The sequence below is a fragment of the Streptomyces sp. ATexAB-D23 genome, from assembly GCF_000373645.1.
Lineage (GTDB): Bacteria > Actinomycetota > Actinomycetes > Streptomycetales > Streptomycetaceae > Streptomyces > Streptomyces castrisilvae.
Window position 1 is genome coordinate 113,142 of record NZ_KB892013.1, and the last position, 57,671, is coordinate 170,812.

A 57,671-nucleotide genomic window follows, 5' to 3' on the forward strand; every position below is an offset into this window, starting at 1 on the left:
GGCGTCATCCCGTGAGCCTAATCAGGGCTGCTCGGGCTGTCCGCCGGATATTCCCCGGCCTGCTCCGGCCCACCGGCCGGGGTGCCCTGATGGAAGTACAAGCGCCAGCGCCCGCCGGTCCGCCGCCAGAGCGAACTGCGCCGGAACAGGCGGCCGTTGCGCTCGCTGACGTACGTCAGGTGGACCAGGCCGGGGGCGAGCAGCGTGCCGGACATCGCGGTGGCGACGCTCGGGCCGGTGTCGTCCTCGCCGGCGGCGGAAGTGACCGTCAGGATGGAAGTGCGGTCGTAGCGGCGGCCGGAGGCGCCGAATTCGGTGAACTCCGGGTCCAGAAGCGCGCGCACCGCTTCGGGTGATGCCCGTACCGCCGGTTCGAGCAGCCGCAGCTCGCCGCGCGTCGCGGCGCGTACGGCCTGCTCCTCCTCGTCGCTTCGCCTCATGCGCCCGACTGTACGGGCTGCCCCACGGCGAGCACCCGCACGCCGACCCAGTCGGCGTACGCCGAGGAGAAGTCGCCGGCACCCGCGCCGACGTCCAGCAGGGTCGCGCCCGGCGCGAGGTCCACCTCGGCCGCGACGGCCGCCCGCCAGGCGGTGAGCCCGTCGCGCGGGATCTCCCCGGCGAGGCGGTGACCCTCGGCGAAACGGCGGTCGGGAGCGGTCGCTTCCACGGGGCTCTCCCCCCAGCCGCGATCGGGCGGGCGGCGGGCGGCCGGCCCCGTCGCGCCTCGTCGGCGGATGCCGGCGAGCACCCCGCCAGTTGTCTGGGCCAAGCGGGGCTCGACATGGCACCTCGCCCGCTTCGGGCCGGATCGTCCCAGGGATCGGCGCACCCAGTTCATAGGATTCTCAGGCAACCCGGATACGGTGTGCGGCGTGACCCAGACGAGCCCGCCCGGCTGGCATCCAGACCCCGGGTATTCAGGATTTGGCCCCCGCCAGGAGCGCTGGTGGGACGGCACCCAGTGGACCGACCACCTGCGCGTGCCACCGGCGTCCGTACGCAGCCGCCGGCTACGCGTCGGCGCCGGCATCACCGCCGCCGTGGTGGTGCTCGCCGCCATCGGGGGCGGTGTCTATCTGCTGACGGACGACTCGGGCGGCAAGAGCGACACCACGGCCTCCGCGCCTTCCGACTCCCCCTCCCCCGGCCCCGACCGGCAGCGCGGCGGGCCCGGCGGCGGGAACGGCGAGGACGGCGACAGCGGCGGAAGCGGCGGCGGGCGCGAGACGCCGGAGCAGCCGCAGACCGAGGACGGCTTCGCGACGGACCTGGCCAGCGGCATCAGCATCCCGGTCCCCGACGGCTGGGAGGGCGAGTCGGGCATGGGCGCCGGGGTGACCACCGGTTCGTACGCCTGCCCCGGTGACACCGCCAAGAAGTGCGTGCGCGGCGGGGTGTTCTCCGTCCCGGCCCAGGCGCTCGAACTGACCACCAGGACCGCGAAGGCGACCGCCGAGAAGGACATCGAGGACAACGCCGAGCAGTCCTACGGCGGGAAGATCTACGGCGGCATCACCTCGCACCAGCAGTTGAAGTCCGAGGCGGTCACGGTGGCCGGCCAGCAGGGCTACCGGGTGCGGTGGAAGGTGGTGACGAAGAACGGCGACGACGGCTACGTCGAGTCGCTCGCCTTCCCCTCGCCGCTGTCCAAGGACATGCTGGTCGTCGTCCGCTCGGGGTTCGACATCAACACCAAGGCCCCGGAACTGTCCGTCCTGGACGACATCACCAAGGGCATCAAGGCGGCGTCGGGTGCGGGCTCGGACCGCGGCACCAACGCCTGACCCCGCGAAGGCCGGACCATACGTCCCGGGTTGCTGAGTACCCGGGACGTACGGTCTGAGTACGTCGTGCGGTCCCGCGTCACGGTCTGAGTACGTCAGCCGATCCCGGGGCGGGCCACGCGCGCTGAAATGGGGTCATGGCTCCCGACGCACAGCGCCCGCGCATGCGGCATGTCACCAGTGCCGGCACCACCCTGGCCCTCACACTCGCCCCGCTGGTGGTCGGCGTCCTGCTGGCGCGCACGATGGCCCTGGACCCGCACTCGCCCGTGAACGCCCTGATCACGCGGGGCGGCCGGGGCGCGGGTGTGTCGCCCGCCGAGTGGCGCGGCTGCGGCCGGAGCGCGATCCGCCGGTGCCGGGGCGTGTGGAAGCCCCTCACCCGGCGCGCCGGCCGTGCGCCGCGAGGCCGCGCCTGACGCACCGGGCCGCCTGCCGGTCGCGCCCGGTGCGGTACGGAACGGTCCCCGAACCGCTGCGGGGCGGTGACGGTGCGGCCCCGGCCGAAAAACCGGTTCCCCCGTGCGTACCCGACTCCCTAGACTCGCCGCACATCGCGCGCCGGCCCTCCGCCGCCGCGCCCGCCGTGACCGTTGAGGGGAGAGCGCCGTGCGCCACCGCACCGCCGCCGTCGTCCCCCCGTCGCGGTTCGAGGTGATCCTGGTGTCTCACGGGGTCCGGAGCCGGCTGCGCGGCCGGCCCCGGACCCCGTGACGAACGCCCGGGTCCCGCACCTCTTCTGACATCCCGTCGCTCATCCCCCGTTGTCGCGGGGGCGGCGGGCTCACGGACCGGACCCGCCCCCTCATGGGGCACCGCCTCGTCCGGGCATCGCGCCGTCTTCTTCCGGATCATCCCGAAAGGCCACCGGCCGTGCGTACCGAACAGCACCGTCCCCTCGAATCCGCGCTCGACACCGTCCGTAACCTGGGCATCCTCGCCCACGTCGACGCGGGCAAGACCACCGTCACCGAGCGCATCCTCTACACCACCGGCACCACTCACAAGCGCGGCGAGGTCCACGACGGGACGACCGTCACGGACTTCGACCCGCAGGAACGCGACCGGGGCATCACCATCTTCGCCGCGGCCGTCAGCTGTTCCTGGGCCGGTCACCGCATCAACCTCATCGACACTCCGGGGCACGTCGACTTCGCGGACGAGGTCGAACGTGCGCTGAGGGTGCTCGACGGGGCGATCGCGGTGTTCGACGCGGTCGCCGGGGTGGAGCCGCAGAGCGAGTCGGTGTGGCGCCAGGCCGACCGGCACGCCGTCCCGCGCATCGCCTTCGTCAACAAGCTCGACCGGGCGGGCGCCGACCTCGACACCGCGGTCGCCTCGATCCGGGAGCGGCTGCACACGGTCCCGCTCGTGGTCCAGCTGCCCATCGGCCGGGAGGACGGCTTCCGCGGGGTCGTGGACCTGCTGCGCATGCGCGCCCTGGTGTGGGCCGACGGCGGTGACACGTATGAGGAGACCGACGTGCCCGTCGGGCTGCGGGAGGAGGCCGGCCGGCGCCGGCGGCTGCTGGAGGAGGCGGTGGCGGAGCTGCACCCGGCCGCGCTGGAGGAGTTCTGCGCGGGGTCCGGCCTTGCGGAGCGGACGCTGGCCGGGGCGCTGCGGGATCTGACGCGGACCGGTGAGGGGGTCGTGGTGCTGTGCGGTTCGGCGTACCGCAACCGGGGCGTGGAACCGTTGCTGGAGGCGGTCGTTGCGTACCTGCCCTCCCCCGCGGACGTGCCGCCGGTACGGGGTACGTCCGGCGGGACGGAGCAGGAGCGGGCCGCCGATCCGGCGGAGCCGTTCGCCGCGCTGGCGTTCAAGGTGAACGCGACCGCGACCGGCCGGCTGACATATCTGCGCGTGTACTCGGGGACGGTCGGGAAGGGGGAAACGGTGCTGGACGCCGGCACGGGGCGCCGCGAACGCGTCGGCCGCATCCTGCGGGTCCAGGCGGACCGGCATGTCGATGTGGACACGGCGGTGGCCGGGGACATCGTCGCGGTCATCGGCCCCAGGACCGTCCGCCCGGGTGCCACCCTGTGCGCGCCCGGTGCCCCGCTGGTCCTCGAACCGCCCACGGTGGCCGACCCGGTCGTGTCCGTGGCGGTGGAGGCGCGGCGGAGCACGGACACGGAGCGGCTGATGGCGGCCCTGGTGCGGCTGGCCGACGAGGACCCGTCGCTGGCCGTGCGGTCGGACCCGGAGACCGGTCAGACCCTTCTGTCCGGCATGGGCGAGCTGCATCTGGAGGTGGCCGCGGAGAAGGTCCGCCGCGACCACGGCCTCGATGTGCGGGTCGGCCGGCCGCAGGTCGCCCACCGCGAGACGCTCGTGCGCGGGATCTCCGGGCTGGTCTACCGGCATGTCAAACAGGACGGCGGGGCCGGGCAGTTCGCGCACGTCGTCATCGACGTCGAACCGCTGGAGCCGACCGGCGGGGAGAGCGGCGAGGGGGAGGCGGAGTTCGCGTTCCGTTCGGCGGTCGTCGGCGGCCGGGTGCCGCAGGAGTACGTGCGGGCGGTCGAGGCAGGCTGCCGGGACGCCCTGGTGGAGGGCCCGCTCGGCGGGCATCCGGTGACCGGGGTGCGGGTGACGCTGACCGATGGCGCCACCCACTCCAAGGACTCCTCGGAGATGGCGTTCCGTACGGCAGGGAGGTTCGCGCTCCGGGAGGCCCTGCGCGCCAGTGCGATGGTGCTGCTGGAGCCGGTGGCCGAGGTCACGGTCACCGTGCCCGACGACGCCGTCGGCGGGGTGCTCGGTGACCTGGCCGCCCGGCGCGGCCGGGTGTCCGGGTCCACCGCGCGGGCCGGCGCCGCGGTGATCACCGCGACCGTGCCGCTGGCCGAGCTGTTCGGTTACGCGACCCGGCTGCGCGGCCGGACGCGGGGCCGGGGGACGTTCACCACCCGGGCGACGGGGTACGCCCCCGTGCCCGCGGCGGTCTCCGGCACCGCCTAGAGGCAGGTCCCGCCCGCGGGAGCGGGCGGGACCTGCCGTCCGTCAGGCGACCGGCACCGGGTAGGTCGGGTACTCGACCCCGGAGACGTACTGCACGACCCGGATGACCTGGCAGGAGTAGCCGAACTCGTTGTCGTACCAGAGGTAGAGGATCGCGTTGTCGCCGTCGACCTGGGTGGGGCCCGCGTCGACGATGGAGGCGTGGCGTGAGCCGATGAAGTCGCTCGACACCGCGTCGGGGGCGGTGGTGAAGTCGATCTGCCGCTTGAGCGGGGAGGTCAGCGACACGTCGCGGAGGTAGTCGAGCACCTCGGCGCGGTTGGTCTCGCGGCCGAGCTTCAGGCTGAGGATCGCGATGGAGACGTCCGGTACGGGGACCCGGATCGAACTGCCCGTGATCGTCGCCTCCAGGTCGGGCAGCGCCTTGGCGACGGCGGAGGCGGCGCCCGTCTCGGTGATGACCATGTTGAGCGGCGCGGAGCGGCCCCGGCGGTCGGAGCCGTGGTAATTGTCCAGCAGGTTCTGGTCGTTGGTGAACGAGTGGATGGTCTCCACATGGCCGCGCAGCACGCCGTACTCGTCCGCCATCGCCTTCAGCGGAGGCACGATCGCGTTGGTCGTGCAGGAGGCGCAGGAGATGATCTGCTCGTCCGGCTTGATCGTCTCGTGGTTGACGCCGTGGACGACGTTGAGGACGTCGCCCTTGCCCGGCGCGGTCAGGACGACCTTGGCGATGCCCGGCCGCAGGTGCTTCGAAAGCCCCTCGCGGTCACGCCACTTGCCGGTGTTGTCGATGAGGATCGCGTCGTTGACGCCGTAGGCCGTGTAGTCCACCGACGTCGGGTCGTCGGAGTAGATGACCTGGATCTCGTTGCCGTTGGCGATGATCCGGCTGTTGGCCTCGTCCACGGTGATCGTGCCCTGGAACTGGCCGTGGATGGAGTCCCGGCGCAGCAGCGAGGCGCGCTTGACGATGTCCTGGCCCGCACCCTTGCGGACGACGATGGCGCGCAGCCGCAGGCCGTTGCCGGAGCCGGCCTTCTCGATGAGCAGCCGGGCGAGGAGGCGGCCGATGCGGCCGAAGCCGTAGAGGACGACATCGCGCGGCTCGCGGCGCTCGACCCTGTCGGCTCCGGTGGCGCCGGCGACGGCCTCGGCGGTGAACTCCGCGGCGCTGAGGCCGCGGTCGTCCGCCTTGTACGTCGCGGCGAGCATGCCGATGTCGATCTGGGAGGGGCCGAGGTCCAGTGTGGTGAGGGCCTGCAGGAAGGGCAGGGTCTCGGTGACCGAGAGCTCGGCGCCGTCGATCTGCCGGGCGAATCGGTGGGTCTTGAGGATGCTCACCACCGACTTGTTCACCAGGGAGCGGCTGTGCAGGAGGACGGTGACGTCCCGCTCCCGGTGCAGCTTCCCGATGATCGGGATCATCGACTCCGCGATTTCCTCGCGGTTCTTCCAGTTGGTGAACGCGTCGTCATTGACAGTCACAGGTTTATCTTTCGAGCTAGGAGGCGCTCATATGGTAACCAGACCTTGTTCTGATCATCGAACCGGCCTCGCCTCCTGCGCTCACCCCGCTTCGGACCCCGCCTCCTCGACCCGCACCGGCCGTCCGGTACGCCGGGAGCGGTCGGCGGCCTCGGCGATCAGCAGCGCGGCCAGGGCGTCGGCCCCGGTGCACGGGCTGGGCCGCAGACCGGCGGCCACCTCGGTGAACGCGGTCAGTTCGGCGACGTACGCCGTACGGAAGCGGCTGAGGAAACCGTCGTGCCGGCCGGATCCCGGCGTGGGTCCGCCGGCCGTGGTCCGCAGCGGGGTGCGGGCATCGAAGCCGGTGGCCAGGGTGCCCAGGGAGCCGGCGACCTCCATGCGCACGTCGTAGCCGGCGCCGTTGTAGCGGGTGGCGGTGCAGCTGACCAGCGTCCCGTCGTCCAGGGTGAGGACGGCGACGGCGGTGTCCACGTCGTCCGCCGCGGCGAAGGAGGCGTCGCCCCGGTTGGCACCGGTGGCGCTGACCTCGACGACCTCCCGGCCGGTCACCCAGCGCACGATGTCGAAGTCGTGCACGGCGCAGTCCCGGAAGATCCCGCCGGACAGCCGCAGATAGCCGGCGGACGGCGGGGCGGGGTCGGCGGTACAGGCCCGTACGATGTGCAGCCGGCCCAGCTCCCCGGCGGCGACGGCGTCCCGCAGGGCGGTGTACCCGGCATCGAAACGGCGCTGGAAGCCGACCTGGAGCGGCACGCCGGAGACGGCGAGGTCGGCCAGCAGGACGCGGGTCCCGGCGAGGGTGGCGGCGATCGGCTTCTCGCAGAAGACGGGCACCCCGGCAAAAGCGGCGGCGCGCACGAGGTCGGCGTGGGCAGCGGTGGGGGCAGCGATCACGACACCGTCGAGGCCCGAGGCGAGCATCGCGTCGAGGTCCCCGGCGTGCTCGGCGCCGAGTTTTCCGGCGAGTTCGCGGGCCTGCTGCTCGACGGCGTCATGGAGGACGAGGCGGTCGACGGCCGGCAGCGCGGTCAGGGTCTCGGCATGGAACGCGCCGATGCGGCCGGTTCCGATGAGTCCGATGCGCATGCGTGAGTGCCTCCGGTTCGGGAAGAGGGCCGGGTGGCTGCCGCCCCTGACGTGCATCGTCTTTGTATCCTCGCCGCGCACGGAGAGTCAAGATTTTGTACTGACATATATACGTACAGAGCTTGAGTCGAACATGCGGCATACTGAGCGGGTGGCACAACCTTCCGAGGAGTCCGGCATGGAGCCGATCACCAGGCTGATCAGCATCGACCGAAGCAGCCCGGTGCCGCTGTACTTCCAGTTCGCGCAGCAGCTCCAACGCCTCATCGAGGACGGCACGCTGGCGCCGGGCGCCCGCCTGGAGAACGAGATCTCCCTCGCGGACCGGTTCGGCCTCTCCCGCCCGACGATGCGTCAGGCGATGCAGCACCTGGTGGACAAGGGGCTGCTGGCCCGCAAGCGCGGCGTGGGGACCCAGGTCGTCAACAGCCGGGTGCGTCGGCCGGTCGAGCTGACCAGCCTCTTCGAGGACCTGCTGCGCGAGAACCGCCGGCCGCGCAGCGAGGTCCTCTCCCTGCGGACCGCGCCCGCCGCCGGCCGGGTGGCCGCGGCCCTCCGGGTCGAACCCGGGACGGACACCGTGGCGCTGCGCAGGCTGCGGTACGCGGACGACGAACCGATCGCGCTCATGGAGAACCACCTGCCGGCGGATCTGCTGGACCTCACCGAGGAGAACCTGGCCGAGCGCGGGCTCTACGCCCTGTTCCGGCAGGCCGGCATCGCGCTGCGCTCCGCCGAGCAGACCATCGGGGCGCGCAGGGCCACGGCGGCGGAGTCCCGTCTGCTGACGGAGTCGCGCGGCGGCACCCTGCTCACCATGGAGCGCACGGCCCTGGACGACGGTGGCCGGCCAGTGGAATTCGGCTCCCACCTCTACCGGGCGTCCCGGTACTCCTTCGAGATGACGCTGACCGCTTCCTGAGCCGGGCGCGGACTTGGGACCGGCACGGGACAGCGGAGCCCGCACGCCTGTTTACATCGATGTACATGCGGCTCTACTGTTTCGCCGTCAGCAGCGGCAACCCCCACGCCTCCGTGCCCCGAGGAAGGAAGCCTGTGCTCTCCTTGCGCCGACCACCCCGCCCCGCACCCCACCCCTCCCCCACGACGACGGGCCGGCTCACCCGCTGGACGGCACGTGCCGTGGCGCCCGTCCTGGCCGCGCTGCTGGGCCTGTCGCTCACACCGGCCTCCGCCGCACCCGCGCCCGCACCCGCGTCCCCCGCCACGTCCGCCGCCACCGTCCGGGCCAACGGCACTCCCCTGGGCAGCGGGACCGGCCTCTACCCCCGTGCCATCCGGCTCGAACACAGCGGCGCCGCCAACGGCCGGGTACTCGCGAGCGTCGTGACCTTCGACGGCGGCAACGGCGTCGGCGCCATCCACGAGAGCACCGACGCCGGAGCCACCTTCCAGCGGGTGGGCAGCGTCACCGACCCGGAGTCGGCCGGCGGGCAGGGCCTGTGCTGCTCCACCCTGTTCGAACTGCCCCGGCAGGTGGGCGCCCTGCCGCCCGGCACACTTCTGTGGGCGGCCTCCTCCGGGCAGGACGAGACGGACCGGCGGATGGCCCTGCGCGTCTGGCGGAGCGACGACGTGGGCCGCACCTGGTCCTACCTCTCCACCTGCGCCACGGCGAACGGAACGGGCGGGCTGTGGGAGCCGGAGTTCTCGGTGGCCGCCGACGGGGCGCTCGTCTGCCACTACGCCGACGAGACCGACCCGGCGCACAACCAGAAGCTCGCCGCCGCCCGCAGCTACGACGGAGTCACCTGGCAGGACCGGCGCGACACGGTCGCCAGTGGCTGGGAGCCGGACCGGCCGGGCATGCCCATGGTGCGCCGGCTGCCGAACGGCACGTACGTCATGAGCTACGAGATCTGCAACCCGGGCGGCCAGTACCAGTGCGTCGTGCACTACCGGACCTCCCCGGACGGCTGGGACTGGGGCGATCCCACCTCACTCGGGTTCCGTCCGGAGACCGTGGACGGCAAGTACTTCCGCGCCGCGCCCACCCTCGCCTGGGCCCCCGCACCGGACGGCGGGCCGAACGGCCGGCTCCTGTTGACCGGCCAGCAGCTCCTCAACCGCGACGGCACGCCCGCCGCCGACAGCGGGCGCACGATCCTGGCCAACACCGAGAACGGCACCGGGCCCTGGTACGAGATCGAGGCCCCGGTGCGGGTCGAGGCCCCGACCGCGACCTACTGCCCGAACTACAGCTCCCCGCTCCTGCCGTCGGCGGACGGCCGGACCGTCCTGGAGATCGCGACGGACTGGGACGGCGATGTCTGCCGCCCGTACGTGGCCACGGGACCGGTCACCGGCAGCGGTGACGCGGCCGGTGTCGTGGACGCGGCGCGCTACCGGCTGGTGAACGCCAACAGCGGCCACTGCCTGGACGTGGCGGCCGACTCGCGGGACGCGGGCGGCAACGTACAGCAGTGGACCTGCAACGGCCTCGGTCCGCAGGAGTGGACACTGCGGGCGCGCGGCGGCGGGGACTTCACGCTCACCGGAGTCAACAGCGGCCACTGCGTGGATGTGGAGAACGGCTCCGCCGCCCCCGGCGCCAACGTCCGGCAGTGGTACTGCAACGCCCAGCCGGCCCAGGACTGGCGGCTGGAGAACGCGGGGCGGGGCTACTACCGCCTGGTGGTGGAGTCCTCGGGGCAGTGCCTGGACGTCTCCGAGGGCTCCCGTACCGCGGGCGCCAACGTACAGCAGTGGACCTGCAACGGCGGGCAGCCGCAGCTCTGGCGGCTCGAACGGGTCTGACGCACCACACGGGTGCCCGCCCCGGCAGGAGCGGGCACCCGTCGGCCTTCCCCCTCAGCCGGCGTCCGGTTCCTCGATCGCGGCGGGCCGCAGCTGGGCCTCCCGGATGCGGGCGACGTCCAGCTTGGTGCCCCGGTCGAAGCGGTAGACGCCGTTCTGCTCCTGGAAGACGTCGGTGAGCTGGGTGTAGCAGTAGCCGAACATGTCCGGATCCTGGAGCAGCGCACCGGTCAGACCGGCGAAGCGCTCATGGAACTCGTCCTCGGTGCGCACCCGGTCGCCGTACCCCCAGGAGAGCGTGCGGTCGCTGCCGGACTGCTCGGCGGCGGCCTCCGGGTCCCACCAGATCCCGCCGAACTCGCTGACGAAGTAGGGCTGTCCCCGGTACGGCTGGGAGTAGGCGGCGCCGTTCTCGTGGGCGTTGACGAAGGGCTCCCCGCCGGCGAGTCCGGAGACCAGCTGCCGGAAGGCCGCCGGGTCCTGCTCGTAGGAGTGGGAGTCGTAGATGTCGGTCTCCAGGACCCGGTGGGAGTAGCCGGAGGCGTCGATCACCGGCCGGGAGGTGTCCATGGCCTTGGTGGCGAGGAACATCGCCCGGGTCACATCGTCGAGCTGGGTGATCCGGTCGTGGAGCTTCTGGTACGTCTCGTTCAGCGGGCACCAGCCGATGATCGAGGGGTGGGAGTAGTCGCGTTCCACGGCTTCGAGCCACTGGGCGACGAAGGAGGCGTCGGGCCGCTGGTTGTCGCCGGAGGACCCTCCGACCTCGCAGCCCCAGTCGCCGAACTCGCCCCAGACCAGGTAGCCGAGACGGTCCGCGTGGTAGAGGAAGCGCTCCTCGAACACCTTCTGGTGGAGCCGGGCCCCGTTGAAGCCGGCCTCCATGGCCAGTTCGATGTCACGGACCAGGGCCTCGTCGGTGGGGGCGGTCATCAGGCCGTCCCGGTACCAGCCCTGGTCGAGGACGAGGCGCTGGAAGCGCGGGCGGCCGTTGAGGAGCACCGCCCTGCCCCGGATACCGACGGCACGCAGGCCCGCGTAGCTCTCGACGGTGTCGGCCACCTGGCCGTCCGCGTCGAGGAGTTCGAGCCGCAGCCCGTACAGGAACGGGTCCTCGGGGCTCCACTCGCGGCGCCGGTCCTGCGGGAGGGACAGGTGCAGGCGGGGCGCGAGGTCGAGGTCGGCGCGGCCCACGGCGCGGCAGACCTCGCCCGCGTCGTCGCTGAGGACGGCGCGCACGCGCTGGCCCGCCCGGCCGGCGGACAGGGGCAGTTCGAGGGAGAAGGCGCCGCCGGCCAGGTCGGGGGTGATGCGGGGGCGGCGCAGATGGGTCTCGGGGACCGGCTCGGCCCAGACGGTCTGCCAGATGCCGGTCGTACGGGTGTAGTTGCAGTCGTGGTTGGCGTACTGGACGGCCTGTTTGCCGCGGGCCTGCGGTCCGGCCTTCGGATCGCGGGCCCGTACGGTGATCTCCACCTCGCGGCCGGCCGGGGCGAGGTCGCCGAGGTCGGCGGTGAAGGGGGTGAACCCGCCCCGGTGGCGTACGACTTCGGTGCCGTCCACCCAGACGGTGGTGTCGTGGTCGACGGCGCCGAAGTGCAGCAGCACCCGGCGGCCGGCCCACTCGGCGGGCGGGGTGAACCGGCGCCGGTACCAGACGGCTTCCAGGAAGTCGGTGTCGCCGACGCCGGACAGTTCGGACTCCGGGGCGAAGGGTACGAGGATCTCGCCGGTCAGGTCGCGGCCGAGCAGACCCCGTTCGAGGCCGCTGTCCCCCTGGTCGGTCTCGAACTGCCAGGTCCCGTTGAGGTTGAGCCAGTCGCGGCGCACGAACTGCGGCCGCGGGTACTCCGGACGGGGGACGGAGGGGGTGTGCACAGGTACTCCAGTGGATCGTGGTGGCGGCCGGCCGGGAGGCCGGCGCCGGGGCAGGGACGAGTCGGTGGGGTCAGCCGCCGCCGAGGCCGGTGGTGGCCACGGAGTTGACGATGCGCCGCTGGAAGAGGAGGAACATCACGATCAGCGGGAGCGCGGCCAGCAGGGCGGACGCCATGGACTGGGCGTACTGGATGCCGTAGGCGTCCTTGACGGTGGCGAGGCCGACCGGGAGCGTCATGAGGTCCGGGTCGTTGGTGACGACGAAGGGCCACATGAAGTTGTTCCACGCCCCGATGAAGACGAAGATCGCGACGGCGGCGACGATCGGGCGGGACAGCGGGAGCACGATCGAGCGGAAGACCCGCAGTTCGGAGGCGCCGTCGATACGGGCGGCGTCCTCCAGTTCGCGGGGTATCCCGTCGAAGAAGCGCTTCAGGATGAAGACCATCATCGGGGCCACCACCTGCGGCAGGATGACCGCCGCGTAGGTGTCGACCAGGTGGAACACCGTCATCTGCTCGAAGAGCGGCACGATCAGCAGCTGCGGCGGGACCATGATCGCGGCGACGGTGACGGCGAGGAGGGCGCGGCGCCCGCGGAAGGTGCCGCGCGAGAACCCGTACGCGGCGAGCGTCGAGACGGCCGTGGTCAGCACGGTGACCAGGACGGCTATGAGCACGCTGTTGAAGGCCCAGGTGGGGACGTTCCCGCGGTCCAGGATCTGCCGGTAGGCGGAGAACGTGAAGGCGCCCTTGAACGGCGAAAGGCCCGACTTCATCACGTCCTGCTCGCTCTGCAGCGAGGTGGCGACCGCCCACAGGAAGGGCAGCAGCCAGGCGACGGCGAGGACGCTCAGCGCGGTCCCGGCGAGGACCCGGGGCAGTCGTCCGTGGCCGAGCAGCAGGGGCGATCCGGACTCCTCGCGGCGTGGCCGGCGCGGCCGGCGCGCGGGGGTGGAGATGGCGGACACGGTCAGCCCTCCTGGCGGAAGAGGCGGAGTTGCACGACGGAGACGACGATGACGATGGCGAAGAAGATGTAGCTGACCGCCGAGGCGTAGCCCAGCCGGTATCCGGTGAACCCGACGTCGTAGACGTACTCCAGGATCGGGCGGGTGGAGCCGTTGGGGCCGCCCTTGGTGAGGATGTAGATCTGGTCGAACACCTTGAGCGAGGCGAGCACTTGGAGCATGGCGACCAGGACGGTGGTGTGGCGCAGCTGCGGCAGGGTGACGGACCACAGCCGCCGCCAGGCGCCCGCGCCGTCGAGCGCGGCGGCCTCGTCGTAGGTGGCGGGCAGGGATTGCAGGGCCGCGAGGTAGAGCAGGAAGTTGAAGCCGACCGTCCACCAGACGGTGAGGGCGGCGACGGACCACATCGCCACCGATTCGTCGGAGAGCCAGCCGACGGGCTCCATGCCCAGCGAGGTCAGCAGCTGGTTGCCGAGGCCGATGTCGGGCTGGTAGAGCCACGTCCAGATGAGCGTGACCACCGTGACCGGCAGCAGGTACGGGGCGAAGTAGGCCAGCCGCCAGACCCATTGGCCGGCGAGTCCGCTGTGCACCAGCAGCGCCATGGCCAGGGCGACCAGGACGAGGGGTACGCAGGAGATGACGGTGAAGAAGACGGTGTTGCCGAGGCTGCTCCAGACGTCCGGGTCGCCGAACGCCTCGGTGTAGTTGGCGAAGCCGATGAACTCGGTGTCGCGCAGGCTGAGGGAGGCGTCGGTGAGGCTCATCCAGAGGCCCTGGACGACGGGCCAGACCAGGAAGAGCGCGAAGAGGACCAGGAAGGGCAGGACGAACAGCCCGCCGCCCCGGGTCAGGGAGCGGCGGCGCCGGGGCGCGGCCGGTGCGGTGGAGGGGGGCTGCTGCGGGGGCGCCGCGGTTCCGGCGGGCGCGGTGGTGGACACGATGCGGCTCCTTCGGCTGTCGTCAGGCGACCGGATTGGGCCGGCGCAGCAGGGTGTCCGCCTCACGGACCATCTGCCGTACCGCCTTCTCGGCGGAGATGTTGCCCAGCAGCGCCGACTGGAGCGGCTGGCACATGCGGTTCTGGAAGTTGCCGCCGGCTCCGGCGAACCAGTTCGGCGGGTCGAGCACGGCGATCTCGCCCGCGGCCGCGTAGGACGACTGGGGGTCGAGCTTCGCGTACTCGGGGCCGGCCTGGACCGGCAGGTAGGCCGGGATGTGGCCCGCGCTCGCCCAGGTCAGGCTCTGTTTGACGATCTCGGCGATGTAGCGGTGGGCCTCGCGGCGCCGGGCGGGGTCGGGGTGGTCCTGGTGCGGCAGCACGAAGCTGTGCGAGTCGGCGTAGACGGCCGGCCGCTCGAAGACCTGCGGGAAGGGGGCCGCGCCCAGGTGCTCGATACCGGACTTCCGGAACGTCGGCAGCTCCCACTCCCCTGCCATGATCATGCCGCCGCGGCCGTCCATGAAGGCGGCCATCGCCCCGTTGTAGTCGAGGTTGTTGGGGTTGGTTCGGCCGTCGAAGAGCTGCTTCATGAAGGTCACGGCCTTCACGGCGGCATCGATGTCGATCTTCGGCGGGCCGCCGTCGGGCAGGGTGAAGGAGGCGCCGGTCTGTGCGTACAGGGCGGCGAACTGGCGCCAGCTCTGGGCGGTGTCGGTGACGTGTCCGAACAGGACACCGGACTTGCCGGTGACCTCGGCGAGCTTCTTCCCGGCGTCCAGGAACGCTTCGGGCGAGCCCATCGGCGCCAGGTGGCCCGACGGGTCGAGCAGGCCGGCCTCGTCGGCGGCGTCCTTGTCGTAGAAAACGATGAAGGGGTGCACGTCCAGCGGGATCGCGTAGACCGTGTCCCGGTGCCGGGCGCGCTTCCACACGGCGGGGGCGAAGTCCTTCTCGCCCACGCCGAATTCGGCGAGGAGGTCCAGGTCGAGCGGGTCGAGCAGACCGCCGGGGGCGTATCCGGCCAGCCGTGACAGATGCAGCACTGCGACGTCCGAGGCCCGGCCGCCGGCCGCCGACATGGCGAGTTTCGTGTAGTACGACGGGCCCCAGTCCAGGATCGTCCGGTCCACGTCGAATCCTTCGGCACCCCGCGAGACGGCCGCGATCATCTCGTCCATCAGCATGCCGTCGCCGCCCTGGAAGAGGTCCCAGACCTTCAGCGCGGAGGCCTCGCCCGCGCGGGCCGGCGAGGCGCAGCCGGTCAGCGGGCCCGCCGCAAGCAGAGCGGCGGCTCCGGCCGTCCCGTAACGCAGCAGCCCGCGGCGGCCGATGCCGGGCGGCCGGTCGGGGTCCAAGGCGCCGGGCAGCCCGCGGGCGGGAGGTGCAGAGTTCATCACTGACCTTTCGACGGCCGGACGACGTGCCCGGCCGACGGCAGGCGCCATCGGCACGGCAGCCGTCGGCCGCCCGTGCACATCGGGGTGATCCGCGCCGGTCTCCCGGTGCGGTGACCCTGTTTTTACATCGATGTACATTGGCTGTAAAGAGCTGGGTCATCTCCTGTGCGGATGGGTTACCCGTCCGTCGCTCCCCAGTGGCCCCCGGTCCGCCGGAGGGCACCACATAGACTCGGCGCGGACCGGATGCGGGAGGGTTGCGGGTGGCACGACCGAGGATCAAGGACGTCGCACGACATGCGGGGGTGTCGGAGAAGACGGTCTCCAATGTGCTCAACGACTACGTGCACGTGTCCGACCGGACGCGGCGGGTGGTGCAGGAGGCCATCGACCACCTCGGCTACCGGATCAACCTCGCCGGCCGTCATCTGCGCAGCGGACGCACCGGAATCATCGCCCTGGTGGTGCCGGAACTCGACGTCCCGTACTTCGCCGAGCTGGCCCGCCATGTCGTCCGGGAGGCCGAAAAGCGCTCCCTGACCGTGCTGATCCACCAGTCCGGCGGCGACCGGGAACGGGAGCGGGCGGCGCTGGCCGGCTTCGGCTCGGACTTCGTGGACGGCGTCATCCTCAGCCCGCTCGCCCTCGCGCCGGAGGACCTGCGCGCCCACACCGGGCCTCCGCCGACCGTCCTGCTCGGCGAGCTGCTCAACGAGGGCGCGGACCATGTGGCGATCGACAACGAACGCGCGGCCCGCGAGGCCACCGAGCACCTGCTCGCCCTGGGCCGCCGGCACATCCTCACCGTCGGTGGCCGGGACGACGGCCACGTCGGCACCGCCCAGGCCCGCACCCGCGGCTTCCGCCTCGCACTGGCCGGGGCGGGCGTCGCGTACGACCCGGCGTCCCTGCTGCCGGTGGCGGCGTTCCACATGAGCGACGGGGCCGAGGCGGTGCGCCGGGTGCTGGCCGAAGGGGTCCGGCCGGACGCCCTGCTCTGCCTCAACGACCAGCTGGCGCTCGGCGCGTTGCGCGCGCTGCACGGTTACGGGGCGCGGGTGCCCGAGGACGTCGCGGTGATCGGCTTCGACGATGTGGAGGGCGGCCGCTTCAGCGTGCCGTCCCTGAGCACGGTCGCCCCGGACAAGGAGGCGGTGGCCCGGGTCGCGGTGGACCTGCTCCTGCGCCGCGTCGACGAGGCAACCCGCCCGGACGACGCCGTCCCGCCCTCCGCGGTGTGCCCGCAGGACCGTGTCGTGGCGCACCGGCTGGTGCTGCGGGAGAGCACGGAGGGGGAGACGGGGGGTGGCGGCAGGTGGTGAGCGCCGGGGGCGGGCCAGGGTCTGTCCGGCGGATCTTCGTGGATCAGCCCGTGGCGTCTGACGACAGTTCTGGGGGAGGCTGCCCGGTCGTTGTCCGCGCCGGCGGCCGTCCGGCGCGGCGGGTGAGATGACGCTCAGCCGTTCTGCGGGAAGCCGAGGTCGAGGCCGCCGTGACTGGGGTCGGCCCAGCGGGAGGTGACGACCTTCCCGCGGGTGAAGAAGTGCACCCCCTCGCTGCCGTGCGCGTGGGTGTCCCCGAACAGGCTGTTCTTCCAGCCGCCGAAGGAGAAGTACGAGACGGGCACGGGGATCGGGACGTTGATGCCGACCATGCCCACCTCGGCCTCGTTCTGGAACCGCCGGGCCGCTCCGCCGTCGTTGGTGTAGATCGCCGTGCCGTTGCCGTACGGGTTGGCGTTGATGAGCGCCAGGCCCTCGTCGTAGGACCGCACGCGCACCACGCTGAGCACGGGGCCGAAGATCTCGTCGGTGTAGACCGGCATCCCGGCACCGACGTGGTCGAAGAGGGTCGGGGCCAGGAAGAAGCCGTCCCCTTCGGCGTCGAACGCGCCGTCGCGGCCGTCCACGAGGAGGGCCGCGCCGGCCTTGACGCCGGCGTCGAGGTAGGAGGCGACCTTGTCCCGGTGCTCCCGGGTGACCAGGGGGCCCATGTCGCAGCCGCGGGTGCCGTCGCCGGTGCGCAGCCGGCGCATCCGTTCGACGATCCTGGCCACGAGTGCGTCGGCGACCGGCTCCACGGCGACGAGCACGGAGATCGCCATGCACCGCTCTCCGGCCGAACCGAATCCCGCGTTGACGGCGGCGTCCGCGGCGAGATCGAGGTCGGCGTCGGGCAGCACCAGCATGTGGTTCTTCGCGCCGCCCAGGGCCTGTACGCGCTTGCCGTGGGCGGTCGCCGTCTCGTAGACGTACTTCGCGATGGGCGTCGAGCCAACGAACGAGACGGCCTTGACGTCGTCGTGGTGGAGCAGCGCGTCCACGGCCTCCTTGTCGCCGTTGACGACCTGGAGCACGCCGTCGGGCAGGCCGGCCTCCGTCCACAGGGCGGCCAGGGCCAGGGCGGCGCTGGGGTCCTTCTCGCTGGGCTTGAGCACCACCGCGTTGCCGCAGGCCAGCGCGATGGGGACGAACCACATCGGCACCATGGCCGGGAAGTTGAACGGCGAGATGACCGCGACGACGCCGAGGCTCTGCCGCACGGAGTGGACGTCCAGCCGTGTCGAGGCGTTCTCTGAGTAGTCCCCCTTGAGCAGGTGCGGAATGCCGCAGGCGAACTCGGCGACCTCAAGGCCCCGGGTGACCTCGCCGAGGGCGTCGGACAGCACCTTTCCGTGCTCGGCGGTGATCAGCGAGGCGATCTCCTCCTTGCGTGCGTTGAGCAGTTCACGGAAGGTGAAGAGCACCCGCACCCGCTTGGCGAGGGACTGCGCGCGCCAGTCCCGCCAGGCCGCCTCCGCCGAGGCGACGGCGGAGGCGACGAGTTCGGCCGAGGCGAGGTCCACCGTCGCGGTCCGCTCCCCGGTGGCGGGGTTGTGGACCGGGCTGGTGCGGCCGGCCGGCCCGTCCCAGGGACGGCCGTCGATGAAATGGGTGATGCGTGTCGGCACGCTCACGGCGGGCTCCTTCTGCGAGGTGGTCAAGGCTGCTTCCTGCGGTGCGGGGCGGGTGTGCCGTCCTGGTCCTGTCCGGCCGGGGCGAGCAACGGCCGCTGGGCCTCTTTGTGTCCGGCGTAGGAGGTGTGGGCGGCCCGCGTGGTGTCGAGCCGGGAGACCTCGCTGACCGGGACGTCCCACCAGCTGTCGCTCTCGGGGGCGGAGATGTGCGGATCGGTCTCGACATGGATGACGAAGGGGCCGCCGTCGGCCGGCCATGCCTTGGCCTGCGCGATGGCGGTCTCCAGGTCGCCTCGGGAGCGCACCTCGACGACGTGGGCGCCGAGACTGCGGGCGTTGGCGGCGAGGTCGGTCGGCAGGTTCGGGCCGTCCAGGCGTCCGCCGGCGGAGCGGTAGCGGTAACGGGTGCCGAACCGCTGGGAGCCGAGCGTTTGCGACAGCGAGCCGATCGAGTGGAAACCATTGTTCTGGACGACTACGACGACGACCTTGATCCGCTCCTGGACGGCCGTGGCCAGTTCGGTCGGCATCATGAGGTAGCCGCCGTCCCCGACCAGGGCGAAGACGTCCCTGGTGTCGTCGGCGAGCCGGATGCCGAGCGAGGCGGGGATCTCGTAGCCCATGCAGGAGTAGCCGTACTCGACGTGGTAGGCCCTGCGGTCGCGGACGCGCCACAGCTTGTGCAGGTCGCCGGGGATGGAACCGGCCGCGCACAGGACGACGTCGCGGGGGTCGCTGAGTTCGTTGACCCGGCCGAGCACGGTCGCCTGGGTGAGGACTCCGTCGGCGAGCCGGCCGGTCACCTCCGGGGGTGGGTTGTAGGCGGCCTCGACCCGCTCGTTCCAGCTGTGCCACAGCTCGCTCTGCCGCTCCTCGTAGGCGGCGTCGACGCGGTGGCCGTGCAGCGCGGCGGTGAGTGCGGTGAGCGCCTCACGGGCGTCGGCCACGACCGGGAGACCGGCGTGTTTGCCCGCGTCGAAGCCGGCGATGTTGATGTTGACGAAGCGGACTCCCGCGTCCTGGAAGGCGGTCCGCGACGCGGTGGTGAAGTCGGTCCAGCGCGTGCCGACGCCGATGACGACGTCGGCGTCCCGGGCGAGGGCGTTCGCCGCGGTCGTACCGGTGGAGCCGATGCCTCCCATCTGCCGCGGGTGCCCGTGGGGCAGCGAGCCCTTGCCGCCCTGCGTCTCGGCGACCGGGATGCCGGACGCCTCGGCGAACGCGGTCAGCGCCGCCTCCGCGCCGGAGTGGTGCACGCCTCCCCCGGCGACGATCAGCGGGCGCCGGGCCCGGCGTACGAGACCGGCGGCGGCCTGGACTCGGGCGGGTTCGGCCGGCGGTCTGGCGATGTGCCAGGTGCGGGCGTGGAACAGCTCGGCGGGCCAGTCGTACGCCTCGGCCTGGACGTCCTGCGGCAGGGCGATGGTCACCGCGCCGGTATCCGCGGGATCGGTGAGCACCCGCATGGCCCCCAGGAGTGCCGAGGGGAGCTGTTCGGGGCGGACGACCCGGTCGAAGAACCGCGACAGCGGCCGGAAGGCGTCGTTGACTGTGATGTCCGCGGCGCAGGGGTGTTCGAGTTCCTGGAGTACGGGTGCGCTGGGGCGGGTGGCGAAGGTGTCGGAGGGCAGCAGCAGCACCGGGAGCCGGTTGATGGTGGCCAGTGCCGCGCCGGTGAGCATGTTCGTGGAGCCGGGGCCGACCGACGCGGTGCAGGCCCAGGTCCGCAGGCGGTCCTCCTGGCGGGCGTAGGCGACGGCGGTGTGGACCATGGCCTGCTCGTTGCGGGCCAGGATGTAGGGGAGGTCGGGGTGGCCGTCCGCTTCGTGTTCGTGCTCCAGGAGCGCCTGGCCGATGCCCGCGACGTTGCCGTGGCCGAAGATGCCGAGGACGCCCGCGAAGAGCCGCCTGCGCTGCCCGTCGCGCTCGGACCACTGGGCGGCGAGGAACCTGACGGTCGCCTGCGACACCGTGAGCCGGACGGTCGCGGACTGTGCGGTGTTCATGCGGCGCCTCCTGGGGTGCGGGACGTGGGCCGGGCGTCGAAGGGCAGGTGCGGCCAGGTCTCGCGGACCCAGGCGTGGGCGGGGTCGTCGCTGATGAGCCAGGCACGCCCGGGGCCGGGGCCGGCCATGACGTTCAGGTAGTACAGATGGGCGTCGGGTGCGGCCATCGCCGGTCCGTGCCAGCCGTGGGGCACCAGGACGACGTCGCCGGTGCGTACTTCGGCCAGTACGTCGATGGGCCGGCCCGTGTCCGAGGTGTAGACGCGCTGGTAGCCGACGGGATCGGTGCAGCGGGGATCGGTGGGCCGGGTCTCGAAGTAGTAGATCTCCTCCAGTTCGCTCTCCTCGCCCGGCCGTGCGGTGTCGTGCTTGTGAGGCGGCCACGAACCCCAGTTGCCGGCCGGTGTGATGACCTCGCACGCGATGATCGCGTCGGCGGCGAGCACCTCGGGGGTGCCGAAGTTGCGTACCTGCCGGGAGGCCGAGCCGGACCCGCGCCGTTCGACCGGGACCTCGGCCGCAGCCAGGTGCCGGAAGGCGTGGCCGCCGGGCGAGCCCGGCCCGGTGCCTCCCGTCACCCGGGCTCCCGCCACCGCGATACGGGCCGGCCCCGACGAGGCCCGCAGGGTGATCCGGGACCGTGCGGGCACGTAGGCGGTATCGGTGGGTCCGGCGAACACGTCGGGCCGGCCGGTGAGTTCCGCCCGGTGCGGGCGTGCGTCGGCCGTCACCGCGGTGACGTGCGCGCCGCCCGACAGCGGGACGACGAGGTGCTCCCAGTCCTCCGCGTCCAGCACCCGGCTCTCACCGGCGGCCAGGGTCGTCACACGGAGGCTGGTGTGCTGCCAGTCCTGGCCGGTGGCGACGACTGCGGTCTGCCATCCGTCGGCCGCCGCCGTGCCCAGGGGGCGTACCCACCGCGTGTTGTCGCTCATGCGGTGCTCCCGTGGACGATGCCGGCCGCGATGTCGACGGCGCCGGCGACATCGCCGTCCGGCGGGTAGAGCAGGGCGCGCCCGACGACCAGTCCCCGCGCCGCCGGGAGCGACATCGCGGTCGCCCAGGACGCGTAGGTGTCGTGCGGGTCGCCCTGCGGATCACCGCCGAGCAGCAGGGTGGGCAGGGTCGTCGCGTCCAGGACGCGCTCCAGTTCGTCGACGACCGGCAGCTTCAGCCAGGTGAAGGCGCTGCTCGCGCCGAGTCCGCTCGCGATGTGGATCGACCTCATGACGCTGTCGGGGTCGAGGAGGTTGCGGGCGCGGCCTTCCTCGCGGACGGTGAGGAAGGGCTCGATCATGGCCATGAGGCTGTGCTCGGCGAGGCTCGTGACGGCCTCGGCGGTCGCCTGGAGGGTCGCCACGGTGCCGGCGTCCTCCAGGCAGATCCGGGTGAGTGTCTTGCCGCCCTCCAGCCCCTGCGCGGCGATCGCCTCGGTGGTGTAGGCGGTGAAGCGGTCGTCGAACTCGAAGGCCGCGCCCTGGAGACCGCCCCGGTTCATCGATCCGATGGCGACCCGGTCCTCCAGGGCGCCCATCAGCAGCAGGTCGTCGAGCAGGTCGGGGGTGCCGAGCACGCCGTCCACTCCGGGGCGCGACAGCGCGGTCGCCAGGCGGTCGAGCAGCGCGCTGCGGCTCGCCATGGCCGATTCGTCGCCGCGCGCGCCCAGGGCTCCGCGGGCGGGGTGGTCGGCCGCGACGATGAGCAGGCGCCCGTCCTCGCCGGTCAGCGGGCGGCGGGAGCGCTTCTGCCAGGAGCGTTCGATGCGGCCTGGTTCGCGGACCCGGATCTCGGTCAGGTGTGCGGCGTCCATCACGCGGTCCCTTCGGCATGGGCCAGCGACCGGGACTCAAGTACGGCCTGTACCTCGGCCGTGGTCGGCATGGCGGTGGAACAGGCCAGGCGGGAGGCGACGATGGCGCCCGCGATGTTGGCGAATTCGGTGACGCGGCGCAGGTCCCAGCCGCTGAGCAGGCCGTGGACGAGCGCGCCTCCGAAGGCGTCGCCCGCGCCGAGGCCGTTGACGACCTCGACGGGGAACGGCGCGACCCGCACCCGTTCGTCCGGGGTGGCGGCCAGGACACCGGCCGGGCCCATCTTGACGACGGCGAGTTCGAGGCCGCGTGCGAGCAGGGCGTCGGCCGCCCGGTCCGGGTCCGTCTCGCCGACGGCGATCTCGCACTCCTCCCGGTTTCCGATGGCGACGGTGACGTGGTCGAGGGCGCGGCCGGCCTGGCGGCGGGCTTCATCGGCCCCGGTCCAGAACATCGGCCGGTAGTCGAGGTCGAGGACCGTGCGGGTGCGCCGGCCGCGGGCCTGCCAGGCCGCGAAGTGGGCGGCCCGGCTGGGCTCGGCGGACAGGCCGGTGACGGTGGCCCAGAAGACCGCCGCCTCCCGGATGTCCTCCAGCGGCAGGGTGGCGGGGTCGATCATGAGGTCGGGCGCGGCGGCGTACCGGTAGAAGTAGAGCGGGAAGTCGTCGGGCGGGAAGACCTCGCAGAAGGTGACCGGGGTGGGCGGTCCGTCCGGCGTCGTGAGGGGTGTGATGTAGGTGGCGTCCACGCCGAGGCGGGCGGCCTCCTGCTGGACGTAGCGGCCGAAGGGGTCACGGCCGACCCGGGTGATCAGGGCGGCGTCGCGGCCGTGGCGGGCCGCGGCGACGGCGACATTCGTGGCGCTCCCGCCGAGGAACTTCTCGAACGTGCGCACGTGTTCGAGGCCGACGCCGTGGTCGAGCGGGTAGATGTCGACGCCGGTCCTTCCGACGGCGACGAGCTCGTGGGCCATGGATCAGCCCTCCACGGCGTCTGCGGCGGGTCCGTTGCCGGGGGCGAGGGAGCGCAGGTGTGCGACCGAGGCGAGGACGTCGTCCAGGGGGTCGGCGCCGCCGTCCTCGCCCGGTGCGGCCCGCAGGATGGTGTCCTGCTCAAGCACGTACCACCCGGCGTACCCGTCCGCTTCCAGCAGCCGGACGATTGCGGCGATGTCCACGTCGCCGGCGCCCAGGGGTACGTACATGCCCTCGGCGACGGCCCGGGTGTACGTCGTGCGGCCGGCCCGGACACGGTCGGCGAGGTCGAGGCGTACGTCCTTGAGGTGGACGTGGGCGATGCGGCCGGGCAGGCTGGCGGCGAGGCCGAGGGGGTCGCCGCCGCCGATGAGCAGGTGGCCGGTGTCCAGGCAGAGTCCGATGCCCGATCCGTCGAGCACCCGCTGTGTCTCCTCGCCCGATTCGATCATCGTCCCGACGTGGGGGTGCAGGGTCGCCAGGACGCCGGCTCCGGCCGCGGCGGCGGAGATCCGGTCGAGGTTGGCCAGGAGGACGGACCACCCCGCCGCGTCGAGCGCCGGCCGGTCGTCGTAGCCGTCGGCCCCGGTCGCCGCCGCGACGACGACCGTACGGGCGTCGGCTGCCAGGAGGCCGGTCAGGGCCGCCTCGATCTCGGGGAGCGGGTCGTGGTCCGGGTCGTGGAGGACGACCGGCACGAACTGGCCGACGGCGCGCAGGCCGTGCGAGGCGAGTGTCGCGGCCTTGGCGGCCGGGGCGTCGGGCAGGAATCCCTCCGGTCCGAACTCGGTGGCCGTGAGTCCGGCCTCGCGCATCTGCCGCAGGACCAGGTCCGGGGCGAGCTGGTGTCCCCAGCCCGGGACCTCGCAGACGCCCCAGGAGATGGGTGCTCCCGCGATGCGCTGGGTAAGGGGTGCGGTCACGGCCTGCCTCCCCGGGCGACGTGTACGGCGTGGGCCAAGCTCATCGGCATGCCGTGCCTCTTCTCTGTCTGTCGTCGGTGTGCCGGTGCGGGTGCCCGGCTCTCGTGATCGAGCCTGCCCTCTCACATAGCGACCTGTCAACCTATTGTCCTGACATACTGACTGATGAGTTGTCGCGTACGACGAGGACGCGGCGCCCCTCAGTCGACCTCGTCCTGCAACAGCGTCACCTCGGTGATCCCCTCGCGGTCGGAGAGCCGGGGCACCAGCTCGTCCTGCACCCCGTTGCCGGACAACTCCAGCAGGACGCCCACCTGGACGGGGACCGCGTCCGTCGGCGGACAGCCCGCCGTACGCAGCCCGGCCACGTGGAATCCCGCCCCCGTACACTCCCGCACGATGTCGCGCAGCAGTCCGCGCCCGTCCAGGTAACTGACGCGCAGCAGCACCGACTCCGTGGGCGAGCGGGGCAACTGCCGTGCGAGCGCCGGGAAGGCGAACGCCACCAGGAGGTAGGCCCCGGTCACGGCGGCGGCAAGCACCAGCAGCCCCGCGCCGGCCGCCGCGCCGATGGACGCCGCCAGCCAGACGCTGGCCGCCGTCGTCAGACCGCGCACCGCGTCCCTGCGCACGAAGATCAGTCCGCCGCCGATGAATCCGATGCCGGACACGATCTGTGCGGCGACCCGCGAGGGGTCCAGGCCCACGCCGGGCAGTCCCAGCATGTCGGCGAAGCCGTACTTCGACACCAGCATGAACAGCGCGGACCCGAGGCCGACCAGCACATGGGTGCGCAGGCCCGCCGATTTCTGCCGGTACTCGCGCTCCATCCCGATGACGGCGCACAGCGCGAACGCCACCGCCAGGTGGACGAGTGAGGTCCCGTCGTGGTTCACCGCGCCACCGCCCCGGCCGCCGACCGGACGGCCGCCAGCCGGGCCAGTACGGCGTCGTGGACCAGGCCGTTGCTCGCCACCATCGTGTCGTCGCCGGGCTGCCAGCCGCGGCCCTCCCAGGTGGTGGCCACTCCTCCCGCCTCGCGTACCAGGAGCGCCCCGGCCGCCCAGTCCCACGGCCCGTCACCGCGTTCCCAGTAGGCGTCGAGCAGCCCGGACGACACGTAGCTCATGTCCAGGCCCGCGACGCCGAACCGGCGGATGTCGCGCACCCGCAGCACGAGGTCGGCGAACTCGGCCAGGTTGTTGTCGGCGTTGACCATGCGGTCGCCGGGGAAGCCGGTGGAGAGCACCGCGCGTTCCAGCAGCCGCTCCCCTCCGACGCGCAGCCTGCGCCGCCCGCACCACGCCCCGTACCCGGCCGACGCCAGGTACATCCGCCGGTTCGCCACGTCGGCGACGACCGCCGTCTCCAGCCTCCGGCCGTCCCAGAACGCCAGGTTGCAGGCGACCATGGGGATACCGCGGAAGTAGTTGGTGGTGCCGTCGACCGGGTCGACGAACCAGGTCGGGCGGTCGCGGTCGAAGGGCACCAGTCCGTCGCCCTCCTCCCCCACGATCGCCTCCCCGGGAAAGTGGGCGGCGAGCCGGTCGCGGATCAGGCGCTCCACCCGCCGGTCGGTGCTCGTCTGGATGTCCGCCACCGACGCCTTCAGGCGGACCCGCAGCGGCCGGGCGGACGTTCTGATCACCGTGGCCGCCTCGCGGGCGATGCGGATCGCGGCCGACAGCCTCTCGTCGCGTCTCATGTCTCCTCCTTCGGGTTCGGCGCGCGTGCGGGGCCGCCGGGGGCCAGCCGCAGCCCCGGCCGGGCCGGCACCACGGGTCCGGCGAACCGCTCCGCCGCCGCGGCCAGTGACCGGCCGGCGTCCTCCCACGGACGCAGATGGGTCACCACCAGCAGACCGGCGCCGGCCGCCGCGGCCAGCTCTCCGGTCTGCCGGGCGGTGAGATGGTGCGGAGGCGGTCCGGTGTCGTCGCCGTCCCAGCCGTGCGGAGGCGGTCCGGTGTCGTCGCCGTCCCAGCCGTGCGGTGGTGCGCCGGGCTCGTCGCCGGGTCCCAGCGCCGCCTCGGCCAGCAGCAGCCCGCTGCCACGGGCCAGGTCCACGAGCCCGCGGCACGGCCCCGAGTCGCCGGTGTACGTCAGCGACCTTCCGCCGGCCTCGACCCGCACGGCGTACGTCTCCACCGAGTGGCGGACCGGCGCCAGGCGGAGCCGGAACGGCCCGCACTCCAGCTCGCCGGGGCGGGCGTCCTCGAAGGCCAGCGGAGACGAACGGCCCACCCTCGTCCGGGTCCCGGCCGGTGCGATCACCCGGGTCGGCACGGCGCGGGCGGTCACCTTGTCCTGGGCGTACGCCAGCGCCGCCAGGTCCGCCGAGTGGTCGCCGTGCCGATGGCTGACGACGACGGTGTCGATCAGCTCCGGCCGGGCGTACGTCAGCAGATTGCCGAACGCGCCCGTGCCGAGGTCGAGCAGCAGCCGGTGCCCGCGGTGCTCGACCAGGTAGCCCGAGCACGGATTGCCCGGTCCCGGCACCGAACCCGAGGAACCGAGGACGGTGACGATCACCGCCCGCCGCCTTGGATGATGTGCTCGACGAGGTCGGCCACCGCGCCGAGCCCGCACGGGCCCACCACGATGTCCGCGGCGGCGCGGACCTCCTTGTGCCCGTCGCCGACCGCCGCGCCCAGGCCGGCCGCCCGCACCATGGCGGTGTCGTTGGGGTTGTCACCGATGGCCGCGACGCGGTCCATGGGCATGCCCGCCCGCTCGGCGAGCCGGCGTACCGCCACCTCCTTGCCGGCGTTGCCCGGCAGGATCTCCAGATAGGTGTCCTCCGACTGCAGGAGCCGGGCCGCCGGGCAGTGCCGGGCGGCCAGCCGCTCCAGCGGGCCGAGGCCGGGCCGGTCGGCGATCAGCATCACCTTCGTCGGCGCCTGCCGTACGGGGTCCTCGCGCAGTTCGATCCGGTCGCGTCCGGCGTACGCGGCCAGTGAGGGGGCCGCCCGCAGGACGTGGGCGTCCCCGCCGGCGAAGGCCACCGCGCCCACGCCTTCGGGCAGTTCGGGGAGCAGGCTCTCGCACAGGGCGTGCCATGAGGTGCCCAGGTCCAGGTCGAGCAGCCGGGTCCCGGACACCGGATCGACGACCCGGGCGCCGTTGTAGACGATCAGCGGTGTGCTCAGGCCGAGTTCCCGGTGGTAGCGGCCCGCGGACACCTCGTTGCGGCCGGTGGCGACGACCACGGTGCCGCCCAGGTCCTGGTAGCGCCGGAGGGCTTCGGCGCTGCGGGGCACGATCCGCAGGTCGCGGTCGACCAGGGTGCCGTCGAGGTCGGTGACGATCCACGCGTGGCGCAGGTGCGCGGCGGTCGGTGTCATGAGGTGCTCCTCGCGGCCGGGCGGGTGAGATACCAGTCCACGAACTCCCTTGCGGCGAGCGCTTCGAGGCTCGCCCCGTGCGCGAGGTAACCGGGCTGGTCCCAGCCGCCCTCCCCGGCGAACGACCGGTAGACACCGCCGGAGCGCTGCACCAGCACCCGGGCGGCGCAGATGTCCCAGGCGTTGACGGATGTGCCCAGAGCCGCGTCGCACCAGCCGGCCGCGACGTGGGCCAGGGTCAGCGCGGCGCTTCCGGTGCGGCGTACGGTGCCGTAGCGGGCGACGAGTTCACCGAACCTGGGCAGCGTCTGCGGGTCGTTCCACGCCAGTTCCCGGGTGGTGGGGAAACCGGTGATGAGCAGGCCGCGGGACTCCTCGCGCACTCCGTCGGGGCGCAGCGGCTCGCCGCCGAGGTAGGCGCCGGTGGCGTCGGCGGTGAAGACGTGTCCGGCCACCGGGTCGACGATCGCGCCCGCCACCGGTTCGCCGTCGACCGTGACGCCGATGGAGGTGCAGAAGAAGGCCAGACCGCGCGCGAAGTTGGCGGTCCCGTCGATGGGGTCGACGTACCAGGCGATGCGGCCGGTGCCGTCCCGGCGGCCGCCTTCCTCGCCGACGACCGTGCTGTCCGGCACGCGCTTGAGCAGCAGCGCGCGGATCCGCTCCTCGGCGCGCCTGTCGTGCACGGTGACGGGGTCGTGCTCGTCGCGTTTGAAGTCGACCTCCATGGCGCCGCGGAAGGCCGCGACCAGGTCGGGGGCGACGGCCAGTGCCGCCTCGGTGGCCACCTCGCGCAACCGCACCGAGAGTTCGTCCGTTCCGTTCATGCCGCGGTCTCCTGTCCGGCGGTGTGCCCCGTGTCGTGGCGGGTCAGTGCGGCCCGCAGCAGGCCGAGCAGTTCCCCGCCGTCGGCGACCTCGGCGTCCGGCTGCGGACGGGCCTTCGGGTCGCGGCGGCCGGCCGGGCGCATCAGGATCGTCGCGCCGGCCCCGGCGCGCATCCCGCACACCACGTCACGGTCGTAGTTGTCGCCGACGTACCAGCAGTCGGCGGGGTCGACCGACAGGGCGCGGGCGGCCAGGTGGATCATCTCCGGGTCGGGTTTGCGCCGCCCGATCTCGTCGGAGTAGACCTGCACGTCGAGCAGGGGGTGGGTGCCGAAGCGGCGGGCGAGGTCGCGGTTTAGCGAGCCTACGAGGGTGTTGGAGACGATGCCCGTGCGCACGCCGTGTCCACGGGCGAGCCGCAGCGTCTCCAGCATGCCCGGGGCCACGGTCTTGTCGCTCTCGGCGAGGATCAGCTCCCGGCACAGCCAGGTCGCCTCCGCGCCGACCAGGGCGCGCGCGGCGGGTGGCCAGTCGGCGGCTATGAAGTCCTCCCACAGCTCGCGGTGGCCGATCTCGCGGGGCGCGGGAGTGCGGACGTGCCCGTTCTTCCAGGTGCGGTAGGCGGCCTTGCCTGCCTCGATGTCGGACAGCACGCAGTCGCGGTCGAGGCCGGCCGAGGGGCCGGTCAGCGCGTGTACGCGGGCGGCGAAGTCGGCCATCCGCTCGGGGTGCTTGACGGACCGCATCAGCACACCGCCGTGGTCCAGCAGTAGCGCCCGCGGGGGGCGGAGCGTCGTCACGGGGTCTCCCATCGGGTGGTTCGGTGATCAGGAAGGATGCGCGGCGCACGGCCGGCCGGCCCGCGCCCCCGGGCGGTGCCGGGGGCCGACGGGCCGGCTGCCGTCATCGGGCCTGCGGGGCCGCTGCCCCGAGGAGCAGTGCGCGCAGTCCGTCCGGGTCGGCGACGACGGCGTCGGGCTCGGCCTGGACGACGTAGGGGCGGTCGTAGGTGCCGCGGGCCTCCATCAGGACGGTGGCGCCGGCCCCGGCGCGCCTGCCGCACAGCACGTCGCGGTCGTAGTTGTCGCCGACGTACCAGCAGCCGGCCGGGTCGGTGTTCAGGGCGCGGGCGGCGATGCGGATCATCTCGGGGTTGGGTTTGCGGACGGCGACCTCGTCGCTGTAGACCTGCACCGCCACCCGCTTGTCGAGGCCGTGTTCGGCCATGTAGTCGCGGTGCACCGATCCGGCGAGGGCGTTGGAGACGATGCCGACGGCGATGCCGAGGTCGTCGCAGGTGTCGAGGAGTTCGGACATGCCGGAGCGGGTGGCGCGGTCCTGCTTGAGTTCGCCGAGCCGGTGGCAGAGCGGATCGGCGTGCGCGGTCACCCAGGCGAGTGCCGCGGGCGGCCAGTCCGCGGCGACGAATTCGCTCCAGTAGCGCTGGTGGGTCATCTCCTCGGGTGCGGCCGGCCGGCTCATCGCGTTCTTCCAGTGCGAGTCGGCGGCCGAGCCCGCCCTGAGGTCCGCCTCGATGTGGTCGACGCTCAGTTCGTGGCAGCCGGCCGCGCTGAGTGCGGTGTGCAGTTCGGTGGCGAGTTCGTGCGCCCAGGCGGGCCGGTTGGTCGTGGCGACGACCACCCCGCCGAAGTCGAGCAGGAGGGCTGTGGGTCGGGTCAGCTGGCCCATGTGGCGGTGTTCTCCTTCGTGAGTGCGGCGTCGGCCGCTTCGTCGGGCAGCCGGTCCCCCGACGCGTCGAACAGGTGCAGGTCGCTCGTGCGGACAGCGCAGCGCACGGCCGTTCCCGGGGCGGCGCACACGTCGGAGTACGAGACGAGGTACAGCTCGGTGTCCCCGGCGCTCACCAGTACGGTCCAGCTGGATCCGGTGGGCAGCGCGGTCTTCACGGTGGCGTCGAAGACGAGGGCCCCCGCGGGCGGCCGGTCCCCCTCGTCCAGGAGCCGCAGGTTCTCGGGGCGGGCGCCGATGGTGGCGAGCCGGCCGGTGAGGTCGGGGCGTTCGGCCAGGACCCGGTCGCGGGCGGTCTCGGTGAAGGCGTCGCCCCCGGCCTCGAAGAGGTTCATCGGGGGGCTGCCGACGAAGCGGGCGACGAAGGTGTTGGCCGGCCGGTTGTAGACCTCCATGGGCGGGGCCATCTGCTGGACGAGCCCCTTGTTCATCACCACGACGTGGGTGGCCATGGTCATGGCCTCCAACTGGTCGTGGGTGACGAAGACGATGGTGTGGCCGGTCTCGTCGTGGATGCGCTTGAGCTCGGCCCGCATGTCCAGCCGGAGCTGGGCGTCGAGATTGGAGAGCGGTTCGTCGAGCAGCAGTACGTTCGGGTTGACGGCGAGCATGCGGGCGAGGGACACGCGCTGCTGCTGGCCGCCGGAGAGCTGGGCGGGGTAGCGGTCGGCGGCCCACTCGATCTGCATCATCTTCAGCGCGGCGGCGGCGCGTTCGGTGCGCTCGGCCGCCTTGACCTTGCGGACCCGCAGGCCGAACTCGACGTTCTTGGCGACTGTCAGGTGCGGCCAGAGCGCGTAGTTCTGGAAGACGAGGCCCATGCCGCGCTTCTCCGGCGGGACGAAGACGCCGTCGATGGTGGAGTCCATGATGCGTCCGCCGACGGTGATGGTGCCGGCGTTGAGCGACTCCAGCCCGGAGATCATGCGCAGGGTGGTGGTCTTGCCGCACCCGGAGGGGCCGAGCAGGCACGTGAACGAGCCGTCGGGGATCTCCAGGTCCAGGTTGTCGACCGCGGGCGGTCCGGAGCCGTAGCTCTTGCGCACCGCCGAGAGTGTGATGGTCGGCATGACGTCTTCAGCCTCCGAGTCCGGACGACAGGTTGGTCTTGGTCAGGCGCTGGGTGAGGTAGGTGGCGAGGAAGGAGACCAGGGCGATGACGAGCACCACCGCGTTGGCCATCTGGTCGTAGGCGTAGTCGACGAGGTTGATCGACAGGGTGGTCAGCAGCTGGGTGCCGGTGGTGGTGAGCATGATGACGATGCTCAGTTCCTTCAGGCCCGAGATGAACGGCAGGATCACGCCGGTGGTCAGGGCACCGCGCTGGATCGGGATGATGATCTTGCGCAGCCGGGTGAACCAGCCGGCCCCGGATATCTGCGCGGCCTCCTCGGGTTCCCGGCCGAGCTGTGTCATGGCGCTGATGCCCGAACGCGAGGCGTAGGGCAGGTGGGTGACGGCCAGGACGAGCACCAGCAGGCTGACCGAGCCGTACAGGGCGGGGATCGGTCCGCGGCGTACGGCGAACAGGGAGAGGAAGGCCGCCGCGAAGGCGATGCCCGGCACCATGTACGGCAGAAAGCTGATCTGCCGCAGGAGCGAGCCGATTCTGCTGCCGCCGGCGCGGACCACGACGTAGCCGACGAGGAGTCCCACGACACCGCAGATGAGTGAGGCGAGGCCGACGATGCGCAGACTGTTCCACGCGGCTTCGTAGAGTTCGCTGCCGCGCAGCACGCCGTGCGGGAAGCCGGGGGCACCCGAGAGGTGGGAGCCGATCCAGTACTTGAGGGTGAAGTTGTCGGCGCGGAAGACGCCGGGCGTCTTGGTGACCGTCGACAGGGCGAGGGTGGCCACCGGTATGACGACGCCCGCGGTGAACACGGCCAGCGCGGCGCCGAGTGCGGGCCAGCGCCAGCGCCCGAGGGCGGCCACCCGGTCCATGGCGCCCTTCCCGCCCACCGTAATGAACCGTTTCTGCTCCCTGGCGAGCCGGGTGTCGAGGAGGATCACCAGCACCCCGATGACCACGATGACCGCGGTCAGCACGGCGGTGACGCCGCGCTGGTGGCTGTTGACGGCCCGGAACAGCGAGGTGGAGAGCAGGCTGTAGTCGACGGGCAGGCCCAGGATGTAGGGCGTGCCGAAGGTGCCGAGGATCCGGCCGAAGACCAGCAGGACCGAGGAGGACAGCGACGGCAGCATCAGCGGGAGGGTGATCCGGCCGGCGACCGTGCGGCGGCCGGCACCCAGGATGCGCGCGGAGTCCTCCAGCTGGCTGTCGATGCGGCGCAGCGCGTTGCCGAAGAGCAGGAGGACGAACGGGTAGTAGTGCAGGCCGAGGCAGAGGATGATCGGTACCTGGCCGTACGCCAGCCAGTTGGGCGTGTGTACGCCCCACGACTCCAGGATGCCGATCTGTCCGCCGGAGGAGTCGTTCTTGAAGAGCGCCAGCCAGGCCAGCGCGAAGGTCCAGGACGGCAGCATGTACGGCACGACGAGCGCGGTGGACAGCCACTTGCGGCCCACCACGTTGGTGCGGGTCAGCAGCCAGGCCATGGAACCACCGAGCAGCACGGCCACGACCGTGACCCCGAGTGCCACCACGACGGTGTGCAGCAGGGGCTGCCAGAACAGCATCTTGGCCACCGGCGAGCGGAAGACCCGCCAGAAGTAGTAGCTGGTGAGGCTGCCGGGTGTCTGCCGGGCCTGGCTCTCGTCGCCGTACTGCACCTGCGTGGAGTCGGAGAGCACCGCGATCAGCGGCGCGAGGACCAGGTAGAGGAGGGCGATGACGAGCAGGACGCCCAGAAGGTGCGTCGGCTCGTGCCGTAGGACGCTCAGCCGGTAGCGCAGTCGGCTGAGCCGGGTCCCCGCCGGCCCGTCTTCTTCGGGTGGGGCGGTGTCTGGTGAACGGGTGGCGGCGGCCATACGCGGTTCTCCGTAACGTGTCCGTGTCCGTGTGCGGGCCGGCCCGGTCCGGGCGGACGGGCCGGCGGTCGATCAGCCGTGGTTGAGGCGCCAGAGGTCCTGCGTCGGCTGGAGGTTGTCGAAGTCGCTGCTGAGCCCGGCCGGATCGAAGACGAAGAGCTGCTTGTTCCAGTCGGTGAGGCCCTCCGGCATGACGGAGCCCTGCTTCAGCGTCGGGTTGCCGGGGACGCCGCCGGTGCCCAGCTGGGTGTCCACGCCGTCCTGCGTGAGCATGAAGTACACGAACAGCTTCGCCGCGGCGGGGTGCTCGGTCTTGGCGGCGACGGCCGCGTACTTCGGGTACTGGTATCCGGCCCAGGGCTGCATCCCGGCGCAGACCCGCATGCTGTAGTTCTTGTCCTTCACGTCACGGAACTTCGCGTTGGACACGAGCGCGACGCGGTCCTTCGTCTGGTTCGGGGAGGCGACCGCGGCTGCGGCGTCGTCGTCGGACGAGGTGAGGATCGGGTTGTTCTTGGCCAGTGCCTTGATCCAGGCTTCCCCGGCCGAGTCCCCGGAGGGCAGTTCCTTCCCGTACTTCGTCTTGTACGCCTGCCGCAGCTGGGTGTCTCCGCCGGCCTTCAGCTGGTTGAAGAACTCGACGATGTTGGGCTTGCCCAGCGGGTCCTGCATGGCGACCTTGCCCTTCCAGGCGGGGTCGGCCAGGTCCCAGATGTTGTTCACCGGACAGCCCTTGGGGAACAGCTTGGGGTTGTAGATCCACATGTTGCCCTTGGACAGGATCTGCAGGGGGCTCTGCCGGGCGGCGGGGATGTCCTGGGCGAGGCTGCCGGGTATCCAGGTGTAGACGACCTTCTGTGCCAGCAACTGGCCGACGAGTGAGGGCCCGTCCTCGTAGAAGGTGGCGTCGATGGTGACGTTTCCGGCCTGGTTCTCCCGGGTCATCTTCTCCAGGGTGTCGCCGACCTTGCTCTTGACTCCTGTGGCCTTGATGCCGTACTCGGCGGTGAAGGCCGCGGCGGTCTTGGTGATGTCACCGGTGCTGTCGTAGACGGTGACGCTGCCCTCCTTCTTCGCCTCGGCGACGAGCGCGTCCAGGTCGAAGTCGGCGTCGATCTGCGGCTTCGCGCTCGCCTTGGCTTCGGCGTCCCCACCGGCCGGGGCGCTGGACGGCGCGCAGGCCGCGGCGGCGCCGAGCGCACCCGCGAGGGCGAGGGATACGGCGATGCGCCGACGTCGGCCGCCGGACCGGGCGACGGCTCCGAAAGAAAAGCTGGGCATGGTGTGACCTCCCGCGGTGTCCCGGGGGATTCCGGGCTCGAATGGCGTGGTCCGAGGCCAGCGAGCACCGCTCGGCGACCTGATGCCCGACAGCTTCGACCTGCCCGAAGGACTATGTCAAGACATCAGCATGAAAACAGAACACGCGGTGTTCACCGCGTGGCAACCTGTTGGCCATCTCCCCTCCGGCCGGAGAGGAATGACGCACCGTTGACGCGCCTCTTTATTTGTCAGCACATTCTTATGTAAGGTCCGTCCCCATCGATGCGTGACCCACTTCCGTCAAGGAGGAACCATGCACAGACGTACCCGCCTGGCCGCCGGCCTCGCCGTGCTCGCGACGGCGCTGACCGCCACGACCGCCACCGCTTCGACGCCCCCGCTCCCCGGCAACCACTCCGTTCCGCCGGTCTACGCCAAGGCCGAGACCCCGGCACTCTTCGACGACGACGCCGGCAACAACTCCAACGCCGACGACCCCGCGATCTGGTACAACTCCGCGCACCCCGGCTCCAGCCTGGTGCTGGGCACGGCCAAGCAGGGCGGCCTGGACGTCTACCGCCTCGACGGCTCGCTGGTGCAGTCCCTCCCGGCCCCGTCCGCCCCCGCGGCCGGATCCGCTCCGGGCCGCTTCAACAACGTGGACGTGCTCACCGGTGTGCGCTTCCCCGACGGCCGGCGCTCGGACGTCGCCGTGGTCACCGACCGCGGGCGCGACCGCGTCCACTTCTACCGGATCGATCCCAGACGGCCGGCCGCACCGCTGACCGAGGTCACCGACGCCGCCGTCCCGCGCGCCTTCTCCGCGTCCGAGGCCGACGTCGACGACCAGTACACGGCCTACGGCACCGCCGCCTGGCGCGACCCGCGCACCGGCCGCTCGTACCTGCTCGCCAGCCGCCGCCACACCGCCGACGTGGGACTGTTCGAGATCCAGGTGACGCCCGCGGGCACCGTTACCTACCGGAAGGTCCGCACGCTCACGCTGCCGAGCACCTTCCACACCCCCGGCGGCACCTGGAGCCCGTGCGAGGACCCCGGCAACGGCCCGCAGATCGAGGGACTGACGGTGGACGCCGCCCGGGGCGTGGCCTACCTGGGCCAGGAGGACGTCGGCATCTGGAAGATATCCGCGAACCTGACGGGCACACCCGCACTGGTCGACCGCACCGACCAGTTCGGCGTCCCCGCGGTGTACGACCCGGTCAGCGACGAGTGCGTGCCCGGAGCCGATCCCGGCTACGGCGGCGACCATCTCGTCGCCGACGCCGAGGGACTCACCCTGTTCCGCGCGCCCTCGGGCCGGCAGTACCTGATCGTCTCCAGCCAGGGCGACTACACCTACTCGGTCTACGACACCTCGCGCGGCGACCGGTGGACCGGGGCCTTCCGGGTCGCTTCCGGCCCGTCCGTCGACGGCTCCGAGGAGACAGACGGCATCGCCGCCACGGGCCAGGCGCTCGGGACCGCCTTCCCGCACGGCCTGTTCGTGGCGCAGGACGGCTACAACGCCCCGGCGACCGGTGACGACGGCGACCGCACCGACACCAACTACAAGCTCGTCGACCTGTCCGACGTGCTGCGCGCCGCCGGGGTCCGCTGACCGGACGGCCCACCCGGGGGTGGGCGGCGGACGCCGCCCACTCCTCCCCCCGCCACGGACCCGTGGGCCGGCCGCGCTCCGCGTCCGGCCGTGAGAGAGGCCCCGCGTGACCGTCACCGTCGCCCTGTGCGTCACCGCCGTCGCCTTCGTCTTCATCTGCGGAGCCAACGACGGCGGTGCTCTGCTGGAGCTCGCCGTACGGCACCGCAGCCGCTCGGCGGGGCTCCTCCTCGCGCTGCTCGTCCTGGCGGTCGGGCTGGGACCGGACATCTTCGGCCTAGCCGTCGCCCGCACCTTCACCGGACGCCTCGGTGAGGGTCCGCCCGGCGCCGCCCGACTGGTGTTCCTGGCGGGCGCCGGGGCCTCGGTCGCCCTGGTCCTGCTGCTGACCTGGCGCGGCGTTCCCACCTCACTGACCCTGTCCGTCCTGGGCGCGCTGGCCGGTGCGGATGTCGCCCTCGGGGTCCGTCCGGCATGGGGACACCTCGGGGTGGTGCTGGCCATCGGCGCCGCCGCGCCCCTGGTGGGGGCGGGAGCCGGCTGGCTCATCGGGCGCGCGCTGCACCGGGCCCCCTCACTGCGCGGCATGCCGCGCGTGGTGAGCGGACTGCAGCTGGCGGCCTTCGGATCCCAGTGCCTGGCCTACGCGGCCAATGACGGGCAGAAGATGTTCGCGGTGGTCGCCGTGGCCTTCGCGGGGGACGCTCTGATGCCGGAGCCGTGGCAGGCCGGTGACGTCATGGTGGCCGCGGTGTTCGCTGCGGGCGCCATGGCGGGGGCGCGCAGGGTCGCCCGCGGCGCGACCAGCAGGCTGCTCACCACCCGGCCCTGGCAGGTGATGTCCGCCGAATTCGCCTCGTCCGCCGCGGTGCTCTCCACGGCCGGCTTCGGTATGCCGGTGAGCATGACCCAGTCCGTGGCCGGGGGGCTGGTCGGTACCGGCGTCAGCGAGGGCGGCGGCCGCCTGCGCTGGCAGTTCACCGTCCCGCTGCTGACCGCCTGGCTGGTGACGCTGCCGGCCAGTTTCGCCGCCGGCGCCCTGGCCGGCCTGATCCTCAAGGGAGTCACCTCATGGTGAGCGCGACCGTGCGCCGCGTCATCGGCGACCTCACCGGACGCTCGCACCGCAGAACCATCGGCCTGCTCACCGCCCAACTGGACGCGACCGTCAAGGGAGTCGACCTCGCTGCGGACCTCGCCGCCGGGCGCATCGCCCCGGCCGAGGCACGCGTACGCATGGCCGATGTGGAGCACGAGGGCGACGAACACCGGGCCGCGCTGGTCGCCGAGCTGTTCACGACCCTGACCACGCCGATCGACCGCGAGGATCTCTACCGCTTCTCCCGGTCCGTCGACGACGTCCTCGACGGTCTGCGGGACCTCGTCCGGGAGACCGACCTGTTCGGCATGCCCGGCGACCCGGCCGACCTGCCCGCTCTGCGGGCGGTGCGCGAGGGCCTGGTCTCCCTGCGCGGGGCGGTCGCCGAACTGCTGGGCGACCCCGGCCTGGTGCACCGGGGCGCCATGGCCGCCCGTAAGGCGGCGGGGCGGGTGCGACGCGCGTACCAGGAGGCCGTCGCCGCACTGTTCCGCGAGGAACTGAGCGCCGGCACGCTCAGCCGCCGGGAGCTGCTGCGCCGTCTCGACGGCATCGGGCGGCGCCTGAACGACGCCGCCGCCGACCTGTCCGACGCCCTGCTCAAGCGCGGGCACTAGGTGTATTGCCCTGTCCGGCGGATCTTCGTGGATCAGCCCGCGGCGTCCGGTGCATCCCCGAGTTCTCGGCTCCGCTCGAACAGGGGAGACCCCACTCCTCGGCGTGCGCCCGAATCGCCCTCGTACTGGACGTACTCGGGTGATTCGGGCGTACGGCGAGAGTGCGTGCCAGGCGTCGCGGGCCCGCGAAGGTCCGCCGGACAGGCCCTGAGCCTGAGCCGTACGCCGCCGGCCCGCCCCGCACGCACGGGCGCACCCGGCCCGCCCGCACGTCAGTGGGCCGCGACGGTCATCTCGAACGAATAGCGGGAGGCGCGGTAGACATGCGATCCGTACTCGACCGGTTTCCCGGAGCCGTCGAAGGCGGTGCGGGTCATGGTGAGCAGGGTGGCACCGCGGGTCTCGTCGAGCAGCCGGACCTCGGCGGCCGTCGCCCTCCGGGCTCCGATGGTCTGTTCGGCGGTACTCAGAGCGGCCCCGGACCGGCGCATCTGCTGATACAGGCCCCCCTCGGCCAGTGCCTCCAGGTCGAGCTCGATCACGCCCTGCGGAAGGTAGTTGTGCAGCAGGGCGATCGGCTGGTCGTCGGCGAGGCGCAGCCGCTCGATGGACACCACCGGCTTCCCCTCCTCCAGACCGAGTGCGGTGGCGACGGCCGCCTCGGCCGGCGCGGTCTCGACGGAGAGCACCTGCGTGGTCGGGCGACGGCCGTCCCGTTCCAGGTCCTCGTAGAGGCTGGTGAACTCGACCTGACGCCGTATCCGGTTGGTGACGACCTGGGTGCCCACGCCCCTCTTGCGGGCCAGCAGCCCCTTGTTGACGAGGTGCTGCATGGCCTGGCGCATGGTCGGGCGGGACAGCCCGAACTCGTCGGCCATGACGATCTCGTTGCTCAGCCTGGTGCCGGGCGGCAACTCCCCCGCCTCGATGAGGTTCTGCAACTGCTGGGCGAACTGGAAGTACAGGGGGACCGGACTGCTCCGGTCGATCGTGATCTTCTTCGTGAGCGGTTCCACGTCACCCTCCCGCGCTCTGCTGCCGACATCCGACAGTATGCCTCAGTCCCCATTAGTTCCGTACGTCTTTATGTCTGAACAAACCCTTGCCCTTTTGCTTCCTCAGGGGATAGAAAACAGCTGGGCCGTCCTCGGCCCCCTTCCTGCCCGCACGAAAGGTTCGGCACATGCGCATTGGACTCATCGGTACGGGCCGTATCGGCGCGTTCCACGCCTCGACACTGGCCGCCCTGCCGGCCGTCACCGGCCTGATCGTCCATGATCCCGACGCACGCTCCGCCCGCACCGCGGCGGACGCCGTCGGGGCGGAGTGCGCCGACGGGCTCGACGCGCTGCTCGGCGCCGGTCTGGACGGAATCGTCATCGCGGCCCCCACCGGCTCCCACGCGGAGCTGATCCTCGCCGCCCACCGCGTGGGGCTGCCCGCCTTCTGCGAGAAGCCGGTCGCCTCCACCCTGGACGAGACCGACCGGGTGCTGTCCGCGCTGGAGGGTTCCGGCGCCCCCTTGCAGATCGGTTTCCAGCGCCGCTTCGACGCCGGCTACCGGGCGGCGCGCGAGGCCGTCGCGTCCGGCAGGCTCGGCTGGACCCACACCTTGCGGGCCTGCACGTCCGACCCGACTCCCCCGCACCCCGGCTACATCCCGGGTTCGGGCGGGATCTTCCGGGACTGCTCCGTGCACGACTACGACATCGTCCGCTGGGTCACCGGCCGCGAGATCACCGAGGTCTACGCGACCGGCGCCAACCGGGGCGAGGAGTTCTTCGCCGCCGCCCAGGACGTCGACACCGCCGTCTCCGTCCTCACCCTGGACGACGGCACCCTGGCCACCTGCACCGCCACCCGCTACAACGGCGCCGGCTACGACGTACGCCTGGAGGTCTGCGGTTCCGAGGGGACCGTCGTCGCCGGACTGACCGAGCAGGCCCCGCTGACCTCGGCCGAGGGGACGGCCTGGCCGGCCGGCACCCCGTACCCGGGCTTCATGGAGCGCTTCCAGGACGCCTACCGCGCCGAACTCACCGCCTTCACCGAGGTCGTGGCAGGCATCCGCCCCAGCCCCTGCACCGGTGAGGACGCCCGCGCCGCGCTGGCCGTGGCCGAGGCCGCCACCCGCTCGCGGGCCGAGGGCCGCCCCGTCGCGGTCTCCGCACCCGCACGGCCCCACGCCCTCGGCAACCGGCGGGGCTGAGCGGCGCCGCACGAACCGGCCCGCAGGCCCCCGGAAACGATCAGGGGCCGGTTTCGGATTGCTCCGAAACCGGCCCCTGATCTACGACTGTCTCCAGTCGGGACGACAGGATTTGAACCTGCGACCCCTTGACCCCCAGTCAAGTGCGCTACCAAGCTGCGCCACGTCCCGATGCCCGTCTGACCTGGGGATTCCCCCTGGCTGATCGCGCAAGAGAACAATACCGCACTTCATCGGGTGGTCACGAACCCCTTTGGGCGCTTGACCTCGACCTAGGTTGATGTTCAACGCTTTCAGCATGACAAGGACGACTGCAGCGCCGGGGCCCGCCTACCGCGATCTGCCCCGGCTGATGAGCCTGATGACCGGCGACGAGAAGCACGGATCCGCCGCCACCTCGACCCTGGACGCCCTGTGGGTGCTGTACGACCGGGTGCTGCGGGTGACTCCGCAGACCGTGGACGATCCGGGGCGGGACCGCTTCCTGCTCTCCAAGGGGCACGGGCCGATGGCGTACTACGCGGTCCTCGCCGCGCACGGATTCCTCGGCGAGGAGTCGCTGACCGGCTTCGGAGCGTACGACTCGCCGCTCGGGCACCACCCCGACCGGATGCTCGTGCCGGGGGCCGAGATCGGCAGCGGGTCACTGGGGCACGGGCTGCCGCTGGCCGTGGGCAGCGTGCTGGGGCTGCGCGCCCAGGGGCTGACCGGCCCGCGGGTGTGGGTGCTCACCGGGGACGCCGAGCTGGACGAGGGGAGCAATCACGAGGCCATCGCGTTCGCCGGACCGACCGGGCTGGAGCAGCTGCACACCGTCGTGATCGACAACGCGTCGGCGTCGTACGGCCGCCCCGGGGGCATCGCCGAGCGGTTCGCGACGGCGGGCTGGTCGGTCGGCTCCGTGGACGGGCGGGACCACGAGGCGCTGTACGCGGCCTTCACCGCGCCGCATCCGGGCCGGCCCCGGGCCGTCGTCGCCCGCGTCGCCCCCAAGCAGTGAGCGCACCACCAGTGGAAGACGAGAGGAAGAAGACGCCCCCCATGGACACCATGCGTGACCGTTTCATCGCCACCACCGCAAGCCTGCTCGACGAGGACCCCCGGCTGGCGCTCGTACTGGCGGAGATCAGCCGGGACGGCTTCGCCCAGGCGGAGCGGGACCATCCGGACCGGGTCGTCAACGTCGGCATCCGGGAGCAGCTGCTCGTCGGGGCCGGGGCCGGTATGGCCCTCACCGGCATGCGGCCGATCGTGCACACGTTCGCGAGCTTCCTGGTGGAGCGGCCGTTCGAGCAGGTCAAGCTGGACTTCGGGCACCAGGGGGTCGGCGGTGTGCTGGTGAGCGCGGGCGCCTCGTACGACTGGCCGGCCGGCGGATTCACGCACATGGCGCCGGGGGACGTGGCGCTGATGGACACGCTGGACGGCTGGACGGTGCACGTGCCGGGCCACCCCGACGAGGCCGAGACCCTGCTGCGGGAGGCCGCCGCCGGGGAGGGGCGGGTGTACGTGCGGCTCTCGTTGCAGTCGAACCGGTCGGCGCGTCCGGTCGGCGGGGCCGGCGGGTTCAGCACGGTGCGCGAGGGTACGGGCGGTGTGGTCGTCGCCGTCGGGCCGATGCTCGACAACGTCCTGGCCGCCACCCAGGGGCTCGATGTCACCGTGCTGTACGCGACGACGGTGCGCCCGTTCGACGGGGAGGGCCTGCGCCGGGCGGTGGGCGACCGGCCGGCCGGTGAGGTGGTGATCGTCGAGCCCTACCTGGCGGGCACGTCCACGGCGGCCGTCAACGACGCGCTGGCGGCGCTCCCCCACCGGATCCTGGGGCTCGGCGTGGCCCGCGAGGAGCTGCGCAGGTACGGGACGATGGACGAGCACCTCGCGGCCCACGGCCTGGACCCGCACGGGCTCCGCGAGCGGATCGGCCGGTTCCTGGGCCGTTAGGGCGGAGCGCCCGGCGGGCTCAGTGCGCGGCGAGCAGTTCTCCGTACCAGGCGAGTGTGGCGTCGAGGGTGGCCGGCATCGGGTTCGGGGCGAGGCCGTACGCCTTCTCGATGGCCGATGAGTCGACGATCTGCGCCTCCGTGTGCTGGTAGAACATCTCGGCGTACTCCGCCATGAACACCTCGTCGAACGGGCCGAACGGGCGCGGCTCCGCGACGACGGTGAGGTTCAGGGGGCGGCCGACGCGCTCCGCCACCAGGTCCAGGATCCGGCGGGTGGTGAGCGCGGGCGCCGTGGGCAGGTGCCAGACGCGGCCGTCCCCGTCCGGGTTCCCGCCGAGCGTCGCGAGGCCCGCCGCCACGTCGCCGATGTACGTGTAGCTGTGCGGCAGGTCGATGTCGCCGAGCGCCGGGACCTCTCCCCCGGTGAGCGCTGCCGGGAAGACCGCCCCGCCGAGAGTGGAGTTGAGGACGCCGGGGCCGACGAAGTCGGCGGACCGGCCCAGCACGACGCGCAGCCGGCCCGCTTCGTGGGCGGCGAGGTAGCCGGTGTCCAGCTCCGCGCGCATGCGGCCCTTGCGGGTGGTCGCGTTCCACGGGGTGTCCTCGGTCATCACCGCGCCGTGCGTCTCGCCGTACGGGTAGAGCGTGTCGAGGACGACGAGGCGGGCGCCGGCCGCCTCGGCCGCCGCGAGGACGGCCCGCTGGATGCGGGGCATGACCTCGACCTGGAGGTGATAGCCGACGTTCACGCAGTGGTAGGCGACCGCCGCCCCGTCGAGCGCGGCGCGTGCTCCCTCGGTGGTCGACACGTCGGCGGCGAACCGCTGGACGCCGGCCGGGGCGTCCCCGCCGCCGGACCGGTCCACCAGTCGGACCTGGTGGCCCCGCCGGATCAGCTCCGCGGCGAGCGCGGTGCCGGCGGGGCCGGCGCCGAGGACTACGTGGAGATCACGTGCTGCGGTCATGAGGACTCCCGTGATTGCTGGTGACTGCTCATCGCTTTCGTTATTGACCATAACTCTTGCGATAGCGCGTCGCAATAGCCCTTGTTAGACTCCGTAACTGAAGTGAGCTTGCCTAGCGAGAGGGCCGGGAATGGCGGAGACGCAGCAGGGGCCGCGGGCCCGGTACCGGGAGCAGACCCGGGCGGAGATCAAGGAAGTGGCGCTGCGGCAGCTCGCCGACGGTGGCGTGGCGGCGCTCGCGCTCACGCGGATCGCCAAGGAGATGGGCCTGTCGGGCCCCGCTCTCTACCGCTACTTCGCCAGCCGCGACGACCTGCTGAGCGCCCTGATCCGGGACGCGTACGACGACGCCGCCACCGCGATCGGCGCGGCGGCGGCCACGGCCGAGGACCGGGCCCCGCGTGAGCGGCTGCGTGTACTGGCCGGGGCCTACCGCGGCTGGGCGATCACCCAGCCGCACCGCTATCTGCTGATCCAGGGCTCTCCGGTGCCGGGGTATGTGGCCCCCGCCGACACCCTGGAGCGCGCCCGTGCCGTGCTCGGGCCGTTCCTGCCGGTGTTCGCGGGCGGTTCGCCGGGGGCGGGTGTGGCCTCGGTGGTGGACCGGATGACGGCATGGCTGGAGGCGGACGCCGGCGTGGGCGCCTGGGTGGCCGGCTACGCGCCGGACACCGCGGGCGACCCGCAGACGTCGGCCGCCGCACTGGCCGGCGCGCTGCTGGCGTGGGCGCAGTTGCACGGGGCGGTGGGCCTGGAGGTGGCGGGGCAGTTCGCGGGCATGGGCCATGACGGTCAGACCCTGCTCGCGGCCCAGACCGGCATGCTGGCGGACGCCTTCGGCCTGGAGTGAGCCGTCCGCAACGCGCCTGCCGCGCCCGGTCGTCGGACCGGGCGCGGCAGGTGTACGGCTGCTGGGCGGCGGGTGTCAGGGGTGGACGAGCACCTGGGACAGGGCAACCCGGCCCGTGCCGGACGTCACGATCCGCACCGTGCGGGTCCGGCTGTCCAGGTTCACGACGGTGGGGCGCAGCGCCTTGCCGCTGACGTGGACGGTGGCGTCGTCGGTGACGATGTCGAAGTCGGCGGTGGTGGAGGAAGCGTCGTTCCAGACCTCGACCTGCCGGATGCGGCGTACGGCTCCCAGGTCCACCTGCCACCAGGCGCCGTCCTCGGAGAGGGTCGCGGTGTCGGTGTTGGTGTCGGCGTCCAGGGCGAGACCGGCCGTGGCCGTGCCGTCGGTGGAGGACTGGGTGGCCGTGCCCTTACGCGCCAGGTCGGTGCGCAGTTGTTCGACCGGGCCGCCGTGCGCGCCGGCGCGGGCCGCGACGGCGAGGGCCGCCGCCGGGAGCCGGTCGAGACCGGTGTGGTTGCCCGTCATGACGGAGCCCGTCCCGCCGAGTTCGGGTGCGGCGGTGTCGGTCCAGTTGCCGCGCGCGGTGTTCTCGATGCCGTAGTCCGCCCAGTTGGAGACCCACTTGTAGCCGATGCGGGTGATGACGTTCTTCTCGACGGTGATGTGCGAGGACTGTTCGTCCAGGTAGATGCCGTTGCCGTCGCGCTCGGTGTTGCCGTACGCGGAGCGGTTGATGTAGTTGCCGCTCAGGACCGTGCCGGGCTGTGCGCCCTGGGTGTAGATGGCGCCGCCGTCGTGCTGCTGGCGCGCGACCTCCATGACGTCGGTGATGCGGTTGTCCGTCACCTTGTTGTCGCGGAGCACGGACTTCTGCGCCTCGGGCTGGTTCCAGCCCCAGCCGACGGAGATCGCGGAGTACGGGAGGTGGTCCAGGCTGTTGTGGTCGATCGTCAGCTCCGCCTCGTAACCGGCCCAGATGCCGACCGCGTCGGTGTACTCGACGCCGGTGCGGCTGATGGTGTTGTACGCGACGGTGTTGCGCTCCCCGGCGAGCGGGGCTTCGGGCATCGGCTCGGTGTCACCGACGTACACCGCGCCCGAGGAGAGGTCGGTGAACGTCGAACGGGTCAGCGCGCTGTCCTTCGTGCCGGCTTCCAGGATCGCTCCGGCGCCGCCGAGGTGGGTGAACCGGCCGGTGTCGATGGTCACCCGCCGGCCGCCGCGTACGGTGACCGCGGCGGCGGGCTTGGTGTAGTAGCGGCCCGCGTGGTCGACGGGGCCGGTGGCACCGGTCAGGGTGAGACCGGCCTGCATGCCCGCGTAGCCCTCGTCGGTGTCGGGCTGCCGGTACGCCGCGTAGGCGAAGCCGATGCCGCTGACGGTGATGTCGTGACCGCCGTCGATGACGAGCAGCTGTTCGGTGCGCGGGGTCACGGCGCGCGCGTGGCGCATGTTCTCGCCGCGGCGCGGCAGGTAGGTGACGGTGCGGCCGGCCGAGTCCCAGACGAACTCACCGGGCTGGTCGAGGAGTTCGGGCGCGTTCTCGAAGAAGGCGACGCCGCTGTAGCGGGTGGAGTCGACGGCCGTGGAGTCCCACGCGGGGCCGGTGCGGTCGGTTCCGCTCGCGGAGTTGGTCCAGCAGGGCTGGGCGAAGGTGAGGGTGTCGCCGCTGACGTCCGCGATCCGGCAGTGGTAGTTGCGCCACCGGACGCGGATGACGGCTTCGGCGTCGGTGGGGCGCTGCCAGTGGTCGATGCCGGTCGCGGTGGCGCCGGTCATGCCGGTGGCGGTGGCGTCGCAGGTGCTCGCGGGGCAGGCGTCGCCACGGGCGCGGGTCGCGCGCCGGCCGTCGATGAAGAGCTGGCGCGGGGTGGTGCCGGCGGGGACGGCCGCGCTCCAGGTGCCGTCGGTCTTCTTCCGCCAGCCGGTGATGTCCTGGCCGCCGGAGAGGACGGGGTGGGCGCCGGGGGCCGCGGCCCAGGTGGTGCCGGAGTCCGCGGCGCCGAGCCTCAGGGGCGCGTCGAGCCGGTAGGTACCGTCCTTCAGGAGTACGCGGACGGCCCGCCGGGTCTCGGTGCGGGCCAGGTCGCGGGCGCCCTCGGGGGTGCAGGGGCGGGCGGCGGTGCAGGAGGTGCCCCGGCCGTCGGGGGCGGCGTACAGGGTGCGGGCCCCGGGAGCGGCCCCGGCGGCGGGGGCGGCGAGAAGGGCGGCCAGGAAGACCGCGGTGGCGGTGGCGGCGGTGGCGCGTACGACGTTCAGGGGGCGGTTCACGCGGTGGCCTTCCAGTCGGGGTGACCGGGCATGGGCGGGTTCACGGCCCCGAAGAGCCAGTCGCGCAGGAACGCGTCGAGTGACATGTCACGTGTGACATCCACGGTGTGACGGATGAAGGCCTCGGTGGTGTAGGTGGAGTCCTTGTAGCGCTTCACCCACTCGCGCATGACCTTGTCGAAGGCGCGCCCGCCGATCCGCAGGTTCAGGGCGTACAGGACGAGGGCGCCGCCGTCGTAGATGTTGGTGCCGCCGAGCGCGTCCGGCCGTCCGGGCGGGCCGTCGGCGGCGCGGACGGCGTCGAGCTTCTCGTAGGTGGCCTTCATCTTGTCGGCGAGTACGGACCAGCCGCGCTCCTCGCCGTACAGCCCCGCGTAGTACACGGCGGGGCCCTCGTTGAGCCAGGCCTGCTGCCAGTCGTGCGGGGTGACGGAGTCGCCGAACCACTGGTGGACGAGTTCGTGGACCATGGTGGTCTCGTAGCCGGGCTGCCCCTGGGCGTTGGGCTTGAACCAGCTGGTGGCGAAGAGCGAGAGGGTCTGGTTCTCCAGGGCGTCGGTGTAGCCGTCGTAGATGTGCAGCCCGTACACGGAGAACGGGTAACGTCCGAACTTCGCCTCCAGCCAGGCCAGATGGTCGGCGGTGCGGGCGACGACCGGGGCGTAGGTGTCCTCCTGGCCCTGCGGGACGATATGGCGCAGGGGAAGGCCGCGGTGGCTGCTGCCGTACAGGTAGGTGCCCTTGACGACGGCGATGCCGATGAGCTCGGTGGCCATGCGCTCGCGGAGGGCGAAGTGCCAGACGGTGGAGCCGTCGGCGCGCGGGGTGCGGTGGGTGAGTTCGCCGTTGGCGGTGGCGACGAAGCCCTTGGGGGCGGTGATGTGGAAGGTCCACGTCGCCTTGTCGGACGGGGTGTCGTTGCAGGGCAGGAAGGTGTCGGCGCGGGAGGACTGGGCGGCCGACGCGAAGCCGCCGTCGCTGCCGAAGTTCCAGCCGGTCAGGCCGAGCCGGGGCGCCTTGCCGTTGCCCCGGTAGCGGATCTCGACCGTGAACGCCTGGTGGTCGCGGAGGGGGCGGGCGGGGGTGACCGTCAGCTCCTGGCCGCTCTGGCCGGGCGTCAGTTCCCAGCGGGCGGGGCGGCCGGCGACGGTGACGGAGTCGATGGTGTGGCCGTCGGTGTCGAGGTTGAAGGCGGAGAGGTCCTGGGTGGCCTTCGCGCTGATCTTCACGATTCCGGTGAAGTCGTACGTCACCGGGGTGAAGTCGAAGGTCAGGTCGTAGTGGGTGACCTGGTAGCCGCCGTTGCCAAGCGTGGGGAACAGGGGGTCGCCGACGCCGTCGGAGCCGGGCTCCGGGGCGAATTGGTGCGGCCGTGCCAGGGCCGGGGTGCCGAGGGCGGGTACGGCGGCCGCTGCCGCCACGGTGGCACCGCCGAGTGCGAGGACCTTGCGTCGTGTCGTCACTTCTTCCCCTTCTGGAAGGCTTCCTCGAACTCACCGCGAGCCTTCTCGCCGCCCTTGGCCAGGTAGTCCTTGACCAGCTGGTCGTAGGCGGACATGGGCTTGCGGCCGGAGATGATGTCCTTGAGGGCGTCGCTCTTGAGCGTGCCGAGGCTGCCCGAACCCTTGGAGTCCCAGGTGGGCGAGGAGTACTGGAGCGTCGGGTCCGGCACCATCATCGGGATCATCCTGGTGAACGTGTCGTGGACGTGGCGCACGCCCTGCTCGGAGTCGGCGCTGAAGATCGCCGGCACCGCGGACGCGGCGAACTTCCAGGGCACGGTGACGTCCTGGGTGCCCTGCTTGGTCAGGGCCGGGTTGCCCTGGGCGTCACGGGTGAAGTCCCGTCCTTCGACGCCGTAGTTGATGAGGGTGTACTCCAGACTGCCGAACGGCGAGGCCGCGAAGTCGGCGAAGGCCAGGATCTCCTTGACGCGGTCCCCGGACGCCTTGCTGATGTGGGTGTTCTGGAGCGCGACGTTGTCCATCCAGGCGACGGCGTCCCTGCCGACCGGGACGAAGGGGCGCGGGTCGTACTTCTTGTCGATCGCCTTCATCGCGGCGATGTAGCCGACGCCCGGCGCCAGGTACGTGGGCATCCCGTCGTACACGTAGGCGCCCTTGCCGTTCTTGAACATGTCCGTGTACTGGGCCTTCTGCGCCCCGGACATCTGGAGGGTGCCCGGGTAGTAGCAGCCGGCCTTGTACAGCAGGCGGGCCGTCTCCACCGCCTTGCGGTACTCGGGCGTCTCCAGGTCGGCGGTGAACTTGCCGGTCTTCTCGTCCAGCCGCCAGAAACTGGGCGCGCCCGCCGACATCGCGAGCATGGTGGTGGCGCCCGCGATGATCGCGTACTGGTCCTTCTTGGGGCGGGTCAGCTCCTTGCACACCTCGACGAAGCGGTCGAGGTCGGTGATCTGGTCCAGGCTGGTGACACCGACCTCCTCGAAGAGGTCGTGGCGGTAGACCCCGGCGCCGCCGGTTCCGGTGCGGGCGATGGGGATGCCGTAGAGCTTGCCGCCGAAGATCGCGCCCTGCCAGGCGCCCTTGGGGATCGCGGCGAGGTTGGGATAGTCCTTGATCGCGTCCCCGGCGAGGTGCGGGGTCAGGTCGGCGCACTTCGCCCGGAGGAAGGCGGACTTGTTGTCGACACCGCCACTCTCCGGGTACATGAAGAGGTCGGGCAGGCTGTCGCTGGCGACCATGGTGGAGAACTTGGTGCCGTAGTCGTCGGCGGGCACGGCCGTGATGTTCACCTGGCCGCCGAGGAGCTTCTCGATCTCCTGCCAGGCGGCGTTCTTGCCGCGCGAGGGCGGCGGCGGGGAGAACGTCTCCATCGTGGCGCTGATCGGCTTCGCGCCCTTGAGCGGGGTGTTCTTCGTGGCCCGCAGCGGCTTGGCCGGGTAGCTGAAGAAGCCCTGCGGGACGCCGGCGGCGGTGCCTTCGAGGTCGGGGTTGAGCCCGATGTTGCGGATGGCGCTGTTCGGGAGCAGGGACGCGCTCTTGGCCTCTGCCTTCGCGGTCGTGCCGCCGTCGCCGCAGGCGGCGAGGAGCGGGGCGGCGGCGAGTGAGAGGCCGACGCCGGCGCCCAGGCGGAAGAGCGCTCTGCGGTTGATGGGGGTGGGGCTCGGCACCTGGATCTCCTTGGAAGAGGGAAAGGAAGGAGTGGGGGGCGGTGGCTGCGCTCAGCCCTTGACTGCGCCGGTGAGCACGCCCTTGGTGAAGTAGCGCTGGAGGAAGGGGTAGACGCAGAGGATCGGTACGACGGCGATCACCAGGACCGCCATCTGGACGGCCTGCTGCGGGGCGAGCACTTCGCCGGCCGAGGCCGCGTTGAGGCTCTGGCCCTGGAGGACGTAGGTCCGCAGCACCATGGGCAGCGGCCACTTGTCGGAGTCGTTGAGGTACAGGAGCGAGTTGAAGAAGGCGTTCCAGTACGTCACCGCGTAGAAGAGGCTGATCACGGCGAGGACGGCCTTGGACAGCGGCAGGACGATACGCACCAGGATGCGCAAGTCGCCGGCTCCGTCGACCTTGGCGGCGTCGTACAGCTCCTCCGGCAGGTTCATGAAGAAGGAGCGCAGGACGACCAGGTTGAAGGCGCTGACCAGGGTGGGCATGACGAGCGCCGCGTAGGTGTCGTACAGGCCCAGTCCCTTGACCAGGAGGAAGTTCGGGATGATGCCGGCGTTGAACAGCATGGTGAACAGGGCCGTCATCAGGATGAAGCGGGAACCGGTCACGTCGCGGCGGGAGAGTCCGTACGCCATGCCGACGGTGACGAGCAGGCTGGCGAGGGTCCCGAACACGGTGATGCCGACGGAGACGATCAGTGCCCGGGTGACGACTCCGCCCGTGAAGATCGTGCGGTAGGCGTCGAGGGTGGGGTGGTCGGGCCACAGCACGAGGCCGGAGCTCTTGATGATGTCGGTCTGCGAGGCGAAGCTCGTCCCGATGACGCCGACCAGGGGGTAGGCGACGGCGAGCACGACCACGACGACGGCGACGGCCTTCGCGGTCTGGCCGATCCGGGTCGGGCGCTCCATCCACGGCGGCCGGCCGTCGGATGTGCGCAGGGGGGCGGGTCGGGGCGCGGGTCCGGTGGTCCGGGCCGTGGCGCGCGTCTTCTCAGCGGTCAGCACCGCGGTACACCCCTTCGTGGCCGAGTCGGTGGGCGAACTTGTTGGCGCCCAGCACGAGTGCGGTGCCGATGACCGCCTTGACGAGTCCGACGGCGGCGGCGACGCCCCAGTCGTTGTCCTTGATGCCGTGGTAGTAGACGTAGGTGTCGAGGACCTCGCCCGCGTCCGGTCCGACCGCGTCGCGCTGGAGCAGGATCTGCTCGAAGCCGACGGAGAGGATCTGGCCGAGGTTGAGGATGAGCAGCAGGATGAGTACGGGGGCGATGCCGGGCAGCGTGACGTGCCACAGGCGGCGCCGGGGCCCGGCCCCGTCGATCGCGGCGGCCTCGTACTGCTGCCGGTCGATGTTGAGGAGGGCCGCGAGGATGATGATCGTGCCCCAGCCGGCGTCCTTCCAGGCCACCTGGAGGGTGAGCAGCCAGGGGAAGGCGTCGGGGTCGCTCATCATGTCGTAGCGCGGCAGTCCCAGGCCGCCCAGGAAGTCGGGCAGCACTCCGGCGCCGCCCAGGATCTGCTGGAAGATCGAGACGATGATGACCCAGCCGATGAAGTGCGGCAGGTAGACGACGCTCTGCACGAAGCGCCGGATGCGGTCGCTGGCGATGCTGTTGAGCAGCAGGGCCAGGGCGATGGGTATGGGGAAGAAGAACACCAGCTGGACGAGGGCGATCTCCAGGGTGTTGAACGTGGCGCTCCAGAAGGCCGGTTCGCTGAACGCCGCGGTGAAGTTGGCGAAGCCCACCCACACGCTGTGCATGTATCCGAGGTACGGCTGGTAGTCCTGGAACGCCACCACGTACCCGAGCAGTGGCACGTAGTGGAAAACGATGAAGTAGAGCAGGCCGGGCAGGGTGAGCAGCAGCATCACCCGGTCGCGTTTGATGCGCTGTCCGAGCGTGAGCCGGTGCGGTGCGGCGAGGGCCGGGCCGGCCTGCGGGGCGGGTTCTTCGCCCCGCTTTCGCCGCTTTCCGCGCGGCAGCGGGGGTGCTGTGTCAGCCATGGTGCGTCCTGTTCGGCTGGGTGGCGCGTGGTGAGCCTTCTGCGGCGGCAAGTTAGTAAGCGGTTAACCCAAGCGTCAAGGGATCCGGGCGAACGTCTTCGTCATGTGATCCCTCTCGGCGGGAATTCCGGGCGAATGAATGACCAAAAAGCCGCATGTTCCGCACATTTGGTGAGCGACCGAGCTTGACGGTCGGCCGCCGACCTCCTTAGCGTGCCGGTCATTCCATAGAACGCGATTACTATCCGGAGGCAGGGTGCGAACCACCGAAGAGGCGCCGGCTCGGTCCGGCACCGATGCAGCGGCCCCGCCCGGAAGGCGGCCGCGCACGGTGCTGGTCATGAGCACCGGGCTGCTGGACGACGTCTTCCCACCCGCCGTCCGGTCCCGGCTGGAGGAGACCGCGGATCTTCTCGACCCGGCCGTGATCAGCGAGTTCGGCTCCCCGGCCGCGCTCCGGGCACTGTCCGGGGCGGAGGTGCTGCTGACCGGCTGGGGCTGCCCGCCCGTCGACGCGGCACTGCTGGACCGGGCACCCGGGCTGCGGGCGGTCATCCACGCGGCGGGCACGGTGAAAACGTTTCTGTCCCCGGCCGCCTTCGAGCGCGGGATCGTCGTCTCGTCGGCCGCCGCGGCCAACGCGGTGCCGGTGGCGGAGTTCACGCTGGCCGCGATCATCATGGGTGCGAAGCGGGTGTTCCCGCTGGCCGGCCTCTACCGCGCCCGCCGCACACATCGCACCGCCGCCGACCTGGACCGCCACGCCTGGCTCGGCACGCACGGCCTGACCGTCGGCGTGGTCGGGGCGTCCAGGATCGGGCGCCGGGTGATCGAGCTGCTGCGGGTCCTGGACGCGGAGGTGCTGCTGCACGACCCGTATCTGGGCGCCGCCGAGGCAACGGCCCTCGGTGTCACCCCGGTCGACCTCGACACCCTCGTGGCGACCAGCGACGTGGTGAGCCTCCACGCCCCGGACACCCCCGAGACCCGGGGCATGATCGACGCGCGCCGGCTCGGCCTGATGCGCCCCGGGACCCTGCTCGTCAACACGGCGCGCGGCCCGCTCGTGGACACCGAGGCGCTGACCGGTCATCTGGTCGACGGCCGGCTCGACGCGGTCCTCGACGTCACATCGCCCGAGCCGCTGCCGCCCGGCCACCCCCTGTGGGACCTGCCCAACGTCTTCCTGACCCCGCACCTGGCGGGCGCCCAGGGCAACGAGGTGGGGCGGCTCGGGGCGCTCGCCGTGGACGAACTCGCGCGGTACGCGAGGGGCGAGCCGTTCGGGCATCCCGTGCACCGGGCCGACCTCGGGAGGATCGCATGACCACGCTCCCCCGGCAGGCTCTAGGCTCATCGTCACACAACAGCCAGCAGGGGGTGAGCCGGATGCGCCGGCAGAGCACGACCGGGGACGGACAGCGGCGCGCGACGGTCACCGATGTGGCCCGGCGCGCGGGTGTCTCGACGGCCACCGTCTCCCGCGTCCTCAACCGCAACTACCCGGTGGCGGAGGCGACTCGGGAGCGGGTGGAGTCGGCGATGCGCGAGCTCGGCTACGTCGTCAACGCACACGCCCGCGCGCTGGCCGGGGTCTCCAACCGCACCGTAGGCATCATCGTCAACGAGGTCATCGACCCCTTCTACGCCTACATCGCGCGCGGTGTGGAGCGGGAGGCCGCACTCGGGGGACGGCTCTGCCTGGTCTGCTGCACTCAGGGCGACCCGCAGCGCGAGCTGGCCTTCATCGACCTGATGCACGAGCGCAGAGCGGACGCGGTCGTGGTGGTGGGAGGCTCCATCGCGGACCGGGGCTACACCTCGGAACTGGCCCGCCGGGCACGCGAACTGGAAGCCGGCGGCTCGAAACTGGTGCTCTGCGGCCGGCCCCCGCTGGGCGAGGCCGCGCCCACCGCGGCCGTCGAGTACGACAACGAGGGCGGCGCCTTCGCGATCACCGACCATCTGCTGATGCAGGGGCACGAGCGCATCCTCTACCTCGGCGGCCCGCCCAGGCTCTCCACCACCCGCGACCGGCTCGCCGGCCACCGCCGCGCCCTGGAACTGCGGGGCGTCCCCATCGATCCCGAACTGGCCCAGCCGGGCGCCTTCAGCCGCAACTTCGGCTACCGCAGGATGGCCGAACTCCTGCGCGAAGGGCCCGCGTTCACCGCCGTGTTCGCGGCCAACGACATGGTCGCGGCCGGCGCCGCACAGGCCCTGGAGGAGGCCGGCGTGCGAGTCCCCAAGGACATCTCGCTGGTGGGGTACGACGACATCCCGGTCGCCCAGGAGCTGCGCCCCCGGCTGACCACCGTCCACGTCCCGCTGGAGGAGATGGGCCGCCAGGCCGTACGGCTGGCCGTGTCCGGCGGGGACGAGGACGACTGGCGGGAGCCGACCACGGGAGCGCTGCGGCTCGGCACTCACATCGTGGTACGCGATTCCGTGGCACCCCGGTCGGGCCGGCCGGCCCGCGTGTGACCGGTTACTTCCCGCCTGTCCGCAGTTGGCCATAGAAAATCACAGTAACTTCCCGACTCCCCTTGCGACTCGACAGCAACCGCTTACATGCTGACGGGGCACCCCCCACCCGTTCCGCCCGCTTCCGCCCCTCGTTGATTTCTGCAGGGAGAGTTCCGCATGCGTAAGCCCAGCAACCCCCTCGCCCCGGCCACCGCCTCCCCCGCCGCCACCGCTGCCCCCATGGGCCGCCGGGCCGTCCTCGCCGCAGCCGCGGGCGCGGGAGCGGTGGCGGCCCTCGGCATCACCGCGACCACCGCCTCCGCAGCCGCGCCCGCCACCACCGCCGCCTCATCACGGGCCGCGGGCCGCCCGGCCTCCGTGACCGTCACGGCCCGCCCCGCCGCCGAGGCCGAACGGCTGCGGCTGGGACAGGCGTTGCGCGGCTCGGAGTTCCAGCCGACCGGCCTGTACGTGCCCGCCGGCACCCCGCTCTCGCTGACCGTCCGGCCGCACGACGGCCTGGTCCCCACACTCTGGATCGGCGCCTGGGACTATTACGGCGAGATCACCGAGCCCCGCGGCTATCCGCTGGCCCGGGGCGCCAACACGGTGACCGACCCGCACGGCGGACCGGTCTACCTGACCCTCACCGGGCACGGCGAGCGAGCCGACGTGCTGTTCCGGTCCGGCGCGGTCCGCATGCCGGTCTTCACCCTGGGCCGTACCACCGAGGCCGACTACCGGCACCAGCTGGACACGCTGACCGCGTCGCCCTGGGTGGAGCTGCACGCCCCGCACACGATCATGACGCTGACCCGCGAGGGCGCGCTGCTGTACCGCGACGAGGACCATGCCGGCCTGCTCCGGCTGGTGGAGACGATCATCGACTCGCACGCCCGGATCAGCGGCCTGGACGGCTCGAAGCCGGTGCACCGCAGGAAGGCGGGGCCGTACCACTTCACCGAGGTCAGCAAGGTCCCGACCGGGGTCGGCGCCTACGCCACGCACGGCTACAACGGCTTCCCGCGCGCCTACCTGGACCGGGCCACCACGGTCGAGGGCCTGCGCACCCGGGGCTGGGGGCTGTACCACGAGCTCGGCCACCTCCATCAGCAGATGGCGTACAAGCCGGGCGGTCTGACCGAGGTCACGGTGAACATCTACTCGCTGGCCGCGCAGCGCACCCTGAAACAGCCGTCGAACCTGCTGACGGTCGACCCGGAGACCGGTCTGACGGTGTTCCAGACCTCGCGCGCCAAGTTCGGCACGGACGGACTCGCCTACGAGAAGTCCTTCGGCGCGTACGAGAAGCTCGTGCCGCTGCGTCAGCTGGAGCTCGCCTTCGGGGAGGACTTCTGGCCCCGGCTGCACAAGCTGGTGCGCGAGGAGAACCCGCAGTCCGACTACACGCAGGACGCCAAGCGCTACCGCGCGCTGGCCACGTACTCCAGCCGGATCGCGGGCTACGACCTGACCGATTTCTACGTGAACACCTGGGCCTTCCCCATCGACGCCGTGGGCCGCGCCGAACTCGCCGCGCTGAACCTTCCCCACCCGCCCGTCGACCCGAGCACACTCTCCGACTAGGACAGAGAAGGAGGACGAGTCACTGTGCAGCTGAACCGAAGGACCCTTCTCGCCGCGGGCGGCGGCGCCACGGTGTCCGCAGTTGTCACGGCCGGTCCGGCCCGTGCGGCGCAGCCAGGACCGGCGAAGGACGCGACGCGGGAGGCGGGGCAGATCACCGACGAGGACTTCGACGGGCTCCTGAGCCGGGCCGGGACCCTGCTCACCGGAGGCGCTTTCGACCCGGCCGACCCCGACTTCGCGACGGGCCTCGCCGCCCTGGACGACGCGGCGGACGAGCTGTGGCAGACCCTGGACCGGGGGGAGGAACGCACCGCGCTGTGGCCGGACCTCTCCCCCCTCACCGATCCGGGCAACTTCGGCCAGAGCTACACCCGGCTGCGCACCCTCGCCACCGCCTGGGCCACCCCCGGCACCGCGCTCTCCGGCCGGGCGGAAACCGCCGACGCACTTCTCCGGGCGCTGCGGTTCGCCCACGACACCGCCTACCACCCCACGGCCCCGGAGTCCGGCAACTGGTGGTTCTGGGAGATCGGAGCGCCGCGCGCGCTGATGGACTGCTGCGTCCTGCTGCGCGGGCGCCTGGCCGCCGCCGATCTCGCGGACTATCTGGCGGTCGTGGACCGCTTCTGCCCGGACGCCGACCGCAGGACCAACTCCCCCACCCTGTCGGAGACCGGCGCCAACCGCACCGACAAGGCGGTGATCGTCGCGCTGCGCGGGCTGCTGGGCCGGGACGCGGACAAGGTCGCCGCCGCTCGCGACGCGCTCTCCGACGTCCGCGACGCGGGCCGCAACAGCCTGTTCCGCTATACGACTTCGGGCGACGGCTTCTACGAGGACGGTTCGTTCGTCCAGCACGGGGAGGTGGCCTACACCGGTTCGTACGGGACCGTGCTGCTCGGCGGCGCGGCCTGGCTGCTCTCGCTGCTCGCCGGTTCCCCGTGGGCCGTCACCGATCCTGAGGTCTCCGTGATGTACGAGGCCGTGGAGCGCAGCTTCGTCCCGGTGGTCTTCGACGGGCTGATGATGGACGCCGTGCGCGGCCGGGCGGTGTCCCGGGAGCGGGCGGGCGACCACCGGGACGGGGCGGCGGCCGTCGCGGCGATCCTGCTCCTCGCGACCGGCGCCCCGGCCGGCCCGGCGGGCCGATGGCGCTCGCTCGTCAAGGGCTGGCTCACCCGCAACCGCACCACCCCTTTCACCTCGCTCGCCGACCTCCCCCAACTCGCCCTGGCCAAGGCGGTCCTGGCCGACCGGGACATCCACGCGGCGCCGCGCACCACCGGCACCTTCGTCTTCGCCGACATGGACCGCGTCGTCCACCGCCGCCCCGGCTGGGCCTGCGCCCTGTCGCTGTCCTCGAAGCGCATCTCCGCGTACGAGGCGGGCAACGGCGAGAACCTGCACGGCTGGTACACCGGCGACGGCATGACGTATCTGTACGACGGCGACGACCTCGGGCAGTACAACGACGGCTTCTGGCCGACCGTCGATCCGTACCGCCTCCCGGGCACCACGGTCGACACCCGCCCACGCGAGGACCTCGGCACCGGCGCCGGCACCTCCACCTACCGGCCGTCGAACACGGTGGCCGGCGGCGCCGCGCTGGACGGCCGGTACGGCGCGGCGGCTATGGAGCTGATCGGCGCCGAGGGCAGCGGCCTGCGGGCCAGGAAGACGTGGTTCCTCCTCGACAACACGGTCGTCGCGCTCGGCGCCGGCATCACCGCGGGCGACGGCTACCCGGTCGAGACGGTGATCGACAACCGCAGCCTCGGCGCGGCCGGCCGCAACCGCCTGCTCGTCGACGGTGTGCCGCAGCGCGTGGAACAGGGCCGGGCCGGTGCGTTCGGCCGGGCCCGGTGGGCGCACATCGAGGGCGTCGGCGGCTACGTCCTGCCCGGTGGCACGGCCCTGCGCACGCTCCGCGAGGAGCGCACCGGCACCTGGCGGGCCATCGACACGGGCGCGGACACGGGAGGCAGCACCGACCCGGTCACCCGCCGCTATCTCACCCTCTGGCTCGACCACGGGCCGTCGCCCACGGACGCCGGATACGCCTATGTGCTGCTCCCCGGCGCCTCCGCCGCGGCCACCGCGGTGTGGTCGGCGTCCCGCCCGGTGCGGATCGCGGCCAACGATTCCACCGCCCAGGCCGTGGAGGACCGCAGGACCGGGCTGACCGCCGTGCACTTCTGGGGCCCCGGTACGGCGGCGGGCATCACCGCCTCCGGCCCGGCGACGGTCCTCGTGCGGCGGCGGGGCGGCCGGGCGTCCGTCGCGGTCGCCGACCCCGGCCGCACCGAGTCCTCGGTCACGGTCCAGCTGCCCTTCGCCGCACGCGCGATGGCCCAGGCGGACGATACCGTGACGCTCTCCCCGGGCCGCAGGCCCACACTCACCGTCGCCGTCGGCGGCTCCCGGGGCCACACCCACCACGCCGAACTCGTCCAGTGATCCCCCGCCCGGCACCTCCGGTCCAGCTCGTCCGGTAACCCCCGGCCCGCCGAATCCAGCCGGACTCGTCCGCCGACCGCCCCGCTCATCGAATCCAGGAGCAGCACCACCATGTCCGTAGCCCCGCATCTGCACCTGCCGCCCACCGACCGGATCCTGTCCTCCCGCACCGGCTGGACCAGGGCGCACTGGGAGGCGACGGCCGACCGGATGCTGGACGCGCTGACGCCGTACGCGACACCGGGGTTCGCCCAGTACCGGCTGCCCGGCCGGGGCAGTTGGTCCGGTGTGGTCTCCGACGGCCTGGAGGGATTCGCCCGGTCGTTCCTGCTCGCCGCCTGCCGGATCGCGGGCGCGGGCG

50 protein-coding genes and 1 tRNA gene (2 of these 51 cut by a window edge) are annotated in these 57,671 nt (G+C 72.1%); 18 read left to right on the forward strand and 33 right to left on the reverse strand.

The features are described 5' to 3' along the window. The 3 genes in view from B082_RS0113615 to B082_RS0113625 are tightly spaced (at most 9 nt apart) and all read right to left on the reverse strand, a layout consistent with a single transcriptional unit that may run on beyond the window. Positions 1–8: the start of a S66 family peptidase gene (locus B082_RS0113615; RefSeq protein ID WP_018552353.1), read on the reverse strand. It extends 1,036 nt beyond the left edge of the window; only the first 8 of its 1,044 coding nucleotides appear in the window; it begins with the start codon at positions 6–8; the stop codon falls past the left edge of the window. Between the two features lie 9 nt (positions 9–17). After that, positions 18–440, reverse strand: coding sequence for a DUF4440 domain-containing protein (locus B082_RS0113620; protein ID WP_018552354.1), 423 nt, complete (start codon positions 438–440; stop codon positions 18–20). Continuing rightward, complete coding sequence (locus B082_RS0113625; protein ID WP_018552355.1) at positions 437–670, reverse strand: hypothetical protein; 234 nt, start codon at positions 668–670, stop codon at positions 437–439. Before B082_RS0113625 ends, B082_RS0113620 begins: the two co-directional genes overlap by 4 nt. Positions 671–875: 205 nt before the next feature. Between B082_RS0113625 and B082_RS0113630 the strand changes: the two genes are divergently transcribed. The 3 genes from B082_RS0113630 to fusA all read left to right on the forward strand — a co-directional run bounded on the left by B082_RS0113630 (position 876) and on the right by fusA (position 4,751). Then, positions 876–1,787, forward strand: a complete 912-nt coding sequence (locus tag B082_RS0113630; protein WP_026249763.1) for a DUF2510 domain-containing protein — start codon at positions 876–878, stop codon at positions 1,785–1,787. A 137-nt stretch (positions 1,788–1,924) separates the two neighbouring features. After that, positions 1,925–2,206, forward strand: coding sequence for a hypothetical protein (locus B082_RS0113635; RefSeq protein ID WP_018552357.1), 282 nt, complete (start codon positions 1,925–1,927; stop codon positions 2,204–2,206). 454 nt (positions 2,207–2,660) lie between these two features. Continuing rightward, positions 2,661–4,751, forward strand: a complete 2,091-nt coding sequence (gene fusA / locus B082_RS0113645) for an elongation factor G (RefSeq protein WP_018552359.1) — start codon at positions 2,661–2,663, stop codon at positions 4,749–4,751. 42 nt (positions 4,752–4,793) lie between these two features. Here the strand turns inward: fusA and B082_RS0113650 are convergent, their stop codons facing one another. Both B082_RS0113650 and B082_RS0113655 read right to left on the reverse strand, forming a co-directional pair. After that, a complete protein-coding gene (locus B082_RS0113650) occupies positions 4,794–6,239 on the reverse strand; it encodes a glyceraldehyde-3-phosphate dehydrogenase (protein ID WP_018552360.1) in 1,446 nt (481 codons plus the stop codon). Positions 6,240–6,320: 81 nt separating this feature from the next. Beyond that, entirely contained in the window at positions 6,321–7,328 is a 1,008-nt protein-coding gene (locus B082_RS0113655) for a Gfo/Idh/MocA family oxidoreductase (protein WP_026249764.1), read from the reverse strand. Positions 7,329–7,506: 178 nt separating this feature from the next. Here B082_RS0113655 and B082_RS0113660 point away from each other — a divergent pair, with 178 nt between their 5' ends. Beyond that, on the forward strand, positions 7,507–8,250 hold the full coding sequence (locus tag B082_RS0113660) for a GntR family transcriptional regulator (protein WP_018552362.1): 744 nt from the start codon (positions 7,507–7,509) through the stop codon (positions 8,248–8,250). A gap of 134 nt (positions 8,251–8,384) precedes the next feature. Continuing rightward, positions 8,385–10,106 (forward strand): RICIN domain-containing protein, encoded by a 1,722-nt coding sequence (locus B082_RS0113665; RefSeq protein WP_026249765.1) that lies wholly within the window; start codon positions 8,385–8,387, stop codon positions 10,104–10,106. Positions 10,107–10,160: 54 nt separating this feature from the next. On the opposite strand, the gene B082_RS0113670 is transcribed toward B082_RS0113665, so the two are convergent. The 4 genes from B082_RS0113670 to B082_RS0113685 form a co-directional block, all read right to left on the reverse strand. Beyond that, positions 10,161–11,984, reverse strand: coding sequence for a glycoside hydrolase family 2 protein (locus tag B082_RS0113670; RefSeq protein WP_018552364.1), 1,824 nt, complete (start codon positions 11,982–11,984; stop codon positions 10,161–10,163). 70 nt (positions 11,985–12,054) lie between these two features. Next, the gene (locus tag B082_RS0113675; RefSeq protein WP_018552365.1) at positions 12,055–12,954 is read right to left on the reverse strand and encodes a carbohydrate ABC transporter permease; all 900 of its coding nucleotides are present in this window, start codon (positions 12,952–12,954) and stop codon (positions 12,055–12,057) included. A 2-nt stretch (positions 12,955–12,956) separates the two neighbouring features. Continuing rightward, the gene (locus tag B082_RS0113680) at positions 12,957–13,895 is read right to left on the reverse strand and encodes a carbohydrate ABC transporter permease (RefSeq protein WP_018552366.1); all 939 of its coding nucleotides are present in this window, start codon (positions 13,893–13,895) and stop codon (positions 12,957–12,959) included. 22 nt (positions 13,896–13,917) lie between these two features. Further along, a complete protein-coding gene (locus B082_RS0113685; protein WP_026249766.1) occupies positions 13,918–15,291 on the reverse strand; it encodes an extracellular solute-binding protein in 1,374 nt (457 codons plus the stop codon). Between the two features lie 266 nt (positions 15,292–15,557). Between B082_RS0113685 and B082_RS0113690 the strand changes: the two genes are divergently transcribed. After that, a complete protein-coding gene (locus tag B082_RS0113690; protein ID WP_026249767.1) occupies positions 15,558–16,616 on the forward strand; it encodes a LacI family DNA-binding transcriptional regulator in 1,059 nt (352 codons plus the stop codon). A 134-nt stretch (positions 16,617–16,750) separates the two neighbouring features. Here B082_RS0113690 and B082_RS0113695 read toward each other — a convergent pair whose 3' ends face one another. From B082_RS0113695 to B082_RS0113770, 16 genes are all read right to left on the reverse strand, one after another. Further along, a complete protein-coding gene (locus B082_RS0113695) occupies positions 16,751–18,244 on the reverse strand; it encodes a CoA-acylating methylmalonate-semialdehyde dehydrogenase (protein ID WP_051094622.1) in 1,494 nt (497 codons plus the stop codon). 29 nt (positions 18,245–18,273) lie between these two features. Beyond that, complete coding sequence (gene iolD / locus B082_RS0113700; RefSeq protein WP_018552370.1) at positions 18,274–20,256, reverse strand: 3D-(3,5/4)-trihydroxycyclohexane-1,2-dione acylhydrolase (decyclizing); 1,983 nt, start codon at positions 20,254–20,256, stop codon at positions 18,274–18,276. Continuing rightward, positions 20,253–21,191: a 5-deoxy-glucuronate isomerase gene (iolB, locus tag B082_RS0113705; protein ID WP_018552371.1), complete on the reverse strand. Its 939-nt coding sequence runs from the start codon at positions 21,189–21,191 to the stop codon at positions 20,253–20,255. Before iolB ends, iolD begins: the two co-directional genes overlap by 4 nt. Next, complete coding sequence (locus B082_RS0113710) at positions 21,188–22,066, reverse strand: Cgl0159 family (beta/alpha)8-fold protein (protein WP_018552372.1); 879 nt, start codon at positions 22,064–22,066, stop codon at positions 21,188–21,190. Before B082_RS0113710 ends, iolB begins: the two co-directional genes overlap by 4 nt. After that, complete coding sequence (gene iolC / locus B082_RS39470; protein ID WP_018552373.1) at positions 22,066–23,040, reverse strand: 5-dehydro-2-deoxygluconokinase; 975 nt, start codon at positions 23,038–23,040, stop codon at positions 22,066–22,068. The genes B082_RS0113710 and iolC overlap by 1 nt, the downstream gene beginning before the upstream one ends. Positions 23,041–23,043: 3 nt before the next feature. Continuing rightward, positions 23,044–23,964, reverse strand: a complete 921-nt coding sequence (locus B082_RS39475; protein WP_018552374.1) for a TIM barrel protein — start codon at positions 23,962–23,964, stop codon at positions 23,044–23,046. Between the two features lie 200 nt (positions 23,965–24,164). Beyond that, positions 24,165–24,860, reverse strand: a complete 696-nt coding sequence (locus B082_RS40240; protein ID WP_018552375.1) for an MgtC/SapB family protein — start codon at positions 24,858–24,860, stop codon at positions 24,165–24,167. Continuing rightward, positions 24,857–25,669 carry an inositol monophosphatase family protein gene (locus B082_RS0113730; RefSeq protein WP_018552376.1) on the reverse strand — a complete coding sequence of 271 codons (813 nt, stop codon included), beginning with the start codon at positions 25,667–25,669 and terminating at the stop codon, positions 24,857–24,859. The genes B082_RS40240 and B082_RS0113730 overlap by 4 nt, the downstream gene beginning before the upstream one ends. Continuing rightward, positions 25,666–26,493 carry an MBL fold metallo-hydrolase gene (locus B082_RS36090; protein WP_018552377.1) on the reverse strand — a complete coding sequence of 276 codons (828 nt, stop codon included), beginning with the start codon at positions 26,491–26,493 and terminating at the stop codon, positions 25,666–25,668. The genes B082_RS0113730 and B082_RS36090 overlap by 4 nt, the downstream gene beginning before the upstream one ends. Further along, positions 26,490–27,305 (reverse strand): HAD hydrolase family protein, encoded by an 816-nt coding sequence (locus B082_RS0113740; protein ID WP_018552378.1) that lies wholly within the window; start codon positions 27,303–27,305, stop codon positions 26,490–26,492. The genes B082_RS36090 and B082_RS0113740 overlap by 4 nt, the downstream gene beginning before the upstream one ends. After that, positions 27,302–28,132, reverse strand: coding sequence for an inositol monophosphatase family protein (locus tag B082_RS0113745; RefSeq protein ID WP_018552379.1), 831 nt, complete (start codon positions 28,130–28,132; stop codon positions 27,302–27,304). The genes B082_RS0113740 and B082_RS0113745 overlap by 4 nt, the downstream gene beginning before the upstream one ends. Continuing rightward, positions 28,129–28,932, reverse strand: a complete 804-nt coding sequence (locus tag B082_RS36095) for an HAD family hydrolase (protein ID WP_158688870.1) — start codon at positions 28,930–28,932, stop codon at positions 28,129–28,131. Before B082_RS36095 ends, B082_RS0113745 begins: the two co-directional genes overlap by 4 nt. 103 nt (positions 28,933–29,035) lie before the next feature. Continuing rightward, positions 29,036–29,821, reverse strand: a complete 786-nt coding sequence (locus tag B082_RS0113755; protein ID WP_018552381.1) for an HAD-IA family hydrolase — start codon at positions 29,819–29,821, stop codon at positions 29,036–29,038. Then, a complete protein-coding gene (locus B082_RS0113760) occupies positions 29,809–30,951 on the reverse strand; it encodes an ABC transporter ATP-binding protein (protein ID WP_018552382.1) in 1,143 nt (380 codons plus the stop codon). The genes B082_RS0113755 and B082_RS0113760 overlap by 13 nt, the downstream gene beginning before the upstream one ends. Before the next feature lie 7 nt (positions 30,952–30,958). Next, positions 30,959–32,812, reverse strand: a complete 1,854-nt coding sequence (locus B082_RS0113765) for an ABC transporter permease (protein ID WP_018552383.1) — start codon at positions 32,810–32,812, stop codon at positions 30,959–30,961. A gap of 72 nt (positions 32,813–32,884) precedes the next feature. Continuing rightward, positions 32,885–34,093: an ABC transporter substrate-binding protein gene (locus tag B082_RS0113770; RefSeq protein WP_018552384.1), complete on the reverse strand. Its 1,209-nt coding sequence runs from the start codon at positions 34,091–34,093 to the stop codon at positions 32,885–32,887. Positions 34,094–34,388: 295 nt separating this feature from the next. Between B082_RS0113770 and B082_RS0113775 the strand changes: the two genes are divergently transcribed. The 3 genes from B082_RS0113775 to B082_RS0113785 all read left to right on the forward strand — a co-directional run bounded on the left by B082_RS0113775 (position 34,389) and on the right by B082_RS0113785 (position 37,412). Beyond that, the gene (locus B082_RS0113775; RefSeq protein WP_018552385.1) at positions 34,389–35,696 is read left to right on the forward strand and encodes a phytase; all 1,308 of its coding nucleotides are present in this window, start codon (positions 34,389–34,391) and stop codon (positions 35,694–35,696) included. Positions 35,697–35,802: 106 nt separating this feature from the next. Beyond that, a complete protein-coding gene (locus tag B082_RS0113780; protein WP_018552386.1) occupies positions 35,803–36,774 on the forward strand; it encodes an inorganic phosphate transporter in 972 nt (323 codons plus the stop codon). Further along, complete coding sequence (locus B082_RS0113785) at positions 36,768–37,412, forward strand: DUF47 domain-containing protein (protein WP_018552387.1); 645 nt, start codon at positions 36,768–36,770, stop codon at positions 37,410–37,412. The genes B082_RS0113780 and B082_RS0113785 overlap by 7 nt, the downstream gene beginning before the upstream one ends. A gap of 272 nt (positions 37,413–37,684) precedes the next feature. Here B082_RS0113785 and B082_RS0113790 read toward each other — a convergent pair whose 3' ends face one another. Further along, positions 37,685–38,428 carry a GntR family transcriptional regulator gene (locus B082_RS0113790; RefSeq protein WP_018552388.1) on the reverse strand — a complete coding sequence of 248 codons (744 nt, stop codon included), beginning with the start codon at positions 38,426–38,428 and terminating at the stop codon, positions 37,685–37,687. A 167-nt stretch (positions 38,429–38,595) separates the two neighbouring features. Between B082_RS0113790 and B082_RS36100 the strand changes: the two genes are divergently transcribed. Next, positions 38,596–39,621, forward strand: coding sequence for a Gfo/Idh/MocA family oxidoreductase (locus tag B082_RS36100; protein ID WP_018552389.1), 1,026 nt, complete (start codon positions 38,596–38,598; stop codon positions 39,619–39,621). A gap of 97 nt (positions 39,622–39,718) precedes the next feature. Here B082_RS36100 and B082_RS0113800 read toward each other — a convergent pair. Further along, positions 39,719–39,792, reverse strand: a tRNA-Pro gene (locus B082_RS0113800). A gap of 127 nt (positions 39,793–39,919) precedes the next feature. On the opposite strand from B082_RS0113800, the gene B082_RS0113805 reads away from it, so the two are divergent. After that, positions 39,920–40,621, forward strand: a complete 702-nt coding sequence (locus B082_RS0113805) for a transketolase (protein ID WP_026249769.1) — start codon at positions 39,920–39,922, stop codon at positions 40,619–40,621. Positions 40,622–40,662: 41 nt separating this feature from the next. Next, positions 40,663–41,565 carry a transketolase family protein gene (locus tag B082_RS0113810; protein WP_018552391.1) on the forward strand — a complete coding sequence of 301 codons (903 nt, stop codon included), beginning with the start codon at positions 40,663–40,665 and terminating at the stop codon, positions 41,563–41,565. A 19-nt stretch (positions 41,566–41,584) separates the two neighbouring features. Here B082_RS0113810 and B082_RS0113815 read toward each other — a convergent pair whose 3' ends face one another. Beyond that, on the reverse strand, positions 41,585–42,532 hold the full coding sequence (locus B082_RS0113815) for an NAD-dependent epimerase/dehydratase family protein (RefSeq protein ID WP_018552392.1): 948 nt from the start codon (positions 42,530–42,532) through the stop codon (positions 41,585–41,587). Positions 42,533–42,662: 130 nt separating this feature from the next. On the opposite strand from B082_RS0113815, the gene B082_RS0113820 reads away from it, so the two are divergent. After that, the gene (locus B082_RS0113820; protein WP_018552393.1) at positions 42,663–43,382 is read left to right on the forward strand and encodes a TetR/AcrR family transcriptional regulator; all 720 of its coding nucleotides are present in this window, start codon (positions 42,663–42,665) and stop codon (positions 43,380–43,382) included. Positions 43,383–43,457: 75 nt separating this feature from the next. On the opposite strand, the gene B082_RS40245 is transcribed toward B082_RS0113820, so the two are convergent. The 5 genes from B082_RS40245 to B082_RS0113845 form a co-directional block, all read right to left on the reverse strand. After that, the gene (locus tag B082_RS40245) at positions 43,458–45,656 is read right to left on the reverse strand and encodes a right-handed parallel beta-helix repeat-containing protein (protein WP_018552394.1); all 2,199 of its coding nucleotides are present in this window, start codon (positions 45,654–45,656) and stop codon (positions 43,458–43,460) included. Beyond that, the gene (locus B082_RS0113830; RefSeq protein ID WP_018552395.1) at positions 45,653–47,119 is read right to left on the reverse strand and encodes a M1 family metallopeptidase; all 1,467 of its coding nucleotides are present in this window, start codon (positions 47,117–47,119) and stop codon (positions 45,653–45,655) included. The genes B082_RS40245 and B082_RS0113830 overlap by 4 nt, the downstream gene beginning before the upstream one ends. Continuing rightward, positions 47,116–48,789, reverse strand: a complete 1,674-nt coding sequence (locus tag B082_RS0113835) for an extracellular solute-binding protein (protein WP_018552396.1) — start codon at positions 48,787–48,789, stop codon at positions 47,116–47,118. The genes B082_RS0113830 and B082_RS0113835 overlap by 4 nt, the downstream gene beginning before the upstream one ends. Positions 48,790–48,840: 51 nt before the next feature. Continuing rightward, the gene (locus B082_RS0113840) at positions 48,841–49,701 is read right to left on the reverse strand and encodes a carbohydrate ABC transporter permease (RefSeq protein ID WP_026249770.1); all 861 of its coding nucleotides are present in this window, start codon (positions 49,699–49,701) and stop codon (positions 48,841–48,843) included. 82 nt (positions 49,702–49,783) lie between these two features. Continuing rightward, entirely contained in the window at positions 49,784–50,797 is a 1,014-nt protein-coding gene (locus tag B082_RS0113845; RefSeq protein WP_018552398.1) for an ABC transporter permease, read from the reverse strand. A 340-nt stretch (positions 50,798–51,137) separates the two neighbouring features. Here B082_RS0113845 and B082_RS0113850 point away from each other — a divergent pair, with 340 nt between their 5' ends. The 5 genes from B082_RS0113850 to B082_RS0113870 all read left to right on the forward strand — a co-directional run. Next, the gene (locus tag B082_RS0113850; protein WP_026249771.1) at positions 51,138–52,124 is read left to right on the forward strand and encodes a hydroxyacid dehydrogenase; all 987 of its coding nucleotides are present in this window, start codon (positions 51,138–51,140) and stop codon (positions 52,122–52,124) included. Positions 52,125–52,186: 62 nt separating this feature from the next. Then, positions 52,187–53,281, forward strand: a complete 1,095-nt coding sequence (locus tag B082_RS0113855; RefSeq protein ID WP_018552400.1) for a LacI family DNA-binding transcriptional regulator — start codon at positions 52,187–52,189, stop codon at positions 53,279–53,281. Positions 53,282–53,440: 159 nt separating this feature from the next. Beyond that, positions 53,441–54,850: a M60 family metallopeptidase gene (locus B082_RS0113860; protein WP_018552401.1), complete on the forward strand. Its 1,410-nt coding sequence runs from the start codon at positions 53,441–53,443 to the stop codon at positions 54,848–54,850. A 24-nt stretch (positions 54,851–54,874) separates the two neighbouring features. Beyond that, the gene (locus B082_RS0113865; protein WP_018552402.1) at positions 54,875–57,310 is read left to right on the forward strand and encodes a polysaccharide lyase 8 family protein; all 2,436 of its coding nucleotides are present in this window, start codon (positions 54,875–54,877) and stop codon (positions 57,308–57,310) included. Between the two features lie 111 nt (positions 57,311–57,421). Beyond that, positions 57,422–57,671, forward strand: partial view of a DUF2264 domain-containing protein gene (locus B082_RS0113870; protein WP_018552403.1) — the 5' portion only. 1,682 nt of this gene lie beyond the right edge of the window; only the first 250 of its 1,932 coding nucleotides appear in the window; it begins with the start codon at positions 57,422–57,424; its stop codon lies off the right edge, out of view.

Coding starts and splice junctions, on each gene's coding strand:
- B082_RS0113620 (WP_018552354.1), bottom strand. CDS start 440: ATGAGGCGAAGCGACGAGGAGGAGCAGGCCGTACGCGCCGCGACGCGC.
- B082_RS0113635 (WP_018552357.1), top strand. CDS start 1,925: ATGGCTCCCGACGCACAGCGCCCGCGCATGCGGCATGTCACCAGTGCC.
- B082_RS0113655 (WP_026249764.1), bottom strand. CDS start 7,328: ATGCGCATCGGACTCATCGGAACCGGCCGCATCGGCGCGTTCCATGCC.
- B082_RS0113660 (WP_018552362.1), top strand. CDS start 7,507: ATGGAGCCGATCACCAGGCTGATCAGCATCGACCGAAGCAGCCCGGTG.
- B082_RS0113685 (WP_026249766.1), bottom strand. CDS start 15,291: ATGAACTCTGCACCTCCCGCCCGCGGGCTGCCCGGCGCCTTGGACCCC.
- iolD (WP_018552370.1), bottom strand. CDS start 20,256: ATGAACACCGCACAGTCCGCGACCGTCCGGCTCACGGTGTCGCAGGCG.
- iolB (WP_018552371.1), bottom strand. CDS start 21,191: ATGAGCGACAACACGCGGTGGGTACGCCCCCTGGGCACGGCGGCGGCC.
- B082_RS0113710 (WP_018552372.1), bottom strand. CDS start 22,066: ATGGACGCCGCACACCTGACCGAGATCCGGGTCCGCGAACCAGGCCGC.
- iolC (WP_018552373.1), bottom strand. CDS start 23,040: ATGGCCCACGAGCTCGTCGCCGTCGGAAGGACCGGCGTCGACATCTAC.
- B082_RS0113730 (WP_018552376.1), bottom strand. CDS start 25,669: ATGAGACGCGACGAGAGGCTGTCGGCCGCGATCCGCATCGCCCGCGAG.
- B082_RS0113740 (WP_018552378.1), bottom strand. CDS start 27,305: ATGACACCGACCGCCGCGCACCTGCGCCACGCGTGGATCGTCACCGAC.
- B082_RS0113745 (WP_018552379.1), bottom strand. CDS start 28,132: ATGAACGGAACGGACGAACTCTCGGTGCGGTTGCGCGAGGTGGCCACC.
- B082_RS0113755 (WP_018552381.1), bottom strand. CDS start 29,821: ATGGGCCAGCTGACCCGACCCACAGCCCTCCTGCTCGACTTCGGCGGG.
- B082_RS0113760 (WP_018552382.1), bottom strand. CDS start 30,951: ATGCCGACCATCACACTCTCGGCGGTGCGCAAGAGCTACGGCTCCGGA.
- B082_RS0113765 (WP_018552383.1), bottom strand. CDS start 32,812: ATGGCCGCCGCCACCCGTTCACCAGACACCGCCCCACCCGAAGAAGAC.
- B082_RS0113770 (WP_018552384.1), bottom strand. CDS start 34,093: ATGCCCAGCTTTTCTTTCGGAGCCGTCGCCCGGTCCGGCGGCCGACGT.
- B082_RS0113775 (WP_018552385.1), top strand. CDS start 34,389: ATGCACAGACGTACCCGCCTGGCCGCCGGCCTCGCCGTGCTCGCGACG.
- B082_RS0113785 (WP_018552387.1), top strand. CDS start 36,768: ATGGTGAGCGCGACCGTGCGCCGCGTCATCGGCGACCTCACCGGACGC.
- B082_RS36100 (WP_018552389.1), top strand. CDS start 38,596: ATGCGCATTGGACTCATCGGTACGGGCCGTATCGGCGCGTTCCACGCC.
- B082_RS0113805 (WP_026249769.1), top strand. CDS start 39,920: ATGACAAGGACGACTGCAGCGCCGGGGCCCGCCTACCGCGATCTGCCC.
- B082_RS0113810 (WP_018552391.1), top strand. CDS start 40,663: ATGGACACCATGCGTGACCGTTTCATCGCCACCACCGCAAGCCTGCTC.
- B082_RS0113815 (WP_018552392.1), bottom strand. CDS start 42,532: ATGACCGCAGCACGTGATCTCCACGTAGTCCTCGGCGCCGGCCCCGCC.
- B082_RS0113820 (WP_018552393.1), top strand. CDS start 42,663: ATGGCGGAGACGCAGCAGGGGCCGCGGGCCCGGTACCGGGAGCAGACC.
- B082_RS0113840 (WP_026249770.1), bottom strand. CDS start 49,701: ATGGAGCGCCCGACCCGGATCGGCCAGACCGCGAAGGCCGTCGCCGTC.
- B082_RS0113845 (WP_018552398.1), bottom strand. CDS start 50,797: ATGGCTGACACAGCACCCCCGCTGCCGCGCGGAAAGCGGCGAAAGCGG.
- B082_RS0113850 (WP_026249771.1), top strand. CDS start 51,138: ATGAGCACCGGGCTGCTGGACGACGTCTTCCCACCCGCCGTCCGGTCC.
- B082_RS0113855 (WP_018552400.1), top strand. CDS start 52,187: ATGCGCCGGCAGAGCACGACCGGGGACGGACAGCGGCGCGCGACGGTC.
- B082_RS0113860 (WP_018552401.1), top strand. CDS start 53,441: ATGCGTAAGCCCAGCAACCCCCTCGCCCCGGCCACCGCCTCCCCCGCC.